The sequence below is a fragment of the Gilliamella apicola genome (assembly GCF_000599985.1).
GTDB lineage: Bacteria > Pseudomonadota > Gammaproteobacteria > Enterobacterales > Orbaceae > Gilliamella > Gilliamella apicola.
In genome coordinates this window covers 2,709,321-2,766,991 of record NZ_CP007445.1, presented here as the reverse complement: position 1 = coordinate 2,766,991, position 57,671 = coordinate 2,709,321, and the positions used below count along the sequence as shown (strand labels likewise).

Genomic DNA, 57,671 nt, shown 5'->3' with positions numbered 1-57,671 from the left:
TGATGAATTATCTATCCAAATTTTTTTATAGTGGTTAATAATATAGGGTACCCGTTTCGGTAACACTCGATACTTTAAAATTGGATACCAAAAAAAAGCAGGCAAATCCACCACATGTCTATCAAGTAAAAATTCGGTTAAATAGTGTTTGATTGCATCAGGCGTAACAGAGCTTGGCGTACCTAGATTAACCAGTAATAACCCTTGTTTTTTATCCATAGGTATTCCTTATTTTGAATAAAGATAACGGTTTATAATACCAAGAAGCCTATCTAATGCACCTTGATTTTGCTTTAATACTTGGTAGGCATTTTCACCAATTTGTTGGCTTTCTGTTTTATTATTTAATAGGTTGTTTACTACTAAGTATAAAGCTTCTGCTGTGCTGTCACAAATTATCATTCCGTTTGCAGCAATTAACTGTTCGCAGATGATTTTAAAATTGAAAAAATATTGACCGCTAATTATTGGAATATGATGTAAGGCTGGTTCTAGAGGATTATGTCCACCATGGTCGACTAAACTACCACCGATAAAGGCAATATCTGCCACGCTATAAAGTTCTAACAATTCACCCATAGTATCTCCCAAAACCACTTGTGTTTGATCGGTTGGAATCTGGTTCGAACTACGAGTAATATAATTAAATTGATTATTTTTAATCAGTTTTTCGATTTTTTTAAAACGTTCAGGATGACGTGGCACTAAGATCAATAATAAATCAGGATGCTGTAACAATAGTTGTTTAAATGCCTTTAAGATGATTTCATCTTCACCATCATGAGTACTAGCTACAATAAAAACTGGACGGTTTAATTGCCATTGTTGTTTTAAGTTTGCAATTTTTTGTTGTTGCTCAGTTGTTAAATTAATGTCGAACTTAATACTACCCGTTACGGTTAGATGATCGCTGGGTAAACCTAATGCTGTAAAGCGTTCACCATCTTGCTTATTTTGTGCGGCAACCATGCTGATTTTAGCTAGTAATTGCTTAATGGTGGTGCCTAGCTTACTGTAACGTTTTGCTGAGCGTTCGGACAAACGAGCATTAGCGATAATTAATGGGATAGCGTTCTTATAGCATTGGCTAATAAAATTAGGCCAAAGTTCAGTTTCCATAATAATGACTAATTTGGGTCGGGTAATTTTTAAAAAACGTTTGATGGCACATGGCAGGTCATATGGTAAATAGACATGGCTCACACTGTCTTTTAATAATGATTTAACTCGCTCAGAGCCTGTCGGTGTCATCGTTGTGACGGTAATGGGTAAATCAGGATATTGTTGCTGCAATGCTCTAATAAGAGGGATAGCGGCAATGGTTTCACCTACGGATACTGCGTGGACTAAAATACCATTTGCCTTCACTTTATTTTTGCAAAAACCATACCGCTCCGACCAACGCTTACGGTATGCTGGCGCTTTGCGGCTGCGCCAAAGTAATCTTATCCATACCAATGGCTGAATAAGATAGAGTAAAATGGTATAAAGTAATTGCATATCAATTAGTTTTTAAGCTTAAAAAAATGTTGGCGATAATAAATAAGCTCTGCAATTGAATCACGAATATCATCAAGCGCTTGATGAGTATTTTGCTTTGTGATTCCTTTTAAAATTTCAGGTTTCCATCGTTTTGCTAATTCTTTTATGGTACTAACGTCTAAATAGCGGTAATGAAAATAACTTTCTAAATTAGGCATATAGTTAAATAGAAAACGGCGGTCTTGACCAATAGTGTTACCGCAAATTGGTGAACTGTTTGCAGGTACCCACTGTTTTAAAAATTCGATAGTTTGTTGTTCTGCTTGTTGTTCATTAACGGTACTTTGGCGTACTCGTTCAATTAAACCAGATTTACCGTGGGTATTTTTGTTCCAATCATCCATTAAGGCTAATAGTTCATTGGATTGATGAATGGCAATAACAGGTCCCTCAGCCAAAATGTTTAAATTAGAATCAGTTACAATAGTTGCAATTTCAATAATACGATCGATTGCTGGGTTTAGTCCGGTCATTTCAAGATCGATCCAAATAAGGTTGTTACTGTTAATTTGTGATGGTGTGGTCATAATTTGTGATAGAAGTTTTCTTTTTAATGCCGAGTAGTGTAGCATAACTGTCAAACTGTTTTAGCAAAAATTAGTGACTGTGGCAAAAAATCAACTATCCAAAAATCAAAAAAGACGCGTAGCGGCTAAACATCAACAACGATTAGAAACCAAACAAGATGAGAATCTTTCAAATTTTTCATCGCCTCGTGATGGTGTGGTGATAAGCCGTTTTGGGAAGTCGGCTGATGTTGAAGATAACGCACGACACATTTATCGCTGTAGCATTCGGCGCACTTTACCATCGTTAGTGACTGGCGACAAAGTCGTGTGGCGCGAAAGTTTGGAGCCAAATACCAATGGCATTATTGAGGCTGTACATACAAGGCATTCTGAGTTGGTTCGCCCTGATTTTTATGACGGGGTTAAACCAGTTGCAGCCAATGTCGATCAAATAGTGATTATCTCAGCTGTTTTACCTGAGCTATCACTTAATATTATTGATCGTTATTTAGTGGCTTGCGAAGTAACCAATATTGAGCCAATCATTGTCTTAAATAAAATTGATTTATTGAGCGATGAACAACGAGCAGAAGTTGAAAAGCAATTAACTATTTACACCAATATTGGTTATCAGGTTTTATATGTTTCTTGTCAAAATCACCAAGGAATTGCTGCATTGCAGGCTGTCTTGCAGAATAAAATATCTATTTTAGTTGGTCAGTCCGGTGTCGGTAAATCAAGTATTATTAATTTATTATTACCACATCAATTACAATCGGCTATAACTGGAAATATTTCAGAATTATCTGGTCTTGGACAGCATACTACTACTTCAACCAGACTTTATCATTTGCCAAATGGAGGTGATATTATTGATTCACCAGGTATTCGTGAATTTGGTTTATGGCATCTAGAGCCTGAACAGGTAATTAGTGGTTTTAAAGAGTTCGATGACTATTTAGGTGGATGTCAATTCCGTGATTGTAATCATCTTGATACGCCAGGTTGCTTATTACAACAAGCTGTGAGAGATAGCAAAATTGCACCTTCAAGATTAGATAATTATCATCGAATTTTACAGACTATGAAAGAAGTAAAAGCTAGAACGAATAAAAGTTATAAATAAAAGTTTTTGTTAAATTTAAATATTGTTAATTTTAATTGATTCAAACGTTTTTGTTATTACAACAAGTAAGGGTTGCTTACATTATTTTAATAGTTATTATGGGCAACCCTTTAATATTAAAGCATCAGTTTTTTACAGCAAAACCAATTGCTACATATGCAAAACCTTGGAATATAAGGTCAATACCTAAAAACATTCCTAATACCCAAAGACTATCATATGGCCAGCCAGTAATAATCATTAAACCTAAAATTAGGGTTATAATACCAGAAGTGAGTACCCATCCCCAACGCGGTAGATTTCGATTACTAAAAGAGGCAAAAATTTGTGTAAAGCCACTCATAATTAACAAGATCGCAATCACTAAAGTTAAAGCTGATGAAACCGCAATCGGTCTAAAAAAAGATATTAAGCCAACAATAATGTATAAAATACCCATTACTGCCCATAATGCCGTTTGACCAAAACCTTTAAGGTTAAATGAATTTATTGTTTGTGCGATTCCTGCAATTAAAATTAATGTACCAATAAAATAGACAGAAAAAACAGTAGCCATGAACTGATAGCCTAAGGCTAAACATCCTAATACAATTAAAATAAAGCCAATTACGATTAACCAATTTGATTTTTGTTTTACATATTGAACGTTATTTTCATCAGATATCATATTATTTTCCTGCTTTTATATTTAAGTTTACATTTAAATAAAACATCTTTCTGATCATAGTGTTGCCAATCATTGTTAGCAGCAGAAAAGAAAGATCGCGAAGGTAATGATTACTGCTGATCTGTGGTATTTTTTAGGTGTACCACAGATCTTACTGCTTACTTATTGAATAATATAAAAAACTACGATGAAATTACTCTTTATCTTTCAATGCTTCATCTAATGTTGAGAAGAACATTAGTTTATTGGGGATAGGTACAATTTTGGCGCGAGCTAATGTTTTCAATGGTTGAAATTGTAATTCACAAATTGATAAATCAACGTGTTCAGGCAATTCATCAATAAAGTGTATTAAAGCATTAAGTCCGCCAGCGTCAAGAATTGGTACGGCATCCCATTGTAATACAATATGCTCATAACCGTTAATTTTTTTATAAAGCTCAACAAAAGTTTTTTCTGCCGCAGCAAAAAATAGTGGGCCATTTACACGTAAAACTAAGGTTTTATCATCACATCGATTTAGCTCAACTAAGCGAGTCATTCGAGCAATACGACGCATAAATAATATGGAAGCCAATACTATGCCAAGTGTAATTGCTATAACCATATCGAATAATACGGTAAGCGACATACAGATTAACATAATTAAAATATCATCTTTAGGTGCGCATTTGATGATATACATTACTCGTTGCACGGCACTCATATTCCAAGCCACTATTAATAGCAAAGCAGCCATTGCTGATAGTGGAATATAAGATAAAAGTGGTGCAAAGCAAATAAGAGCAAGTAATACTATTAATGAATGTAAGACTGCTGCAATAGGTGATGTAGCACCAGCCTTAACATTCGCAGCTGATCGTGCGATAGCGGCAGTAGCCGAAATACCACCAAAAAACGGTGCAATAATATTGCCTAAACCTTGACCTATAAGTTCACTGTTTGAGTGATGTTTTGTGTGGGTCATTTCATCTAACACTACTGCACAAAGCAGTGATTCAATAGCGCATAACATTGCCATAGTTAGTGAAATCGGAAGTAAAGCAGAAAGTGTCGTCCAATCCCAATTAAATTCAGCATTTTCCCATGGTAAAACAAATTCAGGTAGTACCGAAGGGATACCATGACCAATAGTATTATCAGCAAGTGTATAAGTAAATCGTGAGCCTATAGTTTCAATCTGATAGCCGAATTGATTAAATATAAACATGACAATAATACCTGCAACTAATGCTGGTAAGTGACCTGATATCTTCACTCGAAATTTTGGCCATACAATTAATACAATTAGTGTTACCATTCCGACAATTGTGTCTGCAATATTGATTGAAGGTAAAGTCTTAGCTAATTCAATAACTTTGCTTATATAACTTTCAGGCATATGTTCAAGAGTCAAACCAAAGAAATCTTTAATTTGCATTGTAGCGATGGTAATTGCTATGCCTGAGGTAAAACCTAATACGACAGGTAATGGAATATATTCAATTAATCTCCCTAATCGAATCATACCCATTAATATTAGAAAAACACCCGATAATAATGTTGCAATTAATAATCCAGATAAACCATATTGTAATGATACTGGATATAAGATAACGACAAATGCGGCGGTAGGTCCAGAAACACTAAAACGAGATCCTCCCGTTAGAGCAATAACAAAACCGGCTATAATTGCGGTATAAAGTCCATGTTGTGGTGGAACGCCACTAGCAATTGCAAGAGCCATTGCTAGTGGTATAGCGATAATACCAACGGTTATCCCCGCTATTAGGTCTTTGAGAAAACGCGTTGTGTTATAAGGGGTAGTTATACAAGCTGAGATAAATGCACAGCTAATTTTGGTGCCAGAAAGGCCATATAATTTCATTATTTTTGATTAATTAAATGGAAGTTATCTTGAATGCTTAATAAGATAATCTTTTTTACAAAAAATAAAAGAGCATTATGAAAATAATCATCTTTTTTTTATAAATTTTTACTCTAAATCAAGTTTAGAGAAGTAGCTGTGTTAATATACGAAATAAATATTGGTTTTTTACCACATCTATTGAGCGCTTTTTCATCTTAATCTTAATTGCGTTGATATGAGTATTTAAATGGGGATAAAAATATGATACTGCTGAATTCGCGTAAGTTATTGACTGCCTTTTTATTTACCTTTACTTCATTAAGTTTTGCTCAACCTAATGTGATTGTTGGTTCCAAAACAGCTTACCAATACAATTCTAACCAAACTCTTACTTCGGCTCCAACAGGCTATCAAGCTTTTTATATTGACCATGTTGGGCGTCATGGCTCGCGGTATATCAGTAAGTCAAAGTATGAAGATCTTGCCTATCACATTCTATTATTGGCTGACAGTCAACATCAATTGACTGATTCAGGAAAAGATCTACTTAGGCAAGTCACTATCCTTAAGCAATTAAATCAGAACCATTATGGCCAGCTTACCAATCTGGGTCGCAAAGACATTAGTTTGATAAGTAACCGAATGTTGGCAAATAATCCAACAGTATTTAAAGGGCAAAAAATTGAAGTTATTTCAACGAGTTCTCCAAGAGCAAAAGAAACAGCAGAAATTTTCATTGATTCTTTTAAAGCAAAATATCCTAATATTCATGTGATTCAACAACCAGATAATGAGCAAACATTATTGCGCTTTTTTGAGTATTCTCCCGCTTATAGTGAATATAAAAAAAGTAAAGCAGTTAAAGATGCTGTGAAATCTATTGAGTATGCTTCTCAAACTAAACAGATGAGTAAACAAGTTGCCAAAGGCATTTTTAAAAAATCTTTTTTAATTAAGTTAAAAAAAGGATTGGATGAATCTGAGGATACATTATTAAAAACATCGGATTTTGTTATTGCAATATACCAATTATATCAAGAATTACAGGCTTTTTCGCCACAAGTTTTAACGGACAACCATCTTGATTTAGATCGTTATTTTTCAGCAGAACAAAAGACATGGCTTAATACAGTTGTTACTGCAAAAAATTATTTGCAGATAGGTCCTGCTTTTGATGCTACAGGAATTCAAATTAAAATTGCTGCACCATTATTATGGGATATGATTCACTCTGCCGATAAGGCAATAGTTGATAATAATGTGGATGCTAATTTGCGCTTTGCTCATGCTGAAACGGTTTCTCCATTAGCTACTTTACTCGAAATTGAAGGCTCTGCTAATGTTGTTAAAACACTGTTTAATTATCCTACTGTATGGCGAGCAGATAAAATTATCCCTATGGGGGCGAATATTCAATGGATTCTTTATAAAAGCGAGCAAACTCATCAACCGATTTTAATGAAAGTATTACTAAATGAGCGGGAAGTGCATTTACCTATTAAAACAGATAGTTACCCTTATTATCGATGGAATGATGTAAAACAATTTTATGTTGATAAACTGAATAAATTAGGTTTACATGAGAACCAGTCAGCAATAGAGATGTTAAAAAATCTTAAATAAATTAACACTTATAAATATTATGTCCTTATATATCGGGCATAATATTTAATATTGCGATTATGATTAGACTTGTAGCCAGAATGTCACTGGTCCATCATTTATCAAAGAAACCTGCATGTCAGCTGCAAATTGTCCTGTTTGGGTGTTAATTTGCTTTTTACATTGTTCAACAAAAAATTGATATAGTTTATTGGCTTCATCCGGATTTGCACCTTTAGTAAAACTAGGGCGCATACCTTTTTGTGTATCGGCTGCTAGTGTAAATTGAGAAACAACTAATAGTTCACCATTAGTTTGGCGAACATTTAAATTCATTTTGCCTTCATTATCACTAAATATCCGGTATCCTAGTACTTTTTCACATAAGCGTATTGCTTTTTGCTCATTATCTTCTTGTTCTACACCTAATAATACTAGTAATCCATGATTAATCTGTCCAATAATTTGATTATCAACAGTAACACTAGCTTGTTTAACACGTTGGATTAAGGCGATCATAAAATAATTACTCTGGTAATGATTGATTTTCAGCTGGGTGCTGTTTACGGTTAAAGTCCGTTAAAGTTGCTGCAAACTCGGCGCCAAATAAAACAATGCACCAAGAAAAATAGATCCAAACTAACATAATGGGAATTGAGGATACAACCCCATAAATAAGTTGATAAGTTGGGAAAGAAGTTATATACAGCGCAAATGCTCGTTTTCCTAATTCAAATAATATTGCTGCGACAATGGCTCCAACTATAGACTCCTTAAAAGGTACTGATTCTGTGGGAATAATACTATAAAGCAACCAGAAACCAGCTACAGATATAAAAAAAGGTAAAGTACTAAGTAGAAAGTTACCTGTTGCAGCAGTGGAAAGCCATTTTAATGAAAATACATAAGAACTTATTGCAACACTTGAACCAGCTAAAATAGGACCTAACGTTAATATTGTCCAATACATAGTTAAATTGTACATAAATGATCGTTTACGCTTGGTTTTCCAGATTTGATTAAGCGCAGTGTTGATTGAATTAATTAGTAAAAGCGATGTAACAATTAAACCTATCACTCCCATAAAGGTCATTTTTTTAGTATTGCCAATAAATTGTTCTAGATAATTCTCAATAGTGTCACTGGCTGTCGGAACCAGATTGTTATAAATTATTTTTTTTAATGCAAGGCTGACTTCGTCAAACATAGGAAAAGCAGAGAGTAGAGAAAATATAACAGTAATAAGTGGCACTAAAGCAAGGATTGTTGTATAAGCCAACCCTGCAGAAGATGTTGTTAAACGGTCTTGATTTATACGCGACCATAACATTTTAATGAACAGGTGTATATTTTTGAATAATTTCATATTTTTCTTTTTAGTTAGAAATAATACAATCATTAATCCCATTATTTTTTAATGAGTTTAATGCCTTCTCTGCCTCATTTTTATTAGTGTATTGGCCAGCTGTGACTCGATATAATTGACCGGAAGATACACTACCACTGATTCCAATCATTGCGATTCTTGCTTTAAGTGTTTCGGCATTAGCTTTATCTTTGAATGCTCCGCATTTCAAGATCCATTTATTTGAAGTATCAATATTTTGCGTAGTTATTGATGTGGTAGTTTCTTGTTTGCTCGCACTATTATTATTTTTAGTTGGTGTAACAGGGCGTGAATTATTGATAAAACTATCTAAAATTTGTTGCCGTTCGCTTGCTCTTGAATCATAACTAGCATTTGGAGTTTCTAACTCTTTAAGATAGGTCCAACGTTCTTGTGGTCGTTCTGGTAATGTTATTGCTGGAGCTTGTGTATTTTTTTTGGGTGGTTTAACTGGTTGGGTTGGTTTGTTATTCACAACGTAATAGAGAATAGCAGAAAATAGAATAACGATGATAATGGCCAAAAATATCATTAAATTAGGCTTATTTCGTGAATTATTTTTTTTTGATCGGCTCTTTTTTCTTACATAATCACGCTGAACCACAATATACTCTCTTATTAATATCGAATAACGGATTAGTATACAAATAAAAAAAGTGGCTTACACCACTTTTTGTTGTTTTTTCTAACTACAATAGTTAACAGATAACGACATTAAGCTAATGCTTTAATCTGCTTAATTAAATTCGCTTTATGACGTGCAGCTTTGTTTTTGTGGATTAAGCCACGAGCCGCTTGACGATCAACAACTGCCTGCATGTCTTTGAATGCTACTTCAGCTGTTTGTTTATCACCAGCTGCAACAGCTGCGTAAACTTTTTTAATATAAGTACGCATCATTGAACGGTTACTAGCATTATGTTTACGGCGTTTTTCGGATTGAACCGCACGTTTCTTAGCTGATTTGATATTAGCCAAAGTCAACTCCCAAGTTTAGATAAAAATTACATATTAATAAGGCGGCAAAATATGCCTGATTTTCTGTCTATTGTCAATGCTGTTGTATAAAAATTTTTACCTGGATAACAAAATTTTTTATTTCTATCAAATGTTCAGTATGTGAACAATAATGGTTGTAACCTAAAAGAAAATTTTATGTTAGAATAGTCACAATTTTATTATATTGATATTTATAAGAGGAAGTCACATGTCTATTATTAGAATGCAAGATCTTGATCTAAAAGGAAAACGGTTGTTTATTCGTTCAGATCTTAATGTGCCAGTTAAAAATGGTAAAGTAACCTCTGATGCGCGAATTAAAGCATCATTACCGACTATTGAAGAAGCGATCAAGAAAGGTGCTAAAGTAATGGTTACTTCTCATATTGGTCGTCCAACGGAAGGAGAGTATAACCCTGAATTTTCATTACAACCAGTTGTTGATTACTTAAAAGAACATGTATCTTTTCCTGTTCGTTTAGTAAAAGATTACCTTGATGGTGTGGATGTTAAAGAAGGTGAATTAGTTGTTCTTGAAAACGTTCGTTTCAATGTCGGTGAAGGTAAAGATGATGAAACTTTATCTAAAAAATATGCTGCGCTTTGTGACATCTATGTAATGGATGCGTTTGGTACAGCTCACCGTGCGCAAGCGTCAACTCATGGTGCAGGCAAATTTGCTCCAGTTGCTTGTGCAGGTCCATTATTAGCGGCTGAATTAGATGCATTAGGTAAAGCGCTTGATAATCCAGCAAGACCAATGGTTGCTATTGTCGCTGGTTCTAAAGTATCAACTAAATTAACTGTTCTTGATTCACTTTCTAAAATTGCTGATCAAATTATTGTTGGTGGTGGTATTGCTAATACTTTCATCGCAGCGGAAGGTTATAATGTTGGTAAATCACTTTACGAAGCCGATTTAATTCCTGAAGCTAAAAAATTAATGGCTAACTGTGAAATTCCTGTACCTACTGATGTTCGCGTTGCCACTGAATTTAGTGAAACAGCTACAGCAACTGAAAAATCAGTAAAAGATGTTAAAGAAAATGAGCAAATTCTTGATTTAGGTGATAAATCAGCAGAAGTATTAGCAAATATTATCAAGAATGCAAAAACTATACTGTGGAATGGTCCTGTAGGTGTATTTGAATTCCCTAATTTCCGTCGTGGTACTGAAATTGTTGCTAAAGCAATTGCTGATAGCCAAGGTTTTTCAATTGCCGGTGGTGGTGATACATTAGCTGCAATTGATTTATTTGGTATTGAAGATAAAATCTCTTATATTTCAACTGGCGGTGGTGCTTTCCTAGAATTTGTTGAAGGTAAAAAACTTCCAGCTGTTGCAATGTTAGAAGAAAGAGCAAAAGCATAATATTATAGTTTAAAAGTAAGGATGAGCTAATTACTCATCCTTACTACTTTTTATATTAATAAATTTATAGGTAATAAAATGGTTACAAAAATTTCTGATGTCGTTAAACCTGGCGTAGTAACTGGTGATGATGTTCAAAAAGTGTTCCAAATTGCACGTGAAAATAATTTTGCCCTACCAGCGGTAAACTGTGTTGATACAAATACAATTAATGCAGTTATTGAAACCGCAGCTAAAGTAGGTTCTCCTGTTATTGTTCAATTTTCTAATGGCGGTGCACAATTTATTGCAGGTAAAGGTTTAAAACTTGAGGGTCAAGAGTGTGCTGTGTTAGGGGCTGTATCTGGCGCTAAACATGTTCATCTTATGGCAGAAAAATATGGCGTACCAGTTATTGTTCATACTGACCATTGTGCGAAGAAATTATTGCCTTGGGTTGATGGATTACTTGATGCTGGCGAAACTCATTTTGCTAAAACAGGTAAACCGTTGTTTTCTTCTCATATGATTGATCTTTCAGAAGAAACATTAAAAGATAACATTGATATTTGTTGTCAATATCTTGCTCGTATGTCGGCAATGAAAATGACATTGGAATTAGAATTAGGTTGTACTGGTGGTGAAGAAGATGGTGTTGATAATAGCCACATGGATAGTTCAGCACTTTATACACAACCAGAAGATATTGCTTATGCTTATGAACGTTTGAGTGCGATTAGCTCTCGTTTCACTATTGCTGCATCATTTGGTAATGTGCATGGTGTTTATAAACCAGGTAACGTTAAGTTGACGCCAAAAATTCTAGATAACTCACAAAAATATGTATCAGAAAAATTTAATTTACCTGAAAAATCATTGAACTTCGTGTTCCATGGCGGTTCTGGTTCTACACCAGAAGAAATTGCAGAAGCAGTAAGCTATGGTGTTATCAAAATGAATATTGATACTGATACACAATGGGCTAATTGGGCTGGCGTTTTAGATTATTACAAAGCGAATGAAGCTTATTTACAAGGACAATTAGGTAATCCTGAAGGTCCTGATGCACCTAATAAAAAATATTATGATCCTCGTGTATGGTTACGTAAAGGTCAAGATTCTTTAGTTGCGCGTTTAGAACTAGCATTTAAAGAACTTAACGCAATTAATGTTCTATAATTTGATGGCAAAAAAGCAGAACTTATAGTTCTGCTTTTCATTTATCCTGTTTCAAATAAATCTTGCTTTTTATTTAAAGTTGTAGGATAATTCTGCCCTCATTTAACTTAGGGGAGCTGTCTATTTATTAATAGCTATTATTAATAGAGGCGTTTGCACCCGAGAAAAGGAAAATCAAAAATGGCAAAAAAAGTACAAGCTTACATCAAGTTGCAAGTAGCAGCTGGTGCAGCGAATCCTAGTCCGCCAGTTGGTCCTGCGTTAGGTCAACATGGTGTTAACATTATGGAATTCTGTAAAGCATTTAATGCAAAAACAGAAAGCATGGAAAAAGGCTTACCTATTCCTGTTGTTATTACAGTATATTCTGACCGTTCATTTACATTTGTAACTAAAACTCCTCCTGCTGCGGTTTTATTAAAGAAAGCTGCTAAAATCAAGTCTGGTTCTGGCGAACCTAACAAGAAAAAAGTAGGTAAAATTACAAGTGCTCAGATTCGCGAAATCGCCGAATTAAAAGCTGCAGATATGAATGGTGCTACCATTGAAACAATGATGCGTTCTATTGAAGGAACGGCTCGTTCAATGGGCTTGGAAGTGGAGGGTTAATCAATGGCTAAATTATCTAAGAAAGCTAAACTTATCCGCGAAAAAGTAAATGCGACTAAACAATATGAAATTAATGAAGCTATTGCTTTATTAAAAGAATTAGCAACTGCTAAATTTACAGAAAGTGTTGATGTTGCTGTTAATTTAGGTATTGATTCACGTAAATCGGATCAAAATGTTCGTGGTGCAATTGTGCTTCCACATGGTACAGGCCGTAGTGTTCGCGTTGCTGTATTTACTCAAGGCGCAAATGCAGAAGCAGCTAAAGAAGCTGGTGCAGAACTAGTCGGTATGGATGATCTAGCTGATCAAATCAAAAAAGGTGAAATGAACTTTGATGTCGTTATTGCATCACCAGATGCTATGCGTGTAGTTGGTCAATTAGGTCAAATTTTAGGGCCACGTGGTTTAATGCCAAATCCTAAAGTTGGTACTGTAACGCCTAATGTTGCAGAAGCAGTTAAAAATGCTAAAGCTGGTCAGATCCGTTACCGTAATGATAAAAATGGTATTATCCATACTACTATCGGTAAAGCTGATTTTGATGCGGCGAAACTTAAAGAAAATTTAGAAGCATTACTTGTTGCGTTAAAACGTGCAAAACCAGCCTCTTCTAAAGGTGTATTTGTGAAGAAAGTTAGCCTTTCTACCACAATGGGTGCTGGTGTTGCTATTGATCAAGCAACATTAAATGCAACTGTTTAATTACATTTGTCGATTAAACAATAAGAATCGGTTGGTGTCTGGCCTTAACCAGACCCCGTCCAAGACCGTAGGTGTGGTTGAAATTTAACTACTTAATTTTCCTACGTAGACGGTGACAGAACCTGATAGATATAATAGAGGGATTCTGCTCATCGTGGTTATGCTAGCTACATGTGTAGCTAGTTAAAATCAGTCTAGGCTTTGCCTAGTTTAATCCAGGAGCAATACCAATGGCACTAAACCTTCAAAATAAACAAGAAATTGTTGCTGAAGTTAACGAAATCGCCAAAGGTGCGCTTTCTGCAGTTGTTGCTGATTCTCGTGGCGTAACTGTAGAAAAAATGACTGCATTACGTAAGTCTGCTCGTGAAGCTGGTGTTTATATGCGTGTTGTTCGTAATACGCTATTACGCCGTGTTGTTGAGGGAACTCAATACGAGTGTTTAAAAGATACGTTTGTTGGTCCAACTCTAATTGCATTTTCAAATGAGCACCCAGGTGCTGCAGCGCGTATTTTTAAAGCGTTTGCTAAAGAAAATGATAAATTTGAGATTAAAGCCGCAGCCTTTGAAGGTGAGTTGATTACTGCAGCGAATATTGATCGCTTAGCAACATTACCTACTTATGAAGAAGCATTAGCACGCTTGATGTCAACCATGAAAGAAGCCGCAGCTGGCAAATTGGTTCGTACTCTTGCAGCAGTTCGCGATCAAAAAGAAGCTGCTTAATTGGCAGTATGATTGTGAATTTTATTAATTAATAAAAATTGTAAATTTGGGAAACTATATTATGTCTATCACTAAAGAACAAATTTTAGATGCAGTTGCCGAAATGTCTGTAATGGACGTTGTTGAACTTGTATCAATGATGGAAGAAAAATTTGGCGTTTCTGCAGCGGCAGCTGTAGCAGTTGCTGCAGCTGGTCCAGCTGAAGCAGCAGAAGAAAAAACTGAATTTGATGTAATCTTAAAAGAAGTTGGTGCGAACAAAGTAGCTGTTATCAAAGCAGTTCGTGGTGCAACAGGTTTAGGCTTGAAAGAAGCTAAAGATCTTGTTGAATCAGCTCCAGCAACAGTTAAAGAAGGCGTTAGCAAAGCTGATGCAGATGAACTTAAAAAGGCACTTGAAGAATCAGGTGCAGTTGTCGAACTTAAATAAGTTTATCGCTAGCAACCTAAATGGCTGGGGGTTTTTTTACCTCCAGCCTTTTTGCGCTGTAAAAAGTCAAAGAATTTTATTTGAAGATTATCAATAAAAAGTAATACAGAAATAGTATATTTACTAAGCCTAATCAATTGATATTTAAAGATATTTTCGATGAGGTGTCAGGCGTTATTATTTGAAGGTAGTACCCCCTGATGAATATTTAATCATGCTAAAATAGCAGATAAGCAAGTTGAGGAACTAATGGTTTACTCTTATACCGAGAAAAAACGAATTCGTAAGAATTTTGGTAAGCGTCCACAAGTCTTGGATATACCGTATCTTCTTTCTATTCAACTTGATTCGTTCCAGAAATTTATTGAACAAGATCCAGAAGGTCAATATGGCTTAGAAGCCGCATTTCGTTCAATATTTCCGATAAAAAGTTATAGTGGTAACGCTGAGTTACAATACGTGAGCTTTAAAATGGGCGAACCTGTGTTTGATGTTAAAGAATGTCAAATTAGGGGGATCACTTACTCAGCACCGTTGCGCGTAAAATTACGTTTAGTTATTTATGATAAAGATGCGCCAGAAGGAACAGTAAAAGATATTAAAGAGCAAGACGTCTATATGGGCGAAATTCCTTTAATGACGGACAATGGTACGTTTGTGATCAACGGTACAGAACGTGTAATCGTATCACAATTACATCGTAGTCCAGGTGTGTTCTTTGATAGTGATAAAGGTAAAACACACTCTTCTGGTAAAGTTTTATATAATGCTCGGATTATTCCTTATCGTGGCTCTTGGCTTGATTTTGAATTTGATCCAAAAGATAATCTTTTTGCTCGTATTGACCGTCGTCGTAAACTTCCAGCAACAATTATTTTACGAGCACTAGGTTATGAAACAGAAGAAATTTTAGATATTTTCTTCGAGAAAACTATTTTTGAAGTGGGCAAGTCCAAACTGAAAATGGATCTTGTTCCTGAACGTTTGCGTGGTGAAACAGCTCTTTTTGATATAGAATCAAAAGGTAAAGTTTATGCTGAAAAAGGTCGTCGTATTACCGCTCGCCATATCCGTGAGTTAGATAAAGATAACGTTACTAAAATTGATGTACCTGTTGAATATATAGTTAATAAAGTTTTAGCTAAAAATTATGTCAATGAGGCGACAGGCGAAGTTATTGCTTTTGCAAATACACCAATCTCATTAGAGCTATTGCTTGAATTGACTAATGCTGGTCATAGAAAGATCGAAACATTATTTACTAATGATCTTGATCATGGACCATTTATTTCTGAAACCTTAAATGTTGATTCTACCCGTGATCGATTAGGTGCATTAGTTGAAATTTATCGTATGATGCGCCCTGGTGAACCGCCAACAAAAGAAGCAGCTGAAGCGTTATTTGATAATTTATTCTTCTCTGATGAGCGTTATGATTTGTCCGCTGTTGGTCGAATGAAATTTAATCGTTCTTTAGGTCGTGAAGATATCGAAGGTGAAAGTGTTTTAACAAAAGATGATATCGTTGACGTAATGAAGAAATTAATCGGCATTCGTAATGGTCATGGTGAAGTTGATGATATTGACCATTTAGGTAATCGTCGTATTCGTAGCGTTGGTGAAATGGCAGAAAACCAATTCCGGATTGGCTTAGTTCGCGTAGAGCGAGCTGTTAAAGAACGTTTATCTTTAGGTGATTTAGATTCACTGATGCCACAAGATATGATCAATGCTAAACCGATTTCAGCCGCAATCCGTGAGTTCTTTGGTTCTAGCCAATTATCTCAGTTTATGGATCAAAATAATCCATTATCTGAAATTACCCACAAACGTCGTATTTCAGCATTAGGTCCAGGTGGTTTAACTCGTGAACGAGCAGGATTTGAAGTGCGTGACGTACATCCTACTCATTATGGTCGTGTATGTCCGATTGAGACACCTGAAGGTCCAAACATTGGTTTGATTAATTCTTTAGCAGTTTATTCTCGTACTAATGAATATGGTTTCTTAGAAACACCATATCGTCGAGTGATTGATGGTGTTGTAACTGATGAAATTAATTATTTATCAGCGATTGATGAAAGCGAGTTTGTTATTGCTCAGGCTAACTCGAATCTTGATGAAGATGGACGTTTTAAAGAAGACTTAGTTACTTGCCGTTTAAATGGTGAGTCAGGTTTATATAGTCCAGAACAAGTTCACTATATGGACGTATCAACTCAGCAAATTGTATCGGTTGGTGCTTCGTTAATTCCATTCTTAGAGCATGATGATGCGAACCGTGCTTTAATGGGTGCGAACATGCAACGTCAAGCGGTACCGACATTAAAAGCGGAAAAACCATTTGTTGGAACTGGTATGGAAAGGGCTGTAGCGGTTGACTCAGGTGTAACTGCAGTAGCTCGTCGTGGTGGTACTGTTCAATATGTTGATGCATCACGCATTGTAATTAATGTTAATGATGATGAAATGTACGCTGGCGAAACAGGTATTGATATTTATAACTTAACTAAATATACCCGTTCTAACCAAAATACTTGTATCAACCAAATTCCATGTGTGGAATTAGGTGAAAAAGTTGAACGAGGCGATGTTCTTGCTGACGGTCCATCAACTGATTTAGGTGAATTAGCATTAGGTCAAAACATGCGCGTGGCTTTCATGCCATGGAACGGTTATAACTTTGAGGATTCTATTTTAGTCTCTGAAAAAGTTGTGCAAGATGACCGTTTTACTTCGATTCATATTCAAGAACTATCTTGTATCTCACGAGATACTAAATTAGGTGCTGAAGAAATCACAGCCGATATTCCAAATGTAGGTGAAGCTGCTCTTTCTAAACTTGATGAATCAGGTATTGTTTATATTGGAGCTGAAGTTAAGGGCGGTGATATTCTGGTTGGTAAAGTGACACCAAAAGGTGAAACTCAATTAACTCCAGAAGAAAAACTACTGCGTGCGATTTTTGGTGAGAAAGCGTCTGATGTTAAAGATACTTCTTTACGTGTGCCAAATGGTGTTTCTGGTACAGTAATTGATGTTCAAGTCTTTACGCGTGATGGTGTACAAAAAGATAAACGTGCACTTGAAATTGAAGATATGCAATTAAAACAAGCACGCAAAGATTTAACTGAAGAACTTAACATTTTAGAAGCCGCTTTGTTTGCTCGTATTCGTGATGTATTAATTGCTGGTGGTATTAAAGCTGAAAAATTAGATGCTTTACCACGTGAAAAGTGGTTAACAATTGGTATTGCGAACGAAGATAAACAAGCTCAATTAGAGCAGCTTGCAGAACAGCACGAAGAAATCAAAACTGAATTTAACAAAAAACTTGAAGCTAAACGCATGAAGATCACCCAAGGTGATGATTTACAACCTGGTGTGTTAAAAATTGTTAAAGTTTATTTAGCTGTTAAACGTCAAATCCAGCCTGGGGATAAAATGGCTGGTCGTCATGGTAACAAAGGGGTTATCTCTAAAATTAACCCAATTGAAGATATGCCATATGATGACAAAGGCCGTCCGGTTGATATCGTATTAAATCCACTGGGGGTTCCATCACGTATGAATATCGGGCAGATTCTAGAAACTCACTTAGGTATGGCGGCTAAAGGTATTGGTCAGAAGATTGACACTATGCTGAAAGAACAGCAAGAATTAGCTAAATTACGTGAATTTATCCAAAAAGCATATGACCTTGGTTTAGGTGCAGCACAAAAAGTTAATGTTGCTGAATTTACTGATCAAGAAGTCATGACACTAGCACAGAATTTACGTAATGGTATGCCACTTGCTACACCTGTATTTGATGGTGCTAAAGAGCAAGAAATTAAGGCATTACTTGAGCTTGGCGATCTACCAACTTCTGGACAAATTACGTTGTATGATGGTCGTACAGGTGAACAGTTTGAACGTCCTGTAACTGTTGGTTACATGTATATGCTCAAATTGAACCACTTGGTTGATGACAAAATGCATGCTCGTTCTACAGGTTCATACAGTCTGGTTACTCAGCAACCATTGGGTGGTAAAGCTCAATTCGGTGGTCAGCGTTTCGGTGAGATGGAAGTATGGGCGCTTGAGGCATATGGTGCTGCTTATACCTTACAAGAAATGTTAACTGTTAAGTCAGATGACGTGAACGGTCGTACTAAGATGTACAAAAATATTGTAGATGGTGATCATCGTATGGAACCTGCGATACCAGAATCATTTAATGTATTGTTAAAAGAGATTCGTTCGTTAGGTATTAATATAGAGTTAGACGAAGAGTAATCTTCTCTAGTTCGAATGATTTCTATTTATAGGGATAACTTATTAGTAATAATAAGTTATCTAATTGATTTAACTCCATAGGAGTCAATTGTGAAAGACTTACTAAAGTTTCTAAAAGCACAAACTAAAACTGAAGATTTTGACGCTATCAAGATAGGTCTTGCCTCTCCTGATATGATCCGTTCATGGTCTTTTGGTGAAGTCAAAAAACCTGAAACAATTAATTATCGTACGTTCAAACCTGAACGTGATGGATTGTTTTGTGCGCGTATTTTTGGACCTGTGAAAGATTATGAATGTTTATGTGGAAAATATAAACGTTTAAAACACCGTGGTGTGATTTGTGAAAAATGTGGTGTAGAAGTCACTCAAGCTAAAGTACGTCGTGAACGTATGGGACACATTGAGCTTGCTTCTCCAACTGCTCATATCTGGTTTTTAAAATCATTACCATCTCGTATTGGTTTATTGCTTGATATGCCACTGCGCGATATTGAACGTGTGCTTTATTTTGAATCATTCATGGTTCTTGATGGAGGCATGACGAACTTAGATCGCGGTCAGATTTTAACAGAAGAACAATATTTAGATGCGTTAGAAGAATTTGGTGATGAATTTGATGCACGTATGGGTGCAGAAGCAATCCAAGAATTATTACGTAATATTGATGTGCAAGCTGAATGCGAAGCACTACGTGACGAACTAGCAACAACAAATTCTGAAACTAAACGTAAAAAATTAACTAAACGTATTAAGATTATTGAAGCATTTATCCAATCAGAAAATAAACCTGAATGGATGATTTTAAATGTATTACCAGTATTGCCACCCGATTTACGCCCACTAGTACCACTTGATGGTGGACGTTTTGCGACATCAGATTTAAATGATCTTTATCGCCGTGTAATTAACCGTAATAACCGTTTAAAACGTTTATTAGATTTAGCAGCACCAGATATTATTGTGCGTAACGAAAAACGTATGCTACAAGAATCGGTTGATGCATTATTAGATAATGGTCGTCGTGGTCGTGCAATTACAGGTTCAAACAAACGTCCTTTAAAATCACTTGCTGACATGATTAAAGGTAAGCAAGGTCGTTTCCGTCAAAACCTATTAGGTAAACGCGTTGACTATTCAGGTCGTTCAGTTATTACTGTAGGTCCATACTTACGTTTACATCAATGTGGTTTACCGAAAAAAATGGCGCTTGAATTATTCAAACCATTTATTTACGGAAAACTAGAACGCCGTGGTTATGCAACTACCATTAAAGCAGCCAAGAAAATGGTTGAGCGTGAAGATGCAATTGTTTGGGATATCTTAGATGAAGTTATTCGTGAACACCCTGTATTACTAAACCGTGCTCCGACATTGCACAGATTAGGTATTCAAGCATTTGAACCTATCTTAATTGAAGGTAAAGCGATTCAGTTACATCCATTAGTTTGTGCGGCATTTAATGCTGACTTCGATGGTGACCAAATGGCTGTTCATGTTCCTTTAACACTTGAAGCACAATTAGAAGCTCGTGCGTTAATGATGTCAACCAATAACATCCTTTCTCCGGCAAGTGGTGAACCTATCATCGTTCCTTCTCAGGACGTGGTATTAGGTCTTTATTACATGACTCGTGATAAGGTGAATGCTAAGGGCGAAGGCATGATATTAACTGGTCCTAAAGAGGCAGAAAAACTTTATCGCTTAGGACTGGTAGAATTACATGCAAAAGTTAAAGTACGTATCACTGAAAGTCATCGTAATAGTGTTGGAGAGTGGGAAGATAGCACATCAGTTGTAGATACAACTGTTGGTCGTGCTATTTTATGGTTAATTATGCCTAAAGGTATGAGCTTCTCAGTAATTAATCAACCACTAGGTAAAAAAGCGATTTCGCGAATTTTAAATATCTGTTATCGCCAATTAGGTATGAAAGAAACTGTTATTTTAGCTGACCAAGTGATGTATACCGGTTTTGCTTATGCAGCTCGTTCTGGTGTTTCAGTTGGTATTGATGATATGGAAATTCCTGCGAAGAAATTACAAATCATCAACGAAGCTGAAATTGAAGTTGCTGAAATTCAAGAACAGTTCCAATCAGGTTTAGTTACTGCTGGTGAACGTTATAACAAAGTTATTGATATCTGGGCCGCAGCTAATGAGCGTGTTGCTAAAGCAATGATGGATAACTTATCAACTGAAAAAGTCATCAACCGTGATGGTGAAGAAGAGGTTCAATCTTCTTTCAATAGTATCTATATGATGGCTGACTCTGGTGCTCGTGGTTCCGCAGCACAGATTCGCCAGTTAGCGGGTATGCGTGGTTTGATGGCAAAACCAGATGGTTCAATTATCGAAACACCAATTACTGCAAACTTCCGTGAAGGATTAAACGTACTTCAGTACTTTATTTCTACCCATGGTGCGCGTAAAGGTCTTGCTGATACTGCCTTGAAAACTGCGAACTCAGGTTACTTAACTCGTCGTTTAGTTGACGTAGCTCAAGACCTAGTTGTTATTGAAGATGATTGTGGCACGTTAGAAGGTGTAGTAATGACACCAGTAATTGAGGGTGGTGATGTTAAAGAGCCACTACGTGAACGTGTACTAGGTCGTGTAACAGCTGAAGATGTATTAAAACCAGGTAGTGCGGATATTTTAATTCCTCGTAATACACTACTTGATGAAAGCTACTGTGATTTGCTAGAAGCTGAATCTGTTGATAGCGTGAAAGTACGTTCTGTGGTTTCATGTGATACCGATTTCGGTGTGTGTGCAAAATGTTATGGTCGTGACCTAGCTCGTGGTCACTTAGTTAACAAGGGTGAAGCAATCGGTGTTATCGCGGCTCAGTCAATCGGTGAACCGGGTACACAGTTAACCATGCGTACATTCCACATCGGTGGTGCTGCATCGCGAGCAGCAGCAGAATCAAGCGTTCAAGTTAAAAACAAGGGTAGCATTAAATTAACAAATGCGAAGTTTGTAACTAACCCAGACAAGAAATTAGTAATTACTTCACGTAATGCTGAATTAACAATTATTGATGAATTAGGTCGAATGAAAGAAACCTACAAAGTTCCTTACGGTTCGATTCTAGCTAAAGGTAATGGTTCAGCGGTTGAAGCTGGTGAAACGATTGCTAACTGGGATCCGCATACTATGCCAGTTATCTCTGAAGCAAAAGGTTTTGTACGTTTTGTTGATATGGTTGATGGTCAAACCATTACTCGTCAAACGGATGAGTTAACCGGTTTATCATCTATCGCGATATTAGATGTAGCTGAGCGTACTGGTGTAGGTAAAGATTTGCGTCCAGCAATCAAAATTGTGGATGCTAAAGGCGATGATATTTATGTCGCTGGTACAGAAATGCTTGCGCAATACTTCTTACCAGGTAAAGCGTTAGTTCAATTAGAAGATGGTGCTGAAATCAATATTGGTGACACACTTGCTCGTATTCCACAGGCATCTGTTGGTACCAAAGATATCACAGGTGGTTTACCACGTGTTGCTGACTTGTTTGAAGCTCGTAAACCGAAAGAACCAGCTATACTTGCTGAAATTGATGGTATTATCTCATTCGGTAAAGAAACTAAAGGTAAACGTCGCTTAATTATCACACCATTAGATGGTAGCGAACCATATGAAGAGATGATCCCTAAATGGCGTCAACTTAACGTATTTGAAGGTGAACAAGTTGGTCGCGGTGATGTGATTTCGGATGGTCCTGAATCAGCGCACGATATTTTACGTCTACGTGGTGTAAATGCGGTAACTCGTTACATTGTTAACGAAGTTCAAGAAGTTTATCGTTTACAAGGTGTAAAAATCAACGATAAACACATTGAAGTCATTGTTCGTCAAATGTTACGTAAAGCAACGGTTATTCATCCAGGTAGTTCTCGTCTACTTGATGGAGAACAACTTGAGGTTTCACGCTTGAAGATTATTAACCGTGAACTTGAAGCGCAAGGTAAAGAACCTATTGTTTACTTACATGATCTACTTGGTATTACCAAAGCATCGCTAACTACTGAATCGTTTATATCTGCGGCGTCGTTCCAAGAAACAACACGCGTATTAACCGAAGCAGCAGTTGCTGGTAAAAATGACGAATTACGTGGCTTAAAAGAAAACGTAATTGTTGGTCGATTAATTCCAGCAGGTACTGGTTATGCTTACCATAAAGAGCGTATGCGTAAACGAGCAATGCCATCGACGGATGATATTCAAACAACAATTTCGGCTGAAGAAGCAACAGCTAATTTAGCTGAATTACTTAACTCAGCAGAAGAACAACAACAATAGCCTGTAAAAAGGCTAGAATATAAATAGCACGCTTATGCGTGCTATTTTTTTGTTAACTACTTGAAATACAAAAGGAGATTTGGATGTATATAGTAATGAATCGTTTTAAGATTAAATGTGGGAGTGAAGATACATTTATTGAAATATGGCGTAACCGAGATAGTCATTTAAAAGAAATGAACGGATTTAATCGTTTTTATTTATTACGAGGAAAAAGTGAGGAAAATTATACGTTATTCTCATCATATGCTGAGTGGGAATCTAAAGCGGATTTTGACATTTGGGTTAATTCTGAACATTTTCAACATACCCATCGTAACACTAACAATCGATCAAATAATAAAGATATTTATTTTGAACCAGCGCAATTAGAGTGTTTTGAAACAATTCTATAATCAAAATAATTATAAAAGATAAAATAAGTTAACCAATTTATCTGAATTTTTGTTAATAAATTTTGTAAGCAATAATAAATGATATTGCGATATATATTTTATAAGTAATGAGGATTATACTTCGCAAATTTGATAAAAAAAGATATAATGTTTACAAACTATACTAAATAATATAGATTTAGTTAGTAAATATCATTATCCGATTTACTTAAATAGTTAACGCAAAGTTACTTTTTCTTGAAGTCTTTTCTTTACAATTTTTCGCTATTCTTATTATTTTTCCATACTAGGCTGTATTTATTTGTTGTTTTAAAAGCAAGTTTTAATACTAAGTAAAACGGCGGGATATATAGTTTTCAAATAGGTTATTTTATTCACTGTTCATAATTTATTGAGTTATCAATTAATTCAATTATTTATAAGGATTTACAATGAAATCAAAATCTTTATTAATTATTATTGTATTACTTATTATTGGGGCTTTTATCTTTTTTAAAGACTATAACAATATTCAAAACCAAGATGAAGCTGTAGTCGCTTCATGGTCTGAAGTTGTTAATCAATATAAACGTCGAGCCGATTTGGTTCCTAATTTAGTCAATACCGTAAAAGGTTATGCTTCTCATGAAAAAGACGTATTAACTCAAGTGACCGATGCTAGAGCTAAAGTCGGTTCAGTTCAAATTAATGCAGATCAACTTAGTGATCCAGCTTTATTTTCTAAATTTCAACAAGCACAATCTGAATTAAGTTCTGCATTAAGTCGATTAATAGCAGTGAGTGAAAACTATCCTGATCTTAAAGCTAATACCCTTTATCAAGATTTAATGAACCAACTTGAAGGTACAGAAAATCGTATTACTGTGGCAAGAGGAAGATATATCCAAACCGTCCAGATTTTTAATAGTTATATTCGCAAATTACCGACTAAATGGGTTGCTGACATAATAGGGCAACAACCAAAACAACAATTTACTGTTGAAAATGAACAACCGATATCTAATGCTCCATCTGTCAATTTTGGGCAATAAGCATAATGAAAAAATATTATCTGCTCTTTTGTTTACTGTTTTTTAATGTTGTAAGTTATGCATTAACTGAAATTCCAACATTTGATCATCGTGTTATTGATACATCACATACTTTAGAATCTTCGCAAATAGATGATTTGGAATCAAGCTTGATTGATTTTCAAAAAACGCGAACTGATGGTGCACAGATCGCTGTATTGATGATAACTAAACTTGATAATGAAACGATTGAACAGTATGCCGATCGGGTGTTTATTCAGTGGAAAATAGGTAAAAAAGAGCAAGATAATGGCATTTTATTATTAATTGTTAAAGATGATAAGTTGATGCGAATTGAAGTTGGTTATGGGTTTGAAGGAACTATTACTGACTTAATTGCCAGCCATATTATTCGTGAACAATTGGCGCCACAATTTAAGAAAAATAACTATTATCAAGGAATACATGATGCGCTTTCAGTTTTGATTAATAAATTGAATGATCCTCAGCAAATACCAGCAACTAATAATGATACAGACCTCAAAACTGTACTTGCTAGTGAATTTGGTGCCAATTTATTTAACTATGGGTTAGCATCCTTTTTTATATGTTTCGCTGTTGCAAGTTTATTTTCGATTAGTTCCACTAAACGTAGAGCTAGCAGAAGTTTAGGTACTGGTTTGCTAAATGGGATATCTGTTGGTGGTTTTACCTTGTTCAATGGCTATTCATTACATATTGTCTTGCCATTACTATTTTTAGCATTTGTTGCTAGTGCTATTTTAAGTGGAATTTTAACTATGAGTGGTGGTAGTGGTCGCGGTCGAGGAGGTGGTTTCGGAGGTGGTAAAGGTGGTGGTTTTGGCGGAGGTCCATTTGGAGGTTTTGGTGGCGGAGGTGGCGGCCGTAGTGGTGGTGGTGGAGCATCCGGAAGTTGGTAATAATAAATGAGATATTTTATTTACCTTATTTTTAATTAATTCTTATTATTTATTGTTAAAAGTAATCAAATTTTTCCTTCCTATATTCTATTTTTCGGAGAAATAATAGTTAACGTAAATCTGATATTTAACATTAAAATTAAATTTATCGATAATATTTTTGACATAAACGAAATTATATAATCAAAATAAATATTAAACTAATAATCAATAAGTAAAGCAAATTATCTTGTTTACGCCCATTGACGAAATCATGATTTAAAGGTAATATGCGCGCCTTACGGCATTGTGTAGTTTTTAACTATACTGAATAAAAATTTTAAGGTAGATATACATATCTTATGCTAAATAAATTGCCATTAACAATTGACCCGATTAAAGCTGCGCAAAAACGGCTTGATTATGTGGGATATTATCCTATTCAAGCTATAACTAGGGTTGATTGTCCGAAAAGTGATATTACGTGTAGCTTATCTTTTGATTTTGATGAGCAAAGACTTTGCGTTATCACAATTGATGCAAAAATGACGTTAGAGTTGATTTGTCAACGTTGTTTTAAACCTTTTATCACTGAAGTTCATGTGATGAATAAATTTAGTCCTGTTAAGAGTGATGCTCAAGCAGAGACTTTACCGGAACATTATGAACCTGTTCTGATGAACGAGTTCGGCGAAGTAGATATATTAGCGTTACTTGAGGACGAAATTATTCTTTCGTTGCCAATTGCGCCGGTACATGATAGTAAACACTGCGAAGTGTCAGAGGCAGATATGGTATTTGGCGAAATTCCTCTTGAGAATGAAAAACCAAATCCGTTTGCAATTTTAGTTAGTTTAAAGAATAAGGGGTAAATCCATGGCTGTTCAACAGAATCGTAAAACTCGTGCAAAACGTGGTATGCGTCGTTCTCATGATGCATTAACTGTTGCTAATATCTCAGTTGATGAATCAGGTAAAACTCATTTACGTCATCACGTAACCGCTGATGGTTATTATCGCGGTCGTAAAGTGATTTCTAAATAATAACTATTTAATTAGAGATCCTCAGGTGACATTTTGGATAATCTAACCATTGCGTTAGATGCTATGAGCGGGGACTTCGGTCCTCGTATTGTTGTCCCTGCTGCAATTCAAGCATTACACTATTATCCAAATCTCTCTATCTTCCTTGTCGGTGATTTAAAGGAAGTCGAATTCTTTCTGTCTAAAGAAAATGCAAAGTTGGTTACTCAATATCAAGAGGATGATCGTTTGATGTTAACTGAATCTACCTCTATCATTACTAATGATATGAAGCCATCTTATGCTATCAGGCATAGTCAAGGTTCCTCAATGAGAATTGCATTGGAGTTAGTGAAAAACAATAAAGCTAAGGCTTGCGTCAGTGCAGGTAATACTGGAGCTCTGATGGGTTTATCTAAACTGCTGTTGCATTCTTTGACAGGCATTGATCGACCTGCGTTAGTTGCTACTATTCCATCATTAAATAATCAAAATACTGTTGTGCTTGATTTAGGGGCTAATGCAGAATGTGATAGTGATATGTTAGTGCAATTTGCCATAATGGGCGAAATTCTAGCAAAGTCAGTTCTTCATATTAAAAATCCGCGCGTTGCTCTACTTAATATAGGTGAAGAAGATATTAAGGGGTTAGATAAGATTCGTGCTGCGGCATCTATTTTGAAAGCAAATGCTCAAATTAATTACATCGGTTATTTAGAAGGTAATGAACTGTTAACCGGTAAAACGGACGTGCTTGTTTGTGACGGCTTTGTTGGTAATGTGACGCTGAAAACGGTAGAAGGATTAATCCAAATTTTTATGTCTTCATTCAAAATGTTGTTGGGGCACAATTCAATAATTATGAAATTTTTGAGTAAGTGGCTTCAAAGAAAAATAGTAAAAAATTTTGGTTATTTAGACCCTGGACGATATAATGGTGCCTGTTTACTTGGACTTCAAAGTATTGTGATTAAAAGTCACGGTAGTGCCAATCAAAAATCATTTTTTGCAGCAATTGAGCAAGCTATTTTAGCTATCGAAACAAATATACCTGAGAAGATTGCCCATAGTCTTTCTTCCGCACTACCTAAGAGCGAATAATTAGATGTATACAAAGATATTAGGAACAGGAAGTTATCTTCCAAAACAAATAAGAACCAATACTGATCTTGAAAAGATGGTTGATACTAGTGATGAATGGATAACGACTCGTACTGGTATTAAAGAAAGACGGATAGCGGCACCCAATGAAACCGTCACAAGTATGGCTTATGAAGCGGCAATTAATGCGATTGATATGGCGGATATCGATAAACAAGATATTGGTTTGATTATTGTTGCAACAGCAACATCTGTTAATGCTTTCCCAAGTTCAGCAACAGAGTTACAAGCTAAATTGGAACTCGATGATTTAATTGCATTTGATGTATCAGCAGCTTGTTCTGGGTTTATTTATGCGCTTGATATCGCAGATAAATATGTTAAAAGTGGTGCAGTTAAATATGCATTAGTTGTTGGTTCAGATATGTTGACACGAGGAGTTGATCCAAATGACCGAGGTACTGTTATTATTTTTGGTGATGGTGCAGGTGCGGTTGTTGTCGGTGCATCAGATGAACCAGGTATTATTGCTTCACATCTTCATGCTAACGGGCGTTATGGCAATTTATTAAAGTATCCATATGTTGATCGTCGTAATATGAGTGATCCTGTTTATATGACTATGCATGGTAACGAAGTGTTTAAAGTTGCTGTTAAAGAACTTTCTAATTTAGTTGATGAGCTTTTATTAGAAAATTCATTTAACAAAACAGATCTAGATTGGTTGGTGCCACATCAAGCTAATTTAAGAATTATTTCAGCAACGGCTAAACGTTTAGATATGGATATGAGTAAAGTTATTGTAACGTTAGATAAACAAGGTAATACTTCAGCAGCTTCTGTTCCTTGTGCTTTAGACACAGGAGTGCGAGATGGGCGAATTCAACGAGGTCAACTAATTTTGTTAGAAGCTTTTGGTGGTGGTTTTGTTTGGGGGTCTGCACTAATTAGATTCTAATTTAGGTTTTATTTTCAATGATCAAGGATTTAATAATGACCAAATTTGCAATGATATTTCCGGGACAAGGTTCACAAACTGTCGGCATGTTAAAAGATCTTGCTGATAATTATCCAATTGTGAAGTCGACTTTTGCTGAAGCTTCTGAGGTACTCGGTTATGATTTGTGGGCTTTAATACAAAATGGCCCAACAGAAGAATTAAATAAAACATGGCAAACACAGCCAGCATTACTTGCCTCATCTGTAGCTATATATAGAGTATGGCAAAGTGAAAATGGCCCCGAACCTGATTTTATGGCGGGACATAGTTTAGGCGAGTATTCAGCTTTAGTTTGTGCGGGTGTAATTGATTTCAAAGATGCGATTAAACTTGTTGAGTTGCGTGGAAAATTAATGCAAGAAGCCGTACCAAATGGTACTGGTGCTATGTTTGCAATTATTGGATTAGATAATGACTCGATTCGTCATGCATGTGAACAAGCAGCACAAGGACAAGTTGTTGCACCGGTGAATTTTAATTCACCAGGTCAGGTCGTTATTGCAGGTAATAAAGAAGCGGTTGAGCGAGCAGGTGTTTTATGTAAAGAGGCTGGCGCTAAACGAGTATTACCTCTTGCAGTGAGTGTTCCTTCACATTGTGCTTTAATGAAACCAGCGGCGGATAAATTAGCATCAACCCTAAATAGTATTACGTTTAATTCACCAAAATTTGTAGTAATTAACAATGTTGATGTCAAATTTGAATCAGCTGTTGACAATATTAAGGCAGCTTTAATTGCTCAGCTTTATAGCCCAGTACGCTGGACTGAAACAGTTGAAGACATGGCTAATCAAGGTGTAACATTGTTAGTTGAAATGGGGCCAGGTAAAGTATTAACAGGTTTAACTAAACGTATTGTCGACACGCTGTCTGGTTGTGCTGTCAATGATAAAGCTTCATTAGATGCCGCATTGGAAATTACTAAATAAAAGATAAAAAGAGGTAAATATGAACCTATCAGGAAAAATTGCTTTAGTCACTGGCGCTAGCCGTGGTATAGGTAGAGCAATTGCAGAAAAACTTGTTGCTTGTGGCGCAACAGTCATTGGAACAGCGACAACAGAAAAAGGGGCTGAGGCTATTAGCCAATACTTAGACAAAAATGGTAAAGGATTAGCCTTAAATGTTACTGATGAGGCATCAATTGAATCGGTAATTAGTACAGTCAAAGCTGAATTTGGTGATATTGATATTTTGGTTAATAATGCTGGCATTACTCGTGATAATTTGTTAATGCGAATGAAAGAGGATGAATGGCAAGATATTTTAGATACAAATTTAACTTCTGTTTTCCGTTTATCTAAAGCATTAATGCGCACAATGATGAAAAAGCGTTATGGCAGAATTATAACTATTGGTTCAGTAGTTGGTACTATGGGTAATGCTGGACAAGCTAATTATGCCGCAGCTAAAGCCGGACTAATTGGCTTTAGCAAATCACTTGCCCGAGAGGTGGCTTCAAGAGGTATTACCGTTAATGTTGTTGCTCCAGGTTTTATTGAAACAGATATGACAGCAGCTTTAACAGATGAACAAAAAGCGTTAACATTGGCACAAGTTCCTGTTGGACGGTTAGGTCAACCAACTGAAATTGCTAATGCAGTAGCTTTTTTAGCATCAGATGAAGCATCTTACATTACTGGTGAAACTTTACATGTCAATGGCGGCATGTATATGGTGTAATTGATTAGAATAGTGTAAAATAAGCCAATATATTAATATTTAGTTAAAAAAATAAGCAATTGGGTTGAAAAATGATTTGCATCTTTTTCAACATTTTATAAACTTACATTCACTGCCACTTTTGGCGATTTTTATAGGAAAAAAAAGAGTATGAGTACTATTGAAGAGCGAGTTAAGAAAATTATTGTTGAGCAACTTGGTGTGAAAGAGGATGAAGTTAAAAATGAATCTTCTTTTGTTGAAGATCTTGGTGCTGACTCTCTTGATACAGTTGAATTAGTTATGGCTTTGGAAGAAGAATTCGATACAGAAATTCCTGATGAAGAAGCTGAAAAAATTACAACTGTTCAATCAGCAATTGATTATATTACTGCAAATCAGTAAGATTGCAGAGTTTTTACAATAGGCGGTCAGATGATCGCCTAGTTCGTATCCTTATCTTTAATTTTTTAATTAAAGAATATTGAACGATAATTAAAAATAAAATTTTCAATGATTCAAATTTCATTTCAATCCTTTTCTGGAGGACAATGTGTCTAAACGCAGAGTTGTTGTCACAGGAATGGGCATGATATCTCCAGTCGGTAATACAGTTGAATCCACGTGGCAAGCACTTTTAGCTGGTCAAAGTGGTGTTGAACTCATAGAACACTTTGATACGGCCCCTTTCGCAACGCGCTTCGCCGCTATGGTTAAGAACTTTGATGGCGAAAATTATAATATTTCACGTAAAGATGCGCGTAAAATGGATTTTTTTATCCAATATGGTATTGCTGCAGGTATACAAGCAATGCAAGATGCGGGTATTGAAATAACAGAAGAAAATGCAGAACGCATTGGTTGTGCTATTGGTTCAGGTATTGGTGGACTTGGATTAATTGAAGAAAATCACAGTGCATTAATTAATGGTGGACCAAGGAAAATTAGCCCGTTTTTTGTGCCATCTACAATTGTTAATATGATTTCTGGCCATTTATCTATTATTTATGGATTAAAAGGTCCAAGTATTACTATAGCTACAGCTTGTTCTTCTGGTGTTCATAACATAGGGCATGCTGCACGTATGATTGCCTATGGTGATGCCGATGCAATGTTAGCTGGCGGAGGAGAAAAAGCAAGTACTCCTCTTGGTATTGGTGGGTTTGGTGCAGCTCGTGCATTATCTACAAATAATGATAATCCTAAAGGTGCAAGTCGACCATGGGATAAAGAGCGCGATGGTTTTGTGCTTGGTGATGGTGCGGGTATTATGTTCTTAGAAGAATATGAACACGCTAAAAAACGTGGTGCTAAAATCTACGCTGAGTTAGTTGGATTTGGTATGAGTGGTGATGCGTATCACATGACCTCACCACCAGCAGATGGCAGTGGTGCAGCGTTAGCTATGAAATGTGCACTTCGTGATGCAGGTATAGGCCCTGAAAAAATCGGATATATTAATGCGCATGGTACATCAACACCAGCTGGTGATAAGGCTGAAACGCAAGCGGTTAAAAGTATTTTTAAAGAAAATGCTAATAAAGTAATGGTTAGTTCAACTAAGTCAATGATCGGTCATTTACTTGGTGCAGCAGGTGCTGTTGAGTCAATTTTTACTGTGCTAGCATTGCGTGATCAGGCTATTCCTCCAACTATTAATCTGGATAATCCAGATGACGGTTGTGATCTGGATTATGTACCTCATACGGCTCGTCAAGTTAAGGATTTAGAATATGCACTTTGTAACTCTTTTGGTTTCGGTGGGACCAACGGTTCAGTGTTATTTAAAAAAATCTAAGTCTATTTTGCTTTCCCATCACTATAAAAGTGATGGGAGTGAGAATTCCCTTTCTATATTACTGATTAGTAATGGTTAAAGTTATCTAATTAAAAAGTGCAGTGCGCCAAATTTTTCAAACAATTTACCGACCTTGGATTTGAAAGTGGAGAGCTATTTGTAGCCGCCCAATCCATAATTGTTTTACTGCATTAGAAGCAACGCATGATTATTGACATGGTGAAAAAGTATCGATAAGACTTTAGCTATGTTAATGTTGGTATACAGTGATCCAGATATGGTTAAAAATGTTTATATATTTTGTTAATCAGTTGGATGACCAATAACTCGTGAAGAAATAGGTTTAATCAATATTAATAAGTAGCAGTATTGTATTGTGCTGAAGGAGGAGCGATCTACAACTCACTTACTGAGTTAACCTAAGCACAGTATTTGCTGGAATTAAAGCGGCAAATGCAGAAGGATTACGTCGTAAAAAATATTAAAAATTCTATTTTAGATTATGTTATCTGCAATAAAGAAAGCTCTAATTGATCTTTTGTACGAGAGTTTTTATTATTGCGATCTTGTATAAATTTATGCATGTAAACAGGGTAAGAATATTCATCTTGCTTGTGTTATAATACCAACCAATTTTATATCATTTTTATTTTCGGTAATTATGGCAGAACCCAAATTTATTCATCTTCATTTACATAGCGATTTTTCCATGATTGATGGAATTGCTAAAGTGAGTACATTAGTTAGTGAAGTGAGCAAATTACAGATGCCAGCTTTTGCGATCACTGATTTTACAAATCTTTGCGGACTGGTTAAATTTTATGGTTCTGCAATGTCCAAAGGAATTAAACCTATTATTGGTGCCGATTTAGTTATTAAAAATCCTCAATTATCAGATGATATTTATCAGTTAACATTATTAGCTGCAACTAATGAGGGATATCAAAATCTTACTTTATTAATTTCTAAAGCTTATCAGCGAGGTTATATCGGCGATATGCCTGTTGTGGATCAACAATGGTTGGTTGAGCATAAAGCTGGATTAATTGTTTTAGCTGGAAGAGAAAGTGATATTGGTGTTGGCATTACTCGTAATAATCAAGTAATAGTTGATAATGGAATTAATTTTTATTCTGAAAATTTTCCTAATCATTTTTATTTTGAACTGGTACGAACTGGTCGTACTAATGAAGAATTATTCATTCATACTGCCGTGAAACTTGCCGAACAACATCAATTACCTGTTGTTGCAACCAATGATGTTAGATTTTTAAGATCCTCAGATTTTGAAGCTCATGAAATTCGTGTAGCCATTCATGATGGCAATACACTTGAAGATCCTAATCGCCCTAAAAACTACTCGTCTCAACAGTATCTTCGTAGTGAACAAGAGATGTGTGACCTATTTTTGGATATTCCAGAAGCCTTGGCAAATAGTGTTGAAATAGCAAAACGATGTAATGTTACAATTCGACTTGGTGAATACTTTTTACCTAAATTTCCAACTGGAGATATGTCAACTGAAGACTTTTTAGTCCATAAGTCACGAATGGGTTTAGAAGAAAGACTTGAATTTCTATTTCCCGATCCTGAAATAAGAAAACAAAGAAGATCGGAATATGATGAACGCTTAGAAACAGAATTAAATGTCATTAATCAGATGGGGTTTCCTGGTTACTTTCTGATAGTTATGGAGTTTATTCAATGGTCAAAAGATAATGATATTCCTGTTGGACCTGGACGAGGTTCAGGTGCGGGCTCTCTCGTTGCTTATGCTTTAAAAATTACTGATTTAGATCCGTTAGCGTTTGATTTGCTATTTGAACGTTTCTTAAATCCTGAACGTGTTTCAATGCCTGACTTTGATGTTGACTTTTGTATGGAAAAACGCGATCTGGTTATCGGTCATGTTGCTGATATGTATGGACGTGATGCTGTTTCACAGATTATTACTTTTGGTACGATGGCTGCGAAAGCGGTAATACGTGATGTTGGTCGAGTACTTGGACACCCTTATGGATTTGTTGATCGTATTTCTAAGTTAATTCCGCTTGATCCAGGTATGACACTGGCAAAAGCTTTTGAAGTTGAACCTCAGCTTCAAGATTTATATGATAATAATGAAGAGATTAAATCATTAATTGACATTGCACGTCAATTAGAAGGGGTCACACGAAATGCGGGTAAACATGCTGGTGGGGTCGTGATTTCACCTACTAAAATTACGGATTTCGCACCAATTTATTGTGATCCAGAAGGAAATCATCCAGTAACGCAGTTTGATAAAAATGATGTTGAATATGCTGGACTAGTAAAATTTGACTTTTTAGGTCTACGAACATTAACCATTATTAATTGGGCAATTAAAATGATTAATGAGCGTCAGTTGAGAAACGGACAACCACTAGTTGATATCAATCGCATAGAACTTGATGATAAAGATTCTTTTGAACTGTTGTTAAAAGCCGAAACAACAGCTGTATTCCAGCTGGAATCTAGAGGAATGAAAGATTTAATTCGGCGTTTAAAACCAGACTGTTTTGAGGATATGATAGCGTTAGTGGCACTTTTTCGCCCTGGTCCATTACAATCTGGCATGGTAGATAATTTTATCGATCGTAAACACGGTCGAGAAGATGTTTCTTATCCCGATATAAAATACCAACATGAGTCATTAAAACCAATATTGGATCCAACCTATGGTATTATTTTATATCAAGAACAAGTTATGCAGATCGCCCAAACCTTATCTGGTTACACGTTAGGCGGAGCAGATTTATTGCGTCGAGCTATGGGTAAGAAAAAACCTGAAGAAATGGCAAAACAGCGGTTCGTCTTTAAAGAAGGTGCAGAAAAACAAGGTGTTGATGGCGAACTTGCGATGCGTATATTCGATTTAGTTGAAAAGTTTGCTGGTTATGGATTTAATAAATCTCATTCTGCTGCTTATGCACTTGTTTCTTATCAAACATTGTGGTTAAAAACACACTATCCCGCTGAATTTATGGCAGCAGTGATGACTGCTGATATGGATAATACTGACAAAATTGTTGGTTTAGTTGATGAATGTTTAAGAATGGGATTAAAAGTTAATCCTCCTGATATTAATAGTGGTCTCTATCATTTTCATGTGAATGATAAAGGGGAGATTGTTTATGGTATTGGCGCTATAAAGGGGGTTGGTGAAGGCCCAATTGAGGCTATTGTTGAGGCTCGTAACAGTGGTGGATATTTCAAAAATATCTTTGAACTTTGCGCTAGAACAGACATGAAGAAAATTAATCGTCGGATACTTGAAAAACTGACTATGGCTGGAGCTTTTGACAAATTAGGACCACATCGAGCGGCGATTTTACATAGTATTAATGATGCGATGCAAGCTGCAGATCAATATGCCAAAGCCCAAGATATCGGTCAAGAAGATATGTTTGGTGTTTTAGCCGAAGAGCCTGAGCAAGTTGAATATGCATATGCCTCAGTTCCCGAATTACCTGCTCAAGTGTTGTTAGATGGTGAGCGAGAAGCATTAGGATTATATTTAACTGGTCATCCAGTAACTCAATATTTAAAAGAATTGAATCGTTATTCTGGCGGGTTAAGAATAAGTGAAGCTTCTCCTACCGGTTGGGGAAAACTAGCAACCTTTGCAGGTATAGTTACTGAGGCTAGAGTTAGGGTGACTAAAAAGGGTAATAAGATTGGTTTATTTACCTTAGATGATCGTTCAGGTCGTATTGATGGCATGCTGTTTGCTGATTCTTTGGAAAAATTTGGGCATCTACTCGTGAAAGATAAAATTCTCATTGTGTCAGGACAAGTTAGTCACGATGATTTTAATGGTGGACTCAAAATGTCAGTACGAGATATTGTAGATTTAAAAGATGCTCGAGCAAAATATGTAAAAGGTCTTGCTGTCACATTAACTGAAATTGAAGCTAATCGCTCAATATTACTACGATTGCAACAAATTTTTGAGCCTTATCGCCATGGAAGTGTACCTGTTAATTTATATTATCATCGCGACGATTCTGTAGTTCGTATCCAATTTGGTACTACATGGCGAATAGTACCTGAAGATGCCTTAATTGTAGAATTAAAAACATTACTTGGTAATGATCGCATTGAATTTGAGTTTGATAAATAATTACTTATTAATTGAGTATTATTGATTTAAAAGATTAGATTAATAAAGTCACTATTATTAAAAACTAGTGGCTTTATTTTTGGATAATTGAAGTAAATTGATATAAATGTTGGTGACTTCAATAAGTATTACATAGTAGAATTGACTTAATTTTATCTTAAGAAATAGTCAGTATACTTTAGCTAATGATGTATTTTTTAGGAAATACAAATAAAATAAGAGGCAATCATAAGCGTTATGAACAATTTTTTGGAATTTGAAAAGCCGATAGCGGAATTAGAAGCAAAAATTAATTCCTTAAAGAATATTGATTCGCAACAAGTTGAATTAGATCTAAATTTAGATAAAGAGATTAAACAATTAAATCGAAAAAGCCGCGAGTTAACAAAAAAAATATTTGCAAACCTATCGCCTTGGGATGTCGCACAATTAGCTAGACACCCAAATAGGCCCTATACACTAGATTACATAAAAGAAATTTTCACCGATTTTGATGAGTTGGCAGGTGATCGTGCATATGCCGATGATAAAGCAATAGTAGGTGGCATCGCTCGTATTGATGAACGTGCAGTTATGGTAATTGGACATCAAAAGGGAAGAGAAACCAAACAAAAGATATATCGTAACTTTGGGATGCCTGCTCCAGAAGGTTATCGCAAAGCATTAAGGCTAATGCAATTAGCTGAACGTTTTAAATTACCTATTATTACTTTTATTGATACTCCTGGTGCATATCCTGGAATTGGAGCCGAAGAACGTGGTCAAGCTGAGGCTATTGCCAGAAATTTACGAGAAATGTCACGTCTTAAAGTACCTACAATTTGTACCGTTATTGGTGAAGGTGGATCAGGCGGTGCACTTGCTATCGGTGTATCAGATAAAGTTAATATGATGCAATATAGTACTTATTCGGTTATTTCGCCCGAAGGTTGTGCATCTATTTTATGGAAAAGTGCTGATAAAGCCTCTGTAGCGGCTGAAGCAATGAACATGACCGCTGATAAATTACTTAAACTAAATCTTATTGATTCAATTGTACCTGAGCCACTAGGTGGAGCTCATCGTGATTATGTTAAAGTAGCCGCATCATTAAAAAAACAATTGCTTAGTGATCTTGATGAACTTGAAAATATGGATTTATCGGCTTTACTTGAGAGAAGGTTCCAACGATTAATGAACTATGGTTATGTGAGATAATTTTAAATTTGGAATTTATAATGGAAAAATCGACAGGATTACAACGCATTGTTAATGCCACTAAGTATTCTTTAAAAGGTTTTAAATCTGCAATTAAATATGAAACGGCTTTTCGACAAGAGTTAATTTTATTATTGGTAGCTTATATTATAGTTATGTTAATTGATTTTACCATCTATGAGCGAATTTTATTACTTGGTTCAATAGGGTTTGTTATGATTGTAGAATTACTTAACAGTGCTATTGAATGCGTTGTTGATCGAATCGGTAGTGAGAGACATGAATTATCAGGACGAGCAAAGGACTACGGCTCTGCAGCGGTATTTATGTCCCTGCTATTGACTGTTATTTTATGGATTTATCTATTTTCTTGTCATTTTTTCCCTTAATATTACTTAAACGTGGTGTTTTACTGAAGCATCTAGACAAAAAGTCAATTTACTATAGACATACATATTAAAAATGCGAGATCTTTACTCGTATTTTTAATAAAATTGATATTATTCTGAAACCAGCTCTTGCGCAATAAAGCTACCAGTTTTCTCAACATCTAAGGTATTTTTTATCCATGGCAATATTGTTTGCATTTGTTCATGTAATTTCCATGGCGGATTAATCACTAATATTCCCGAAGCAGTCATACCTTTTTGATTATTATCTGGTTTTATCGCTAATTCAAATTGTGAAATTCGTCTAATTCCTAATTTAATAATACTATCGATCATCTTTTGAGTTTGTGTCCGTGATACAACTGGATACCAAATTAGATAAACACCCGTTGCAAAACGTTTATAAGCTTCAAATAATGCTTTAGGTATTATTTGATAATCGTCTTTAATTTCATAAGACGGGTCAATTAAAATAACTCCACGACGAAACTCATGTGGAAGCTTAGATTTTAATTGTGCAAAACCATCTTCACGTAATACTTTTGCTCTTTTATCTTTACTAAATTCCTGACGTAATAATGGATAATCTGTAGGATGTAATTCTGTTAAATTGAGCTTGTCTTGTTGTCGTAATAATTGTTTAGCAATTAAAGGTGAACCTGGATAATATTTCAATTCACTAAAAGGATTATATCTTTTTATTACAGATAGATAAGTATTAAGCAATTTCGGTATATTAGGTTGTTGCCATAGCAGATTAATCCCTGATAAATATTCTCCTGTTTTCTCCGAATGCTCACTTTTTAACAAATATCTGCCAGCACCAGAATGTGTATCTAAGTATAAAAAAGGTTTTTCTTTTTCTTTTAATGCGTTGATGCATAATGTTAATACAATATGTTTTAATACATCTGCATGATTTCCGGCGTGATAGCTATGTCGATAGCTTAACATGACTTATTTAACCTCTTTTGTTCATTTTTCTGCATATAGAAAGTTGTTAATGCTAGACTTAAAAGACATGGTATTTCCATCAACTCTTCAATTAGATCTTTTCGAGTAGGTTCTAAAACTAAAAATTCATATCCTAAACGTCTATGTTCAGCAATGTCAGCAATACCTAAAAAAAGGAATGCAAAAAATAAATGCCAAACGGGAATTGTCTCATATTTATATCGACGAACTATCTCTTGGCGAATAGTTGGCAAAAATATAGTTAATAATGGGATTGCAATGATAATACTGGCAATAATTTTATAATAAATACGCGAAACATCAGGGAAAAAATCGCGTCCCCAGCTGATGCCTCGACCAAAAAGCATAAACCACCAAAATATTGTCCAAATCCAAAATTTATAAATGTTTGAGTCATTCTTGACGCTTTTAGCATAATGATATGTATAATAACACATAAATAATAAGAATAATGACTGTAAATGTTCAATTAAGCTAACGGTTAATTTATTGTATAAAGGAAGCCAAAAGTTACCTGTAATATATAGAAAAAAGCTCAAAATCACAATAAACATAGAGCTTTTATAAAAGTGCGTATCAAATTTAGGCATAGTTTCTATAATTAAACAAAATTTTTAAGTTTAAGTATACTACCGCATTTACGACATTGATAACTAATTTTATTCTTTTCAATTTTATTATGCCGTATTGATGATAAATAATGTTCTTGGCAATCACATATATATACATACTCTTTACGTTTAAAATTAAAATTATGGGTGACTTTAGGGGGCAGCTTCATTATTTCTGACATGATATATTGCCATTCTTTACCATGAGGTTTTACTTTTCCATAGATTTGAAAGGTAATAAGATGAGCCAATTCATGAGGAACAACTTCCTCAATAAATTTTTCTCCATTTTCACAAAGCATTATGGTGTTAAGTTGAATTTCCCAACGGTTTAATATTGCACTGCCAGCAATGCTACCTTTTGATTTATAACCAATTTTTGGTTCTTTATATTCAGTGTTTAATAGTTGATTGGCTTGAGTTAAGTGTTTCCTTAAACAAGCCATTACCTGATTATGTAAATAAATTGGTATATGTTTATAATCCTGCTGCATAGCGAATTAGTGCTGCTTTATCAGTTTTTTCCCAAGGGAAGATATCTCGACCAAAATGACCGTAGGTTGCTGTTTTTTGATAAATTGGTTGAATCAGATCAAGCATTTGAATTAGCCCATAAGGTCTTAGATCAAAAAATTCTTTGATTAACGAAATAATTTTATCGTGTCCAATTTTCTCAGTACCAAAAGTATTAACATAAACGGATGTAGGATTAGCAACACCAATTGCATAAGAAATTTGCAATTCACACTTATCAGCAAGTCCAGCAGCTACAAGATTTTTAGCAACATATCTTGCTGCATAAGCTGCTGAGCGATCAACCTTTGAAGGATCTTTTCCTGAAAAAGCTCCACCACCGTGACGGGCGGCACCGCCATAAGTATCTACAATGATTTTTCGGCCCGTTAATCCACAGTCACCCATAGGACCACCAATAACAAAACGTCCAGTTGGATTAATAAAATATTTAGTTCTAGAGGTTAACCATTCGGCAGGCAATGTCGGTTTAATGATTTCCTCCATTACCGCTTCTTGTATAATTTTTTGTTCAATACCATCCGAATGTTGGGTTGATAAAACGATTGCATCGACCCCTTTTATCTGTCCATTTTGATAAATTAATGTGACTTGGCTTTTTGCATCTGGTCTTAACCAAGGAAGCGTACCATTTTTTCTAACTTCAGCTTGGCGACGCATCAAATCATGAGCATAGCTGATTGCAGCTGGCATTAGATTAGGCATTTCATTAGTTGCATAACCAAACATAATACCTTGGTCACCAGCGCCTTGTTCTAATGGATTTTCTCTATCTACGCCTTGATTAATATCGGGAGATTGTTTACCAATTGCATTTAACACGGCACAAGAATTTGCATCAAATCCCATTTCTGAACTGGTATAACCGATATCATTAATTGTTTTTCTTGTTAATTCTTCTATATCTACCCAAGCAGAAGTCGTAATTTCACCACCAACTAATGCCATACCTGTTTTTACATATGTTTCACAAGCAACACGAGCCTTTGGATCTTGCTTTAAAATTGCATCAAGTACGGCATCAGATATTTGATCGGCAATTTTATCTGGATGACCTTCTGAAACAGATTCAGATGTAAATAAATATTCTGACATAAAATACCTTTTTAACTTAATTGTGTTTAATAATCGAAATATAATACCTAATTGCAGGTAACTTATTTTAGCAGTTTTACCATCTAGACGTCTATCTTAATAATTATGAAATATTGAATAAACCTTGATAAAAATAAAATTACTTGCATTAATTTCTATTCAATTTACGATATTGCTCGTTTCCTATTTATTATCTAATAAAGTTTAATTTACTATGAATATTATAAAACAATCTCCTGTGGTGTTAGTGTTTGATTCTGGCATCGGTGGATTATCTGTTTATAATGAAATTTACAATAAAATGCCTAATGCGCATTATATTTATGCATTTGATAATGAAATGTTTCCTTATGGTGATAAATCGCCAGAGTTTTTAATTAATAGAGTTAATTCTGTTATTAAAACTATTGCTAAGTTTCAACGAATCGATTTAGCTGTTATTGCATGCAATACCGCTAGTACGATTTGTTTACCAAGCTTACGTGCCAATTTTCTTTTTCCTATAGTAGGCGTAGTACCTGCAATTAAACCTGCAAGTTCACTAACTAAAAATAAATGTATAGGGTTATTGGCAACAAAAGCAACCATTGAAAGGGCTTACACGACAAATTTGATTAAGCAATTTGCTAACCATTGTTCAGTTAAATTATTAGGTTTATCTGAATTAGCACTTATAGCAGAAAATAAATTACAAGGTATAGCTGTAGATATGCAATATTTAAAAGAATTGATGCAGCCATGGCTTAGTTTACAAACTATTCCTGATACAATTGTTCTTGGCTGTACTCATTATCCATTTATTAAAGAAGAGTTGCAGATGGTTTTTCCGCAAGTCAACTTTATTGATTCAGGTTATGCAATTGCAGCAAGGGTATATAATTTATTAAAAGATAAATATGATGCAAACAAAATATCTTCATTTAAGAAAGCAAATATTATATTAAGTACTACCCACAACCAGTCTGTTGAAAAATTGATTAAAAAATTGTCTGAATATAATCTCTATAAATATCATATAATTAATGTTTCAGCTGTTTAAAGGTTATCCGAACGAATAAATATTTGAGCTTTTTTACTTGCCAAAAAAAATGAAGTGCCTATAATGCGCATCCACTGACACGGCGTCAGCGACAAGCAGACGAAACTAGTGTTAGTGAGCAAGGTCAAAAATTTTGAAAAAAGATCTTGACGAATAAAAAGGTGTAGCGTAGTATACGCATCCCTTGAGACAGCAAACTGAGTGATAAGCTTAGTTGACTTAGAAAAGCTGTCAGCTCTTTAAAAAGAAGAAACAGACAATCTGTGTGGGCACTTGCGAGACGAAAGATTAAAAGTCTACGGACTAAAAAAATTAAGTCTTGATAAGTGACACTGAAGATTCATTTGAATTATGTCAGAGACAGTTATTGAGCATCAAACTTTAAATTGAAGAGTTTGATCATGGCTCAGATTGAACGCTGGCGGCAGGCTTAACACATGCAAGTCGAACGGTAACATGAGTGCTTGCACTTGATGACGAGTGGCGGACGGGTGAGTAATGTATGGGGATCTGCCGAATGGAGGGGGACAACAGTTGGAAACGACTGCTAATACCGCATAAAGTTGAGAGACCAAAGCATGGGACCTTCGGGCCATGCGCCATTTGATGAACCCATATGGGATTAGCTAGTTGGTAGGGTAATGGCTTACCAAGGCGACGATCTCTAGCTGGTCTGAGAGGATGACCAGCCACACTGGAACTGAGACACGGTCCAGACTCCTACGGGAGGCAGCAGTGGGGAATATTGCACAATGGGGGAAACCCTGATGCAGCCATGCCGCGTGTATGAAGAAGGCCTTCGGGTTGTAAAGTACTTTCGGTGATGAGGAAGGTGGTGTATCTAATAGGTGCATCAATTGACGTTAATTACAGAAGAAGCACCGGCTAACTCCGTGCCAGCAGCCGCGGTAATACGGAGGGTGCGAGCGTTAATCGGAATGACTGGGCGTAAAGGGCATGTAGGCGGATAATTAAGTTAGGTGTGAAAGCCCTGGGCTCAACCTAGGAATTGCACTTAAAACTGGTTAACTAGAGTATTGTAGAGGAAGGTAGAATTCCACGTGTAGCGGTGAAATGCGTAGAGATGTGGAGGAATACCGGTGGCGAAGGCGGCCTTCTGGACAGATACTGACGCTGAGATGCGAAAGCGTGGGGAGCAAACAGGATTAGATACCCTGGTAGTCCACGCTGTAAACGATGTCGATTTGGAGTTTGTTGCCTAGAGTGATGGGCTCCGAAGCTAACGCGATAAATCGACCGCCTGGGGAGTACGGCCGCAAGGTTAAAACTCAAATGAATTGACGGGGGCCCGCACAAGCGGTGGAGCATGTGGTTTAATTCGATGCAACGCGAAGAACCTTACCTGGTCTTGACATCCACAGAATCTTGCAGAGATGCGGGAGTGCCTTCGGGAACTGTGAGACAGGTGCTGCATGGCTGTCGTCAGCTCGTGTTGTGAAATGTTGGGTTAAGTCCCGCAACGAGCGCAACCCTTATCCTTTGTTGCCATCGGTTAGGCCGGGAACTCAAAGGAGACTGCCGTTGATAAAGCGGAGGAAGGTGGGGACGACGTCAAGTCATCATGGCCCTTACGACCAGGGCTACACACGTGCTACAATGGCGTATACAAAGGGAGGCGACCTCGCGAGAGCAAGCGGACCTCATAAAGTACGTCTAAGTCCGGATTGGAGTCTGCAACTCGACTCCATGAAGTCGGAATCGCTAGTAATCGTGAATCAGAATGTCACGGTGAATACGTTCCCGGGCCTTGTACACACCGCCCGTCACACCATGGGAGTGGGTTGCACCAGAAGTAGATAGCTTAACCTTCGGGAGGGCGTTTACCACGGTGTGGTCCATGACTGGGGTGAAGTCGTAACAAGGTAACCGTAGGGGAACCTGCGGTTGGATCACCTCCTTACGAAGAGCTCGTAAGTGTTCACACAGATTGTTTGTTTATGAAAGAAGAAGTAATTAAGTCCCCTTCGTCTAGAGGCCTAGGACATCGCCCTTTCACGGCGGTAACAGGGGTTCGAATCCCCTAGGGGACGCCATAAAATGTGATGAAGTTACTTTTTAATAAAATTATGTTTGTATTTACTTGAAGTCGGTAGATGATAAAGTGAATAGAAGTATAAAGCTCTTTAACAATTAGGAACAAGCTGAAAGAAACGAGTTCTCGTTTTTATGTTGAGCTGATGTATGAAAGTATGTTGGTTTGAAGTAAGAAAGAGAAGAAAGCGTAATGAAAACCAAGACAACTGTGAGTTGTAAGGTTAAGAAATTAAGCGTACACGGTGGATGCCTAGGCAATCAGAGGCGAAGAAGGACGTGTTAATCTGCGAAAAGCAACGGTGAGTCGATAAAAGGCGCTATAACCGTTGATGTCCGAATGGGGAAACCCAGTACAGGCGACTGTACTATCATCTGATGAATCCATAGTCAGATGAGGCGAACCGGGAGAACTGAAACATCTAAGTACCCCGAGGAAAAGAAATCAACCGAGATTCCCTAAGTAGCGGCGAGCGAAAGGGGAGAAGCCCAAGCGGGTAGCATAATGTATTAATGGAAGCGTCTGGAAAGTCGCACGATAGAGGGTGAAAGTCCCGTACATGAAAATGCATTATGTGGAAGCTTATAGAGTAGGGCGGGACACGTGATATCCTGTCTGAAGAAGGGGGGACCATCCTCCAAGGCTAAATACTCCTGATTGACCGATAGTGAACCAGTACCGTGAGGGAAAGGCGAAAAGAACCCCGGGAGGGGAGTGAAATAGACCCTGAAACCGTGTACGTACAATCAGTGGGAGCTGTTACCGTTGGGTGATAGTGACTGCGTACCTTTTGTATAATGGGTCAGCGACTTATATTCTGTAGCGAGGTTAACCGAATAGGGGAGCCGAAGGGAAACCGAGTATTAACTGTGCGTTAAGTTGCAGGGTATAGACCCGAAACCCGGTGATCTAGCCATGGGCAGGTTGAAGGTTGGTTAACACTAACTGGAGGACCGAACCGACTAATGTTGAAAAATTAGCGGATGACCTGTGGCTGGGGGTGAAAGGCCAATCAAACCGGGAGATAGCTGGTTCTCCCCGAAAGCTATTTAGGTAGCGCCTCATGAGTAACTGTTGGGGGTAGAGCACTGTTTCGGCTAGGGGGCCATCCCGGCTTACCAACCCGATGCAAACTACGAATACTGACAAGTTTAATCATGGGAGACACACGGCGGGTGCTAACGTTCGTCGTGAAGAGGGAAACAACCCAGACCGCCAGCTAAGGTCCCAAAGTCATAGTTAAGTGGGAAACGAAGTGGGAAGGCTTAGACAGCTAGGATGTTGGCTTAGAAGCAGCCATCATTTAAAGAAAGCGTAATAGCTCACTAGTCGAGTCGGCCTGCGCGGAAGATGTAACGGGGCTAAAACTATGCACCGAAGCTGCGGCAGCGCATGAAAGTGTGTTGGGTAGGGGAGCGTTCTGTAAGCCGTAGAAGGTGTACTGTGAGGTATGCTGGAGGTATCAGAAGTGCGAATGCTGACATAAGTAACGATAAAGCGGGTGAAAAGCCCGCTCGCCGGAAGACCAAGGGTTCCTGTCCAACGTTAATCGGGGCAGGGTGAGTCGACCCCTAAGGAGAGGCCGAAGGGCGTATCTGATGGGAAACGGGTTAATATTCCCGTACTGGCTATAACTGCGATGGGGGGACGAAGAAGGCTAGGTTTACCACCTATTGGATGGTGGGTTAAGCGTGTAGGGGTGTGATTAGGCAAATCCGGTCACTAAGACTCTGAGGCGTGATGACGAGCTACTAAGGTAGTGAAGTAATTGATGCCCTGCTTCCAGGAAAATCCTCTAAGCTTCAGGTTATAGTTAATCGTACCCGAAACCGACACAGGTGGTCAGGTAGAGAATACTAAGGCGCTTGAGAGAACTCGGGTGAAGGAACTAGGCAAAATGGTGCCGTAACTTCGGGAGAAGGCACGCTGATGGTAATTGAAATCCCATGCGGATGTAGGTGAAGTCAGTCGAAGATACCAGCTGGCTGCAACTGTTTAATAAAAACACAGCACTGTGCAAACACGAAAGTGGACGTATACGGTGTGACGCCTGCCCGGTGCTGGAAGGTTAATTGATGGGGTTATGCGTAAGCAGAAGCTCTTGATCGAAGCCCCAGTAAACGGCGGCCGTAACTATAACGGTCCTAAGGTAGCGAAATTCCTTGTCGGGTAAGTTCCGACCTGCACGAATGGCGTAATGATGGCCAGGCTGTCTCCACCCGAGACTCAGTGAAATTGAAATTGCCGTGAAGATGCGGTGTACCCGTGGCAAGACGGAAAGACCCCGTGAACCTTTACTATAGCTTGACAGTGAACATTGAGCCTTAATGTGTAGGATAGGTGGGAGACTAAGAAGTGTGTACGCTAGTATGCATGGAGTCGTCCTTGAAATACCACCCTTTAATGTTTGATGTTCTAACCTATACTTCTGAATCGAGGTAAGGGACACTGTCTGGTGGGTAGTTTGACTGGGGCGGTCTCCTCCCAAAGAGTAACGGAGGAGCACGAAGGTTAGCTAATCCTGGTCGGACATCAGGAGGTTAGTGCAATGGCAAAAGCTAGCTTGACTGCGAGAGTGACGGCTCGAGCAGGTACGAAAGTAGGTCATAGTGATCCGGTGGTTCTGAATGGAAGGGCCATCGCTCAACGGATAAAAGGTACTCCGGGGATAACAGGCTGATACCGCCCAAGAGTTCATATCGACGGCGGTGTTTGGCACCTCGATGTCGGCTCATCACATCCTGGGGCTGAAGTAGGTCCCAAGGGTACGGCTGTTCGCCGTTTAAAGTGGTACGCGAGCTGGGTTTAGAACGTCGTGAGACAGTTCGGTCCCTATCTGCCATGGGCGTAGGAAAATTGAGGGGGTTTGCTTCTAGTACGAGAGGACCGAAGTGAACGCACCGCTGGTGTTCGGGTTGTGATGCCAATTGCATTGCCCGGTAGCTACGTGCGGAATAGATAAGTGCTGAAAGCATCTAAGTACGAAACTAGCCTCGAGATGAGTTTTCCCTGATGAGAGTCAGTAAGGTCCGTTTGAGACTAAGACGTAGATAGGTCAGGTGTGTAAGTGTAGTGATACATTGAGCTAACTGATACTAATGAACCGAGAGTCTTAACCTTACAACTCGGAGTTGTTTTGGGTACGCGATAGAGTGATTACAAGGTAATCGAACAGTTTGTTCCGGATTGAGAGATTAGTGCGTATATGAGATAATGTGCTGATTGATAGAAGAGAAGACAGGATATGTCTGGCGGTAATAGCGCGGTGGTCCCACCTGACCCCATGCCGAACTCAGAAGTGAAACGCCGAAGTGCCGATGGTAGTGTGGGTATTACCCATGTGAGAGTAGGGAGCCGCCAGACTTTTAAATTTTATATATACATACCAAATTCGGTGGAGCGGTAGTTCAGTTGGTTAGAATACCTGCCTGTCACGCAGGGGGTCGCGGGTTCGAGCCCCGTCCGTTCCGCCACCTTATTTAGGGGCGTAGTTCAATTGGTAGAGCACCGGTCTCCAAAACCGGGTGTTGGGAGTTCGAGACTCTCCGCCCCTGCCAAAAATGATGATTTTGTTCTAATTTTAGCCGTTCAGTGACTTTTACTAATACAAATAAAAAATTTTTGTTTACAGATTAAGTTAGTGAATTATAATTCCCGCCCAAATACTTTTACAATCTAGAGGATATAAAATGGCTGAAAGTTTTGTAAGTCAACAACGTTTTTTTGATAATAAGAATTATCCAAGAGGATTCTCTCGTCATGGTGATTTCACAATTAAAGAAGCACAAATTTTAGAAAAATATGGTTGTGCTTTTAGGGATCTTGATGCAGAAACAAGAAAACCTGTTACAGCAGACGAAAAATCATTTGTAGCAGTCTGTAAAGGAAAAAAAGATCCTTCTACAGATTTAGAAAAAGCATGGTTAAAATACCTTTCCCGAATAAATAAACCTAAGCGTTTTCATACATTATCTGGTGGTAAGCCACAAGTTGATGTTAATGATGATTTCGTAGACAGTGATGATTAATTCTTTTAACCAATATTTTTGTGTAATTGAATTAATAATCGATCCATAGAACGATAACTTAAAGCTTCTGATATATGTTTTCGTTCTATGTTTTTTGATAGCTCTAAATCTGCAATAGTGCGAGATACTTTCAATATTCTATGCCATGCTCTGGCTGAAAGCCCTAATTTTATTAATGCTTGTTCCAAATACTCATTATTTTCATCAGATAACTGACAATAAAGTTGAATGTCATTAGAGGTTAGTTGGCTATTTAATTTTTTATTTCTTTCCATTTGAATATTTCTAGCTCGTAAAACTCTTTCTTTTACTATTTCAGTAGATTCACTCTTTATTGCTCTCTGGCTTAATGCTCCTTTAGGTAAAAGTGGAACTTCAATAGATATATCAAATCTATCTAAAAATGGCCCTGAAAGCCGATTTAGGTAGCGAATGATTTGTTGAGGCGTCGTTCTATTATGCGTTCCTTGATAGTGCCCTGTAGGACTAGGATTCATTGCCGCAATCAGTTGAAATCTGGCTGGAAATTTTATTTTAGCATTTGCTCTTGAAATAATGATTTCTCCTGATTCAATAGGTTCTCTTAACGCATCGAGTACTTTACGATTAAATTCTGGAAGTTCATCTAAAAACAATACTCCATTATGAGCCAGTGATATTTCACCAGGTTTAGGTATTGATCCTCCTCCAACCAATGCTGCAATTGAAGCACTATGATGAGGTGATCTGAAAGGGCGTTTACGCCAGTTTTTGATTGATCCATTTGAACTAACCAAACTAGTAATTGCTGCACTTTCAAGTGCTTCTGTATCAGATAAGGGAGGCAGCAATGATGTTAATCGAGTTGCTAACATAGTTTTACCTGTTCCGGGTGGACCTATTAATAATAAATTATGACCTCCAGCGGCCGCTATTTCCAATGCTCTTTTAGCATGTTCTTGCCCAATAATATCCTGCAAATTAGCTAACGTATCATTACCATTGTGATGTTCTCTATAAGCAACTAACGGTAAGTTTATTTCTTGGGTCAAATGTTGACACACCTCAACTAAATTACTTGTGATTAATGTATTTCCTTGGTGTATTAAAGATATTTCTGATTGATTCGCTGCAGATATGATTAGCGAACGTTGCTTTTTTTGGGATGAAATTGCAGCAGGTATAGCACCTTTAACCGCTCTAATCTCTCCTGATAAAGCAAGTTCTCCTAAAAATTCATAATTAGATAAATTATCAGAAGGAATTTGCTGTGTTGCAGCAAGAATTGCAATGGCAATGGGTAAATCAAAACGACTGCCTTCTTTTGGGAGATCGGCTGGTGACAAATTGACAGTTATTTTTTTTGCAGGAAAAGTAAATCCACTATTAATGATTGCACTTCTAACACGATCTTTTGCTTCTTTGACTGTTGCTTCAGGAAGCCCAACTAGGACAAAACCAGGTAATCCATTACTAATATGAACCTCTACATTAATTTGTGGAGCTTGTATTCCAATGGATGCGCGCGTAAAAATAGTTGCAAGTGACATAATTTTAATCTTTAACATTTAAATTTATTATCACTTTATTTATATATAAGCATACATAAATATTACCATTAAATTTATGCGCGTTTGTTCGCAAAAAATATAATATTTTTTCTGTTATTTACTCTTTTTCACTAATTAGGAATCTTGAGACAAATAATGATATAAAAAAGAGACATGTATTACTCAATACAACGGATGGACCTGTTGGAGTATCATAAATGAATGAAAATAATAATCCTCCAATGATTGATAACATACCAATAATTATTGCTATTAATGCCATAGATTCAGGTGTTTTGGAATAATATTTAGCAGTTGCAGCAGGAATAATAAGTAACGATGTGATAATTAGTGCACCTACAAATTTCATTGCGATTCCTATTGTAAATGCTAATAAAAAGGTCAAAAGTAATTTTGTGAATTGTATGTTGATACCGTTACTAAATGCTAATTCTTCACTTACCGTAATGAATAAAAAATTATTCCATTGCCAAAGTAATAAAGTGCCAATAAGCATCACACAAATAATAATTGGAAAGAGATCAGAATATGTTACAGATAGAAGATCGCCAAATAAATATCCCATTAAGTCAATACGTATATTCTTCATTAAGCTAATGACTACTAGACCTAGTGATAATGCACTGTGAGCCAAAATACCAAGTAAAGTATCAATTGGTAATTGCTTTTGAGATTCAAGCCAAAGTAGCCCTAAAGCAAGTAAAAGTGTTATAAAAATAACAGCATAAAACAAATTTATGTTGAATAGAAAACCAAATGCGATACCGAGTAAAGCTGCATGTGATAAAGTATCACCAAAATATGACATTCTTCTCCATACAACAAATGTACCTAAAGGACCTGTTATTGCGGTTAAAAATAAACCAGCTAATAAAGATGGTAATAGTAACTCAATCATTATTTTTTCTTCCAAATTTAGGTAAAATTATTTAATTATTTTGCTGTTCATTAGCGTGTTTACATAAATCATGTTGATGATTGTGATGATGTTTATAAACAGCGATTTGAGATGCACCTTGTTGGCCAAAAAGAGAAATAAATTCTGGATCATTTGAAACACTAGCTGGTGTGCCTGAACAACAAATATGATGATTTAAGCAGATGACTTCATCTGTTTTAGCCATTACTAAATGCAGATCATGTGAAACCATTAAAATACCACAATTAAACTGTGTTTTAGCATTACTAATCAAATCATATAATAAAACCTGCCCATTAACATCAACCCCTTGGGTCGGTTCATCTAGGATTAATAACTGAGGGCGTTTAGCTAATGCCTGAGCAAGTAAAACCCTTTGCAGCTCACCACCAGACAATTGGTGCATTGATTTATCAATTAAATATTCTGCTTTTACCATGGATAGGATGTTTAAAATATTTTTATTATTTAATTGTTTATTCAAGCACATAAAACGCTTCACAGTAATGGGTAAGGTTGGATTAAGTTTGATGGATTGTGGTACATAACCAATTGTTAAGTTATTTAAACGAGTTATCTTTCCTGATGTATAAGGCATTAATCCTAAAATGACTTTAACTAATGTTGATTTACCAGCACCATTAGGACCAAGTAACGTCACAATTTGATTTGTGTTAATTGATAAAGAAACATTATGTAATATTTTTTGATGTTTTATTTCAACTGAAACATTATCTAGCAAAATTAGCTGAGTCATATTAGCGTAAGTCCTTGCTCACCTATATGTTATGTTATATTATAACAATTATGTAATCTATTCTACCATATTTTATAACTATAGGATAATGATGTGAAAAAAAATACACGAATTAAATTTAAACGATTATCGAGATTTTTAAAAATACTAAGTCCATTTCTTATCATTAATGGGCTTATTTTAAACGCTAATGCAAACATTATTTCTTCTGTAAAGCCTATTGCTTTTATAACTCAAGCGATTTCTGATGGTGTTACAAATACTGATATTTTATTGCCCGATGGAACTTCTCCGCACACATATTCTTTAAAACCATCGGATTTGGCTAAGATAAAAACAGCAGAATTGATTATTTGGGTTGGTGAGGACTTAGAAACATTCATGCCTACAGTTTTAAAAAATATTGATAAGAACAAGCAGATTGAATTAATGGACATACCAACCATTAAAAGTTTACTACGAACCAGTACAAATAATCATGATCAACAAAAAACTCATACTCATAATAACGATTCTGATCATGACCATCATGGTGAATACGATGAGCATATTTGGCTTTCCCCAAAAATTGCCAATGAGATTGCTCAAGCAGTACATGATAAACTTATTAGTATATATCCAGAGAAAAAAGGTATTTTTGATGAAAATTTGAACGAATTCACCATTAAACTAGCTGAAACAGAACAAAACATTGCAAAAAAACTCATTAACGTACAAAATAGCGGATATTTTGTTTTTCATGATGCCTATGGGTATTTTGAATCACAGTTCGGATTAAAAAATCTAGGTAGTTTTACCATAAATCCAGCAGTACAGCCAGGTGTTCAAACCGTTTATGCTATCAAACGAGAATTAAAAGAGCATCAAGCAGTATGTGTATTTAGAGAGCCACAGTTTAGCCCTGCAGTTATTGAAAAAATAGTGAATGGAACGGATGTTCATATTGGGGAATTGAATCCCTTGGGTACAGATATCACTTTATCCAAAAATGCCTATTCACAATTTTTATTAAAATTAACACAGCAACTGTTGGACTGTTTAGATAAAAAGTTAATGTAGATAATAAATAGTTAAGGTTAATTTTGGCAAGTAAGATTGAATCCCCTAATGTTGAAAAGAATAAATTTAATTTTCCCTATTTTTCACTATTAGGTGTTCTTCTTGTGGTTATCTTATTTACCGTATTATGGCGTCCACTTAATTTGGATCGTACGGTATATGTTCCTTTGACTCCTCAAGTTGAAACGACAGTAACAGATAATATTAATTCTCCAGTTGTTGTTGGTGATGGTCGGATTGAAGTTGTTGGCGGTAAATCAAAAACAGATCAAATTACTGAATCATCAGATGTTCCTGAGGATGAAATAGTTAAAGACGAATTAGATGACATTATTGAAGATAAGGGCAATACTGTGCAATATACTGTTGCACGAGGTGATACTTTACATGATATTTTGCTAAGGTATAACGTCAATAGAAGGGATGTTTACCAATTAACAACCAACTTTAAACAGCTTGCCAATTTAAGAATTGGTCAACAAATTAGTTGGACTATTGATGACTCCCGTAATCTACAAAGTTTTAGTTGGATAATATCCAGTAACAATATCAGAATTTACGAAAAATCAGGCAATAAATTTATTGAAAGCTCTGAAACTATAGAAGTGGTACCACAAAATGTAGTTATAAAAGGGGATATAAAAACCAGTTTTATTGCTGACGCTCGTAAAAGTGGATTAACCAGTAGTGAAATTGGTATTATTACTCGAGCCCTACAATGGCGCTTAGATTTTCGACGTTTAAAAGTTGGTGATAAATTCTCAGTAATTTTATCGCGTGAAGTACATGGTAAACGCTTGGCTAATAGTCAATTAATTGGTGTTCGCATTAAGAATGGTAGCAAAGATTATTATGCTATTTTAGCTGATGATGGTAAATTCTATGATATTAACGGCGGTAGTTTATCACAAAGCTTTTTCCGATATCCTTTGGCAAAACAGGCTCGCGTTTCGTCAGGATTTAACCCTCGTCGCTTAAATCCTGTTACTGGTATTGTTACACCTCATAATGGTGTAGACTTTGCCGTATCTCGAGGAACACCAGTTTTATCGGTAGGTAATGGTGAAGTGGTTATTGCAAAGTACAGTGGTTCTGCGGGTAACTATATTGCTATTCGTCATGGTCGCCAGTATATGACAACTTATATGCATCTGGATAAAATATTGGTAAAACCCGGTCAGCAAGTTAAGCAAGGTGATAAGATTGGTTTATCTGGCAACACAGGACGATCGACTGGTCCTCATCTACACTTTGAGTTACATATTAATAATAAACCTGTTAATCCATTAACTGCAAGTTTACCTATTTCTGAAGGGTTAACTGGAAAATCAAAAAAGGCATTTTTGTCAAAAGTTAAAGATATTCGCTCACAGCTAAATTTTTAAAAATTTATAAGTTAATTTTATACTAAAACGTACCCATTTCCTGAAACTTCTTTACAAAAAGAAGCTCAAGGTATCCTTAAAAAATTATGCTATTATAAGGTTAATTTTTATTGAATAATAAATATTAGGTGCAGCTTGAATAAATCAAAGAAAACAACCAAAACAAACAAAAAACGATCCGCTAAAAAGGTTAAGAAAAAGACTTTATGGCGAAAGCTTTGGTCGTTTCTGTTTAAAGTCTTTCTTGTTTTTGCTGCTGTAGCTATAATTTATGGTATCTATCTTGATCAGCAAATCAAAGAACGTATTGATGGTAATGTTTGGGAGCTACCCGCAGCAGTTTATGGTCAAATTATCGATCTTGAGCCTGATAGTGAATACAGTCTAAGTGATGTAGTAACTATGTTAGTTGGGGCTCAATATCGACAGCAAGACACCAAAGCAACACGCCCAGGCGAATTTATTGTTAGTAATGATACGGTAGAAATTTATCGTCGACCTTTTACTTTTCCAGATGGTGAAGAAAAAGCGTTTCGTGTCAAAATTTCATTTTATGATAATCATATTGATCGTATCACTAATTTAGATACAGGTCGTGATTTTGGGCTATTACGCATTGATCCTAAATTAATTACTATGCTTCATTCTCCAAATGGTGAGCAGAGATTATTTGTGCCGTTAAAAGAATTTCCTGATTCACTCATACAAACATTAATAGCCACTGAAGATAAGCGTTTTTATAACCATTTTGGAGTGAGTTTATACTCTATTGGGCGTGCGATTTTTGTTAATTTAACGACAGGTCGTACAGAAGGAGGTAGTACCTTAACGCAACAAACAGTAAAAAACCTTTTTTTGACTAATGAACGTAGCTTAAGCAGAAAGATCCGGGAAGCTTATATGGCATTGATTTTAGATGCTAGATATAGCAAGGAGAGAATCTTAGAATTATATCTTAATGAAGTCTATTTTGGACAAGCAGGTAGTGAAGAGATTCATGGATTTCCATTAGCTAGCTTGTATTATTTTGGGCGTCCTGTCAATGAGCTTACATTAGATCAGCAAGCAGTTTTAGTTGGAATGGTAAAAGGAGCATCACTTTATAATCCTTGGACACAACCAAAACAAGTTCTTGAGCGCCGTAATGTTGTTTTAAAACTTACCCAGCAACAAGGTATTATTGATGATGAGTTATATAACTTATTAAGTCAGCGCCCACTCTCTGTATTACCTAAAGGGGGGGTCATTTCTCCTCAACCTGCATTTATGCAAGTTGTACGTAGTGAACTGAGAAAGCTGTTAGGAGATAAAGCTGACCATCTTTCTGGAATGAAGATCTTCACTACTTTTGATCCAGTTGCTCAGGCAGCTGCTGAACAAGCAGTAACCAATCAAATAGAATCATTACGTAAATCTACGAACAAAGATTTACAAACTGCAATGGTTATTGTTAGTCGGGAAACGGGTGAAATTCGATCAATTATAGGTAGTGCTGAACCACGTTATCCTGGTTACAATCGAGCATGGTTAACAAGACGATCAATTGGGTCTTTAGCTAAACCTTCAACCTATTTGACTGCTTTAGGACAACCAGATAATTATCAACTAAATAGTTGGCTTAATGATAATCCGCTGTCAATTAAAGTCGATAATGGAAGCTATTGGCAACCGAAAAATTTTGACCGGAAATATCGTGATCGTGTTATGTTAGTGGATGCTTTAGCGCTCTCACTTAATGTACCAACAGTTAATTTAGGAATGGAATTAGGACTTGATGCGAGTAAAAATACTTTAGAAGAATTGGGTGTACCGGCAGATCGTATACCTAATTTACCATCTAGATTACTTGGAGCTTTAGAATTAACTCCATTAGAAACAGCACAGATGTTTCAAACTATTACTAATAATGGACAACGTTCGCCATTAACTATTCTTCGATATGTATTAACGGATAAAGGCAAGTTGGTTTACCAAAGTTATCCACAGCAGCTACAAGCTGTGTCACCTCAGTCCGCTTATTTAACAACTTATGCTATGCAGCAGGTTGTTGAATCAGGTACATCACGTTCATTAAAAGCTAAATATGGACCATTTAAACTTGCTGCCAAAACTGGGACAAGTAACGATTCACGAGATAGTTGGTTTACAGGAGTTGATGGTAAAAATGTTGCTGTCATTTGGATTGGGCTTGATGACCATTCTCCTATGAAATTAACAGGAGCAACTGGAGCGCTAAAAATTTATAGTGAATATTTACAAAATAATCCACCTAAGAAATTAGTACTGCCTATGCCACAAAATATTTTTATGATGCCAATTGATAGCAATGGTCAGTGGCAATGTGGTGGAAGTGGTGTTCGTACTTTGCCTGTATGGACCGTTAATCCGCAAAGTTTATGTTCTGGCAGTAACCAATCGGTGTCTGATAAATCGGCACCTTCTTGGGTATCTAAAATGTTAAATAACTAAGTAGGATTCTATGCCTGAATTACCAGAAGTAGAAACAAGTCGTCGTGGTATTTTACCTTATTTGAAAGGTCAGACTATTAAACAAATAATTGTTCGACAGCCTAAATTACGTTGGGCAGTTGATGATGCAATTAAGAATGCTCAAGGACAAGTTATTTTAGATATTCAAAGACGTGCGAAATATCTGTTGTTGCAATTGTCTTATAACTGGATAGTAATTCATTTAGGAATGTCAGGTAGTTTACGCATTTTAAAAAATCATCAAGAAGCTGAAAAACATGACCATATTGATTTGGTTTTAGAAAATGGTGTGATATTACGTTACACAGACCCAAGACGTTTTGGGTCTTGGCTTTGGGCTAATTCACCCGATGATGTATTCCAATTGCAACATTTGGGACCAGAACCTTTGAGTGATGAATTTTCAGCAAACTATTTATTTGAAAAAGCCAAAAATCGAAAAATTCCCATTAAAAGTTGGATTATGGATAATCATGTTGTGGTTGGCGTTGGCAATATTTATGCTTCAGAATCATTGTTCATGGCAAAAATTAATCCCAATCGAAAAGTCAATTCTATACAATTAGTGGAATTTGAAAGATTAGTTAATGCTATTAAGCAAGTACTTACTAAATCAATTTCACAAGGTGGTACCACTCTTAAAGATTTTTTGCAATCGGATGGAAAACCAGGTTATTTTGCACAAGAACTTCAAGTTTATGGTAGAGACGGTGAAAAATGCCATATTTGTAATGCGGAAATAAAATCACAAAAAATTGGACAACGTAATACGTTTTATTGTGAACAATGCCAAAAATAATAAATTTCTTCTTTTTATGTTATTAATTATTTAAAATAGTAGATGTAAGTTAAAATAATATTGTTAACCCAATTGAGCTAAAAAGTTAAATTTTGTATAAATAACATCTATCTTATTCTTTAAACCATCATTAACCCAGATAAGTATACATACCAATTTTTCAATTAATTAGTCTTTAATAACTGGAAAGCTAATTATTGAAATGCAGCAAAGAAGTAAATATTTGAAATATTTTTGCTTTGAAGTGGCTAGACTTGTTACGCGATATCGGATATCTTTTGGGGCATAAAAGTATTTATCTTTTATAAAGTTTAATATGTAGCGCTAATTAATTAGTGATAAAATATTAAGCTTCATAGATTTTTCAATCGCGTTATTTCTAATTTGCATTGATTTTAATGTAATTTATTTCGCTTTTATTAAGGAATTTAAGATGATCAAATTTGCTTCTCGCTTTTTGATAACA

The 57,671-nt window shown here is 36.3% G+C and carries 47 protein-coding genes, 3 tRNA genes and 3 rRNA genes (2 of these 53 cut by a window edge); 37 read left to right on the top strand and 16 right to left on the bottom strand.

Going from position 1 to position 57,671, the window contains the following annotated elements; all coding sequences use genetic code 11:
• The 3 genes in view from hemH to orn are tightly spaced (at most 9 nt apart) and all read right to left on the bottom strand, a layout consistent with a single transcriptional unit that may run on beyond the window.
• On the bottom strand, positions 1 to 219 hold the start of the coding sequence (hemH, locus tag GAPWK_RS12365) for a ferrochelatase (RefSeq protein WP_025316531.1). The gene continues 753 nt to the left of window position 1, outside the view; 219 of the gene's 972 nt are visible here — the first part of the coding sequence; the start codon lies at positions 217 to 219; the stop codon falls past the left edge of the window.
• A gap of 9 nt (positions 220 to 228) precedes the next feature.
• On the bottom strand, positions 229 to 1,500 hold the full coding sequence (gene waaA, locus GAPWK_RS12360) for a lipid IV(A) 3-deoxy-D-manno-octulosonic acid transferase (RefSeq protein WP_025316530.1): 1,272 nt from the start codon (positions 1,498 to 1,500) through the stop codon (positions 229 to 231).
• Positions 1,501 to 1,505: 5 nt separating this feature from the next.
• Entirely contained in the window at positions 1,506 to 2,069 is a 564-nt protein-coding gene (gene orn, locus GAPWK_RS12355; RefSeq protein ID WP_025316529.1) for an oligoribonuclease, read from the bottom strand.
• A 79-nt stretch (positions 2,070 to 2,148) separates the two neighbouring features.
• Between orn and rsgA the strand changes: the two genes are divergently transcribed.
• Positions 2,149 to 3,177, top strand: a complete 1,029-nt coding sequence (gene rsgA / locus GAPWK_RS12350) for a small ribosomal subunit biogenesis GTPase RsgA (protein ID WP_025316528.1) — start codon at positions 2,149 to 2,151, stop codon at positions 3,175 to 3,177.
• 124 nt (positions 3,178 to 3,301) lie between these two features.
• On the opposite strand, the gene GAPWK_RS12345 is transcribed toward rsgA, so the two are convergent.
• Positions 3,302 to 3,844, bottom strand: coding sequence for an HdeD family acid-resistance protein (locus GAPWK_RS12345; RefSeq protein WP_025316527.1), 543 nt, complete (start codon positions 3,842 to 3,844; stop codon positions 3,302 to 3,304).
• Positions 3,845 to 4,037: 193 nt separating this feature from the next.
• Entirely contained in the window at positions 4,038 to 5,711 is a 1,674-nt protein-coding gene (gene dauA / locus GAPWK_RS12340; RefSeq protein WP_025316526.1) for a C4-dicarboxylic acid transporter DauA, read from the bottom strand.
• 243 nt (positions 5,712 to 5,954) lie between these two features.
• On the opposite strand from dauA, the gene GAPWK_RS12335 reads away from it, so the two are divergent.
• Entirely contained in the window at positions 5,955 to 7,316 is a 1,362-nt protein-coding gene (locus GAPWK_RS12335; RefSeq protein ID WP_025316525.1) for a histidine-type phosphatase, read from the top strand.
• A 63-nt stretch (positions 7,317 to 7,379) separates the two neighbouring features.
• Here GAPWK_RS12335 and dtd read toward each other — a convergent pair whose 3' ends face one another.
• The 4 genes from dtd to rpsT all read right to left on the bottom strand — a co-directional run bounded on the left by dtd (position 7,380) and on the right by rpsT (position 9,660).
• Positions 7,380 to 7,814 carry a D-aminoacyl-tRNA deacylase gene (gene dtd / locus GAPWK_RS12330; protein WP_025316524.1) on the bottom strand — a complete coding sequence of 145 codons (435 nt, stop codon included), beginning with the start codon at positions 7,812 to 7,814 and terminating at the stop codon, positions 7,380 to 7,382.
• A gap of 7 nt (positions 7,815 to 7,821) precedes the next feature.
• Entirely contained in the window at positions 7,822 to 8,661 is an 840-nt protein-coding gene (locus GAPWK_RS12325; RefSeq protein WP_038518527.1) for a virulence factor BrkB family protein, read from the bottom strand.
• Positions 8,662 to 8,671: 10 nt separating this feature from the next.
• Entirely contained in the window at positions 8,672 to 9,286 is a 615-nt protein-coding gene (locus GAPWK_RS12320; protein ID WP_025316522.1) for an SPOR domain-containing protein, read from the bottom strand.
• Positions 9,287 to 9,396: 110 nt separating this feature from the next.
• The gene (gene rpsT / locus GAPWK_RS12315; protein ID WP_025316521.1) at positions 9,397 to 9,660 is read right to left on the bottom strand and encodes a 30S ribosomal protein S20; all 264 of its coding nucleotides are present in this window, start codon (positions 9,658 to 9,660) and stop codon (positions 9,397 to 9,399) included.
• A gap of 229 nt (positions 9,661 to 9,889) precedes the next feature.
• Here rpsT and pgk point away from each other — a divergent pair, with 229 nt between their 5' ends.
• From pgk to GAPWK_RS12205, 22 genes are all read left to right on the top strand, one after another.
• Positions 9,890 to 11,053, top strand: coding sequence for a phosphoglycerate kinase (gene pgk / locus GAPWK_RS12310; protein ID WP_025316520.1), 1,164 nt, complete (start codon positions 9,890 to 9,892; stop codon positions 11,051 to 11,053).
• A 78-nt stretch (positions 11,054 to 11,131) separates the two neighbouring features.
• Positions 11,132 to 12,211, top strand: a complete 1,080-nt coding sequence (gene fbaA / locus GAPWK_RS12305) for a class II fructose-bisphosphate aldolase (RefSeq protein WP_025316519.1) — start codon at positions 11,132 to 11,134, stop codon at positions 12,209 to 12,211.
• A gap of 180 nt (positions 12,212 to 12,391) precedes the next feature.
• Positions 12,392 to 12,820 carry a 50S ribosomal protein L11 gene (gene rplK, locus GAPWK_RS12300; RefSeq protein ID WP_025316518.1) on the top strand — a complete coding sequence of 143 codons (429 nt, stop codon included), beginning with the start codon at positions 12,392 to 12,394 and terminating at the stop codon, positions 12,818 to 12,820.
• A 3-nt stretch (positions 12,821 to 12,823) separates the two neighbouring features.
• Positions 12,824 to 13,525 (top strand): 50S ribosomal protein L1, encoded by a 702-nt coding sequence (gene rplA / locus GAPWK_RS12295; protein WP_025316517.1) that lies wholly within the window; start codon positions 12,824 to 12,826, stop codon positions 13,523 to 13,525.
• 230 nt (positions 13,526 to 13,755) lie between these two features.
• Entirely contained in the window at positions 13,756 to 14,253 is a 498-nt protein-coding gene (gene rplJ / locus GAPWK_RS12290) for a 50S ribosomal protein L10 (protein ID WP_025316516.1), read from the top strand.
• Positions 14,254 to 14,314: 61 nt separating this feature from the next.
• Positions 14,315 to 14,683, top strand: coding sequence for a 50S ribosomal protein L7/L12 (gene rplL, locus GAPWK_RS12285; protein WP_025316515.1), 369 nt, complete (start codon positions 14,315 to 14,317; stop codon positions 14,681 to 14,683).
• A 249-nt stretch (positions 14,684 to 14,932) separates the two neighbouring features.
• Positions 14,933 to 18,961 (top strand): DNA-directed RNA polymerase subunit beta, encoded by a 4,029-nt coding sequence (gene rpoB, locus GAPWK_RS12280; RefSeq protein WP_025316514.1) that lies wholly within the window; start codon positions 14,933 to 14,935, stop codon positions 18,959 to 18,961.
• A 90-nt stretch (positions 18,962 to 19,051) separates the two neighbouring features.
• Entirely contained in the window at positions 19,052 to 23,272 is a 4,221-nt protein-coding gene (gene rpoC, locus GAPWK_RS12275) for a DNA-directed RNA polymerase subunit beta' (RefSeq protein WP_025316513.1), read from the top strand.
• Positions 23,273 to 23,355: 83 nt separating this feature from the next.
• Positions 23,356 to 23,667 carry an antibiotic biosynthesis monooxygenase family protein gene (locus tag GAPWK_RS12270; protein ID WP_025316512.1) on the top strand — a complete coding sequence of 104 codons (312 nt, stop codon included), beginning with the start codon at positions 23,356 to 23,358 and terminating at the stop codon, positions 23,665 to 23,667.
• A gap of 431 nt (positions 23,668 to 24,098) precedes the next feature.
• Positions 24,099 to 24,698: a LemA family protein gene (locus GAPWK_RS12265; protein ID WP_025316511.1), complete on the top strand. Its 600-nt coding sequence runs from the start codon at positions 24,099 to 24,101 to the stop codon at positions 24,696 to 24,698.
• 5 nt (positions 24,699 to 24,703) lie between these two features.
• Entirely contained in the window at positions 24,704 to 25,618 is a 915-nt protein-coding gene (locus GAPWK_RS12260) for a TPM domain-containing protein (protein ID WP_025316510.1), read from the top strand.
• 341 nt (positions 25,619 to 25,959) lie between these two features.
• Positions 25,960 to 26,469 carry a 23S rRNA accumulation protein YceD gene (gene yceD, locus GAPWK_RS12255; RefSeq protein WP_025316509.1) on the top strand — a complete coding sequence of 170 codons (510 nt, stop codon included), beginning with the start codon at positions 25,960 to 25,962 and terminating at the stop codon, positions 26,467 to 26,469.
• 4 nt (positions 26,470 to 26,473) lie between these two features.
• Positions 26,474 to 26,641: a 50S ribosomal protein L32 gene (gene rpmF, locus GAPWK_RS12250; RefSeq protein WP_025316508.1), complete on the top strand. Its 168-nt coding sequence runs from the start codon at positions 26,474 to 26,476 to the stop codon at positions 26,639 to 26,641.
• A gap of 33 nt (positions 26,642 to 26,674) precedes the next feature.
• Positions 26,675 to 27,721 carry a phosphate acyltransferase PlsX gene (gene plsX / locus GAPWK_RS12245; RefSeq protein WP_025316507.1) on the top strand — a complete coding sequence of 349 codons (1,047 nt, stop codon included), beginning with the start codon at positions 26,675 to 26,677 and terminating at the stop codon, positions 27,719 to 27,721.
• A gap of 4 nt (positions 27,722 to 27,725) precedes the next feature.
• On the top strand, positions 27,726 to 28,679 hold the full coding sequence (locus tag GAPWK_RS12240; protein ID WP_025316506.1) for a beta-ketoacyl-ACP synthase III: 954 nt from the start codon (positions 27,726 to 27,728) through the stop codon (positions 28,677 to 28,679).
• A gap of 35 nt (positions 28,680 to 28,714) precedes the next feature.
• Positions 28,715 to 29,650 carry an ACP S-malonyltransferase gene (gene fabD, locus GAPWK_RS12235; RefSeq protein ID WP_025316505.1) on the top strand — a complete coding sequence of 312 codons (936 nt, stop codon included), beginning with the start codon at positions 28,715 to 28,717 and terminating at the stop codon, positions 29,648 to 29,650.
• A gap of 19 nt (positions 29,651 to 29,669) precedes the next feature.
• Complete coding sequence (gene fabG / locus GAPWK_RS12230) at positions 29,670 to 30,404, top strand: 3-oxoacyl-ACP reductase FabG (RefSeq protein WP_025316504.1); 735 nt, start codon at positions 29,670 to 29,672, stop codon at positions 30,402 to 30,404.
• 150 nt (positions 30,405 to 30,554) lie between these two features.
• On the top strand, positions 30,555 to 30,788 hold the full coding sequence (gene acpP / locus GAPWK_RS12225) for an acyl carrier protein (protein WP_025316503.1): 234 nt from the start codon (positions 30,555 to 30,557) through the stop codon (positions 30,786 to 30,788).
• Positions 30,789 to 30,936: 148 nt separating this feature from the next.
• The gene (fabF, locus tag GAPWK_RS12220) at positions 30,937 to 32,181 is read left to right on the top strand and encodes a beta-ketoacyl-ACP synthase II (RefSeq protein WP_025316502.1); all 1,245 of its coding nucleotides are present in this window, start codon (positions 30,937 to 30,939) and stop codon (positions 32,179 to 32,181) included.
• A 661-nt stretch (positions 32,182 to 32,842) separates the two neighbouring features.
• Positions 32,843 to 36,325 (top strand): DNA polymerase III subunit alpha, encoded by a 3,483-nt coding sequence (gene dnaE, locus GAPWK_RS12215; RefSeq protein WP_025316501.1) that lies wholly within the window; start codon positions 32,843 to 32,845, stop codon positions 36,323 to 36,325.
• A 237-nt stretch (positions 36,326 to 36,562) separates the two neighbouring features.
• Complete coding sequence (gene accA, locus GAPWK_RS12210) at positions 36,563 to 37,522, top strand: acetyl-CoA carboxylase carboxyl transferase subunit alpha (RefSeq protein WP_038517553.1); 960 nt, start codon at positions 36,563 to 36,565, stop codon at positions 37,520 to 37,522.
• Positions 37,523 to 37,542: 20 nt separating this feature from the next.
• Positions 37,543 to 37,911: a diacylglycerol kinase gene (locus tag GAPWK_RS12205; RefSeq protein WP_025316500.1), complete on the top strand. Its 369-nt coding sequence runs from the start codon at positions 37,543 to 37,545 to the stop codon at positions 37,909 to 37,911.
• Positions 37,912 to 38,022: 111 nt separating this feature from the next.
• Here GAPWK_RS12205 and GAPWK_RS12200 read toward each other — a convergent pair whose 3' ends face one another.
• From GAPWK_RS12200 to metK, 4 genes are all read right to left on the bottom strand, one after another.
• Entirely contained in the window at positions 38,023 to 38,865 is an 843-nt protein-coding gene (locus GAPWK_RS12200; protein ID WP_025316499.1) for a 23S rRNA (adenine(2030)-N(6))-methyltransferase RlmJ, read from the bottom strand.
• The gene (locus GAPWK_RS14825) at positions 38,859 to 39,233 is read right to left on the bottom strand and encodes a hypothetical protein (protein WP_141675393.1); all 375 of its coding nucleotides are present in this window, start codon (positions 39,231 to 39,233) and stop codon (positions 38,859 to 38,861) included. Before GAPWK_RS14825 ends, GAPWK_RS12200 begins: the two co-directional genes overlap by 7 nt.
• 254 nt (positions 39,234 to 39,487) lie before the next feature.
• On the bottom strand, positions 39,488 to 39,991 hold the full coding sequence (locus GAPWK_RS12190; protein WP_025316497.1) for a SprT family zinc-dependent metalloprotease: 504 nt from the start codon (positions 39,989 to 39,991) through the stop codon (positions 39,488 to 39,490).
• Positions 39,975 to 41,126: a methionine adenosyltransferase gene (metK, locus tag GAPWK_RS12185; protein ID WP_025316496.1), complete on the bottom strand. Its 1,152-nt coding sequence runs from the start codon at positions 41,124 to 41,126 to the stop codon at positions 39,975 to 39,977. The genes GAPWK_RS12190 and metK overlap by 17 nt, the downstream gene beginning before the upstream one ends.
• Positions 41,127 to 41,340: 214 nt before the next feature.
• Here metK and murI point away from each other — a divergent pair, with 214 nt between their 5' ends.
• From murI to GAPWK_RS12145, 8 genes are all read left to right on the top strand, one after another.
• Positions 41,341 to 42,165 carry a glutamate racemase gene (murI, locus tag GAPWK_RS12180; RefSeq protein ID WP_110287299.1) on the top strand — a complete coding sequence of 275 codons (825 nt, stop codon included), beginning with the start codon at positions 41,341 to 41,343 and terminating at the stop codon, positions 42,163 to 42,165.
• A 383-nt stretch (positions 42,166 to 42,548) separates the two neighbouring features.
• Positions 42,549 to 44,086 (top strand): 16S ribosomal RNA (locus GAPWK_RS12175).
• A gap of 57 nt (positions 44,087 to 44,143) precedes the next feature.
• A tRNA-Glu gene (locus tag GAPWK_RS12170) sits at positions 44,144 to 44,219 on the top strand.
• Positions 44,220 to 44,439: 220 nt separating this feature from the next.
• A 23S ribosomal RNA gene (locus GAPWK_RS12165) occupies positions 44,440 to 47,338 on the top strand.
• Positions 47,339 to 47,465: 127 nt separating this feature from the next.
• A 5S ribosomal RNA gene (rrf, locus tag GAPWK_RS12160) occupies positions 47,466 to 47,581 on the top strand.
• The 16S, 23S and 5S rRNA genes sit together here with 3 tRNA genes alongside, the layout of an rRNA operon.
• Before the next feature lie 33 nt (positions 47,582 to 47,614).
• Positions 47,615 to 47,691, top strand: a tRNA-Asp gene (locus tag GAPWK_RS12155).
• An 8-nt stretch (positions 47,692 to 47,699) separates the two neighbouring features.
• Positions 47,700 to 47,775, top strand: a tRNA-Trp gene (locus tag GAPWK_RS12150).
• Between the two features lie 132 nt (positions 47,776 to 47,907).
• Positions 47,908 to 48,246, top strand: coding sequence for a DUF413 domain-containing protein (locus GAPWK_RS12145; protein WP_025316494.1), 339 nt, complete (start codon positions 47,908 to 47,910; stop codon positions 48,244 to 48,246).
• 5 nt (positions 48,247 to 48,251) lie between these two features.
• Here the strand turns inward: GAPWK_RS12145 and GAPWK_RS12140 are convergent, their stop codons facing one another.
• The 3 genes from GAPWK_RS12140 to znuC all read right to left on the bottom strand — a co-directional run bounded on the left by GAPWK_RS12140 (position 48,252) and on the right by znuC (position 51,472).
• On the bottom strand, positions 48,252 to 49,775 hold the full coding sequence (locus GAPWK_RS12140) for a YifB family Mg chelatase-like AAA ATPase (protein WP_025316493.1): 1,524 nt from the start codon (positions 49,773 to 49,775) through the stop codon (positions 48,252 to 48,254).
• A 118-nt stretch (positions 49,776 to 49,893) separates the two neighbouring features.
• Complete coding sequence (gene znuB / locus GAPWK_RS12135; RefSeq protein WP_025316492.1) at positions 49,894 to 50,694, bottom strand: zinc ABC transporter permease subunit ZnuB; 801 nt, start codon at positions 50,692 to 50,694, stop codon at positions 49,894 to 49,896.
• A gap of 31 nt (positions 50,695 to 50,725) precedes the next feature.
• Positions 50,726 to 51,472 (bottom strand): zinc ABC transporter ATP-binding protein ZnuC, encoded by a 747-nt coding sequence (gene znuC, locus GAPWK_RS12130; RefSeq protein ID WP_025316491.1) that lies wholly within the window; start codon positions 51,470 to 51,472, stop codon positions 50,726 to 50,728.
• A gap of 93 nt (positions 51,473 to 51,565) precedes the next feature.
• Here znuC and znuA point away from each other — a divergent pair, with 93 nt between their 5' ends.
• The 5 genes from znuA to tolB form a co-directional block, all read left to right on the top strand.
• Positions 51,566 to 52,531 (top strand): zinc ABC transporter substrate-binding protein ZnuA, encoded by a 966-nt coding sequence (gene znuA / locus GAPWK_RS12125; RefSeq protein WP_025316490.1) that lies wholly within the window; start codon positions 51,566 to 51,568, stop codon positions 52,529 to 52,531.
• 23 nt (positions 52,532 to 52,554) lie between these two features.
• Entirely contained in the window at positions 52,555 to 53,916 is a 1,362-nt protein-coding gene (gene mepM, locus GAPWK_RS12120) for a murein DD-endopeptidase MepM (RefSeq protein WP_025316489.1), read from the top strand.
• Positions 53,917 to 54,051: 135 nt separating this feature from the next.
• Complete coding sequence (gene mrcB, locus GAPWK_RS12115; protein WP_025316488.1) at positions 54,052 to 56,385, top strand: bifunctional glycosyl transferase/transpeptidase; 2,334 nt, start codon at positions 54,052 to 54,054, stop codon at positions 56,383 to 56,385.
• Positions 56,386 to 56,395: 10 nt separating this feature from the next.
• On the top strand, positions 56,396 to 57,205 hold the full coding sequence (mutM, locus tag GAPWK_RS12110) for a bifunctional DNA-formamidopyrimidine glycosylase/DNA-(apurinic or apyrimidinic site) lyase (RefSeq protein WP_025316487.1): 810 nt from the start codon (positions 56,396 to 56,398) through the stop codon (positions 57,203 to 57,205).
• A 436-nt stretch (positions 57,206 to 57,641) separates the two neighbouring features.
• Positions 57,642 to 57,671, top strand: partial view of a Tol-Pal system beta propeller repeat protein TolB gene (tolB, locus tag GAPWK_RS12105; protein ID WP_025316486.1) — the start only. It continues 1,266 nt past the right edge of the window; the window shows 30 of its 1,296 coding nt (coding positions 1-30); it begins with the start codon at positions 57,642 to 57,644; the stop codon falls past the right edge of the window.

Coding starts and splice junctions, on each gene's coding strand:
- rplL (WP_025316515.1), top strand. CDS start 14,315: ATGTCTATCACTAAAGAACAAATTTTAGATGCAGTTGCCGAAATGTCT.
- accA (WP_038517553.1), top strand. CDS start 36,563: ATGAACAATTTTTTGGAATTTGAAAAGCCGATAGCGGAATTAGAAGCA.
- GAPWK_RS12205 (WP_025316500.1), top strand. CDS start 37,543: ATGGAAAAATCGACAGGATTACAACGCATTGTTAATGCCACTAAGTAT.
- acpP (WP_025316503.1), top strand. CDS start 30,555: ATGAGTACTATTGAAGAGCGAGTTAAGAAAATTATTGTTGAGCAACTT.
- fbaA (WP_025316519.1), top strand. CDS start 11,132: ATGGTTACAAAAATTTCTGATGTCGTTAAACCTGGCGTAGTAACTGGT.
- fabD (WP_025316505.1), top strand. CDS start 28,715: ATGACCAAATTTGCAATGATATTTCCGGGACAAGGTTCACAAACTGTC.
- GAPWK_RS12140 (WP_025316493.1), bottom strand. CDS start 49,775: ATGTCACTTGCAACTATTTTTACGCGCGCATCCATTGGAATACAAGCT.
- rpoB (WP_025316514.1), top strand. CDS start 14,933: ATGGTTTACTCTTATACCGAGAAAAAACGAATTCGTAAGAATTTTGGT.
- rpmF (WP_025316508.1), top strand. CDS start 26,474: ATGGCTGTTCAACAGAATCGTAAAACTCGTGCAAAACGTGGTATGCGT.
- rplA (WP_025316517.1), top strand. CDS start 12,824: ATGGCTAAATTATCTAAGAAAGCTAAACTTATCCGCGAAAAAGTAAAT.
- pgk (WP_025316520.1), top strand. CDS start 9,890: ATGTCTATTATTAGAATGCAAGATCTTGATCTAAAAGGAAAACGGTTG.
- GAPWK_RS12190 (WP_025316497.1), bottom strand. CDS start 39,991: ATGCAGCAGGATTATAAACATATACCAATTTATTTACATAATCAGGTA.
- GAPWK_RS12240 (WP_025316506.1), top strand. CDS start 27,726: ATGTATACAAAGATATTAGGAACAGGAAGTTATCTTCCAAAACAAATA.
- GAPWK_RS12145 (WP_025316494.1), top strand. CDS start 47,908: ATGGCTGAAAGTTTTGTAAGTCAACAACGTTTTTTTGATAATAAGAAT.
- murI (WP_110287299.1), top strand. CDS start 41,341: ATGAATATTATAAAACAATCTCCTGTGGTGTTAGTGTTTGATTCTGGC.
- dtd (WP_025316524.1), bottom strand. CDS start 7,814: ATGATCGCCTTAATCCAACGTGTTAAACAAGCTAGTGTTACTGTTGAT.
- GAPWK_RS12335 (WP_025316525.1), top strand. CDS start 5,955: ATGATACTGCTGAATTCGCGTAAGTTATTGACTGCCTTTTTATTTACC.
- GAPWK_RS12265 (WP_025316511.1), top strand. CDS start 24,099: ATGAAATCAAAATCTTTATTAATTATTATTGTATTACTTATTATTGGG.
- rplJ (WP_025316516.1), top strand. CDS start 13,756: ATGGCACTAAACCTTCAAAATAAACAAGAAATTGTTGCTGAAGTTAAC.
- metK (WP_025316496.1), bottom strand. CDS start 41,126: ATGTCAGAATATTTATTTACATCTGAATCTGTTTCAGAAGGTCATCCA.
- GAPWK_RS12270 (WP_025316512.1), top strand. CDS start 23,356: ATGTATATAGTAATGAATCGTTTTAAGATTAAATGTGGGAGTGAAGAT.
- GAPWK_RS12345 (WP_025316527.1), bottom strand. CDS start 3,844: ATGATATCTGATGAAAATAACGTTCAATATGTAAAACAAAAATCAAAT.
- znuB (WP_025316492.1), bottom strand. CDS start 50,694: ATGATTGAGTTACTATTACCATCTTTATTAGCTGGTTTATTTTTAACC.
- GAPWK_RS14825 (WP_141675393.1), bottom strand. CDS start 39,233: ATGCTTTTTGGTCGAGGCATCAGCTGGGGACGCGATTTTTTCCCTGAT.
- dnaE (WP_025316501.1), top strand. CDS start 32,843: ATGGCAGAACCCAAATTTATTCATCTTCATTTACATAGCGATTTTTCC.
- fabG (WP_025316504.1), top strand. CDS start 29,670: ATGAACCTATCAGGAAAAATTGCTTTAGTCACTGGCGCTAGCCGTGGT.
- mutM (WP_025316487.1), top strand. CDS start 56,396: ATGCCTGAATTACCAGAAGTAGAAACAAGTCGTCGTGGTATTTTACCT.
- GAPWK_RS12200 (WP_025316499.1), bottom strand. CDS start 38,865: ATGTTAAGCTATCGACATAGCTATCACGCCGGAAATCATGCAGATGTA.
- GAPWK_RS12260 (WP_025316510.1), top strand. CDS start 24,704: ATGAAAAAATATTATCTGCTCTTTTGTTTACTGTTTTTTAATGTTGTA.
- GAPWK_RS12325 (WP_038518527.1), bottom strand. CDS start 8,661: ATGAAATTATTCAAAAATATACACCTGTTCATTAAAATGTTATGGTCG.
- dauA (WP_025316526.1), bottom strand. CDS start 5,711: ATGAAATTATATGGCCTTTCTGGCACCAAAATTAGCTGTGCATTTATC.
- rplK (WP_025316518.1), top strand. CDS start 12,392: ATGGCAAAAAAAGTACAAGCTTACATCAAGTTGCAAGTAGCAGCTGGT.
- waaA (WP_025316530.1), bottom strand. CDS start 1,500: ATGCAATTACTTTATACCATTTTACTCTATCTTATTCAGCCATTGGTA.
- znuC (WP_025316491.1), bottom strand. CDS start 51,472: ATGACTCAGCTAATTTTGCTAGATAATGTTTCAGTTGAAATAAAACAT.
- yceD (WP_025316509.1), top strand. CDS start 25,960: ATGCTAAATAAATTGCCATTAACAATTGACCCGATTAAAGCTGCGCAA.
- orn (WP_025316529.1), bottom strand. CDS start 2,069: ATGACCACACCATCACAAATTAACAGTAACAACCTTATTTGGATCGAT.